We start from the raw sequence: 54575 nt of genomic DNA, 5'->3' as shown, positions 1-54575 counted from the left end.
GCTGGCCGCGTCGCATGAAGCGAGCGGCACCCTTGGCGCGCAAGCCGCACAGGCGCTCGGGCTGCCCGCCGGCATCGTGCTCGCGACGGGCGCGGGCGACACGCCCTGCGCCGCACTCGGCAGCGGCCTGGCCGACGAAGGCGACGCGCTCCTCACGACGGGCACGGGCGGCCAGATCGTCGTCACCGCGCGCAGCGAGCCGCCCGCGCGGCGCGGGCTGCATCGCTACCGCTCGGCCATGGGCGGCTGGTACACCATGGCCGCCATGCAGAACGTGGGCGTGGCGCTGGAAGCGGCACGCGGCTGGCTGGCCTACGACTGGGCTTGTGCTTACGCGGATGCGTTCGCCGAGCCGCCGTCGGCGACGCTCGCGTTCCTGCCTTACCTGAGCGGCGAACGCTCGCCGTGGCTCGACCCGGCGGCGCGCGGCGGCTGGCTCGGCGCTTCGCTTGGCGACTCGCGCGGCACGCTCATGCGCGCGGCGTTCGAGGGCGTCGCGTTCGCATTGCGTGCGGGCCTCGACGCCGTGCGCAGCACCCATGAAGTCGCCGATGAAGACACGCGGGATACGCGCAGTGTGCCGACGCTCAAGCTCGCGGGCGGCGGCTCCGTGGACGCGCGCTGGCAGCAGTTGCTCGCCGACACGCTCGACGCGGACCTTTACGCGATCGACTGTCCGAACGCAGCGGCGCGCGGCGCCGCGATGCTGGGCGGCCTCGCCTGCGGGCACTGGCGCATGAGCGACCTCGCGGCGCTTGCGCCGGCCGCGACCCGGGTGGCGTCGCCGCGCGAGGACGCCGCGCTCGCGCAGCGCTATGCGCGCTTCATCGATCTGTATGGCCGCGTTCGAAGCTGGTTCCCGCCGGCGTCGTGATGCGGCGTATCGACAATCCGCCCGGCCGTTCTTTACCGAGCCGGACGTAACGGCAAAAAGGCGTTGCCACCGCGCGGGGCAACGCCTTTTTCATGGCGCGTACAGCGTGCCCAAGCCTGTTCACATTCATAACGGGCTTGCGAACGTACCTCGCGAATGTGAACAGGCCCTAGCGACGCCCGATCAGACTCGCGCCATAGACGAGCGCGGCGAGCGCGGTGATCCAGAAGCTGGTGGGCCAGTCGCTGTAGAACGCGAGCGTCACGCCGAGCCATGCCTGCACGAGCGCGAGCAGCGCGGCGAGCACGAGGCCGGTTGAGAGGCGCGTGGTGAGATTCTGCGCGGCGGCGGCCGGACCGACCATCAGCGTAAAGACGAGCAGCACGCCGACGATCTGCGTGCACGCGGCCACCGCGAGCGCGGCGATGGCGAGGAACAGCATCGAGACCGCGCGCAGCGACACCCCCTTCGCTTCGGCGAGTTCGGGCTGCAGCGAGGCGAACAAGAGCGGCCGCATGATGGCGGCCAGCGCAGCCAGACTCGCCACGGCGAGGGCGGCCAGCACGCCGAGCGTCTCGCGGTTCACGCCCAGCACGTTGCCGAACAGCAGCGCCGTGACCTGCGTGGCATACGACGTGAAGAAGTGCAGAAACAGCAGGCCGAAGCCGAGTGCGAGCGAAAGAATCACGCCGATCGCGACATCGCGGCCCGCGAGTTTTTCGCCGAGCGCGCCCATCGAAACGCCGGCGGCGAGCGTGAAGCCCACCATGCCCCAGATCGGCGAAACGCCTAGCAGCACGGCGCCCGTCGCGCCCGTGAAACCCACGTGCGAGAGCGCGTGGCCCGCAAAGGTCTGACCGCGCATCACGAGGAAATAGCCCACCACGCCCGCGAGCACCGCGACGATGCCCGACGCCGCGAAGGCGTTCACCATGAAATCGTATTCAAGCATCGTGCGTGTGGCCGTGTGTGTTGTCGTTGTCGTTGCCGTGGTCGTGGCCATGCGCGTGGCCGTGGTCGCCATGGTCATGCTCATGCGCGTGGTCGTGCTTTTCGACTTCCACGTCGCCCGACATCACGAAGATGCGGCCTTTCATGCGCATCACGTCGATCGGCGAGCCGTAGAGGCGCGAGAGCACGGGCGCGGTAATGACTTCATCCACGCTGCCGAGCGCGGCCACGCCGTTGCCGAGATAGAGCACGCGGTCGAGCGCGTTCAGGAGCGGGTTCAGTTCGTGCGCGGAGAACAGCACCGCGATGCCGAGCTCGCGCTGCACGCGGCGCACGAGTTCGACCACGCCGCGCTGGTGGTTGGGGTCGAGGCTGATGAGCGGCTCGTCGAGCAGCAGCAGCTTCGGGTCGCCGAGCAGGCATTGCGCGAGCAGCAGGCGCTGGCGCTCGCCGCCCGACAGCTCAGAAAGCGGGCGATCCGCAAGCGCGCTCGCACCCACGAGATCCAGCACGCGCGCAACGTCGGCGCGCGTGGCGGCGTCGGCGCGCGGCAGGCCCCAGCGGTGGCCGTCGGCGGCCATCGCCACGAAGTCGCGGCCGCGCACGCGGCGGCTCGCGAGCGCCGTGCGTGTCTGCGGCATGTAGCCGATTTTCGCGTTACCGCGCGCGACCGGCTCGCCCAGCACGCGGATCGCGCCGTGCGAGGCCGGCACGAGGCCGAGAATCGCGCGCATGAGCGTGGTTTTGCCCGCGCCGTTCGGCCCGAGCACGCCGATGAACTCGCCCTGGTTCACCGCGAAGTTCGCATCGCGCAGGATCGTGCGTTCGCCGAGCGCGAGCGTCACGCCCGCTAGCGTCAGCACAGGCGTGGGCGCGCGGTGCGCGCCGTTGTGCGGTGCGTTGTGCGATGCCGCGATATCGGTGGGCGAAGGCCCGGCCCCGGTCATGACGTCTGTCCTTGCTGAATACGGTTAGTGTTGCCCTGGCGTTCCCACTGCCAGCGCCTTGTCGAGCGAGTCGAGCTGCGCGAGCATCCACTGCTGGAAGTTCACGCCGGCCGGCTGCGTTTCGGTCACGCTCACGGACGGCACGTTCGACGCTTTCGCCAGCGCCAGCATGCGCCGCGTGAGCGCCTCGGTTGCCTGGCTGTTATAGATCAGCACGCGCACGCGGCGCTCGCGCAGGTCGCGCTCGAACGCGGCGATGTCCGAGGCGCTCGCCTCGGTGTCGTTCATCGCCGCGAGCTGGAAGCGCAGGTTGCGCATGTCGAGGCCGATCGCATCCGACAGGTAGCCGAACACCGGCTCCGTGGCCGTGACGGGCTGTCCCCGGTAGCGCGCGCGCAGCGCCGCGACCTTGGCGTCGACCGGCTGCAGCGAGGCGAGGAAGGTCGCCAGGTTGGCATCGTACACGCTCTTGTGCGCGGGGTCCGCTGCGCCGAGCGCGGCGCTTACGGCGCGCGCCACGGCGGGCATGGTCTTCGGGTCGTACCAGAGGTGCGGATTGTCGCCCGCCTTCTTGCCGACGAGGTCCGCCGCGACGATCGTCGTGCGGCTGGTGCCGCTGGTGCCGGCCCCGGTGGCGCCCAGCAGCTTGCTCATCCACGGGTCGTAATCGGCGCCGTTGTACACCACGACGCGCGCATTCTGGAGCGCGCGGGCGGTCTTCGGGCTGGCCTCGAAAAGGTGCGGGTCCTGGTCGGGGTTGCTCAGGATGCTCGTCACGTCCACGTAATTCCCGCCGATCTGCTTCGCGACGTCGCCGTAGAAGTTCTCCGCCGCAACGACGGCAATCGTGGCGCTGCCGGCCTGCGCCGCCAGGGCCGCGCTCGCGCCGCCGAAAGTGGTGCCCAGCGCGAGTGCCAGCCCGGCCACAAGGCGCGCGAGCGTGAAGCGACGGCGCGCGAGCGTTGCGGCAACCTTGGGCGTGCAGTTGGCGCGGCTGAACGTGATCATGGTTCTATCCTTGTCTATAGGGAGCCTGAAGGCGGACGCGTCGGCGTGACGAAGGCGAGATGATATAACATATCACTCTGATTGGCGAGCCAGCTCGACATCCGGTCAGGGGGCCGGATCTGCAGGCCGCAGCCAGTCGAGGCTTGCGCGCCGCACCATCGAAATCTCGTCCAATCGCGTTTGTTCGCCTTGACAGTCTCCGACTCGTATCCGATCATTCGATCAACGACAGAGCAAATGCTCACATGTCGGGCGATCGCTCAGCGGCTCCCCTGGAGCGCCTGCGCAGCGCGCCCTGCACGAACGAAACTGGAGACAACCTGTGGCACACACCGCGACCCCAGCGGCCGGACGTTTGCAGGACAAGATAGCCGTGCTGACCGGCGCGGCGAGCGGCATTGGCGAGGCGGTCGCCCAGCGCTATCTCGACGAAGGCGCGCGCTGCGTGCTCGTCGACGTGAAGCCCGCCGGGTCCGTCGTCCCAACGCTCGCCGCCGCGTACCCCGAGCGCGTGCTCGCGATCTGCGCCGACGTCACCCGCCGTGAGGACATCGACCGCATCGTGCAGAGCGCGGTCGAACGCTTCGGCCGCATCGACATCCTCTTCAACAACGCGGCGCTTTTCGACATGCGCCCGCTTCTCGACGAATCCTGGGACGTGTACGACCGCCTCTTCGCGGTGAACGTGAAAGGCATGTTCTTTCTCATGCAGGCCGTGGCGCGCCGCATGGTCGAGCAGGGCCAGGGCGGCAAGATCATCAACATGTCGTCGCAGGCGGGCCGCCGCGGCGAAGCGCTCGTCTCGCACTACTGCGCGACCAAGGCCGCCGTGCTGAGCTACACGCAGTCGGCGGCGCTTGCGCTGGCGCCCCATCGCATCAATGTCAACGGCATCGCGCCGGGTGTGGTCGACACGCCCATGTGGGAGCAGGTCGACGCGCTCTTCGCACGCTACGAGCATCGCCCTCTCGGCGAGAAGAAGCGCCTCGTGGGCGAGGCCGTGCCGCTCGGTCGCATGGGCCTGCCCGAAGATCTCACGGGCGCCGCGCTCTTCCTCGCCTCCGCCGACGCCGACTACATCACCGCGCAGACCCTCAACGTCGACGGCGGCAACTGGATGAGCTGACCTTTCCCGCAACCCCCGCCGCAACCCTTGCACAACGCATCACGACAGCAGCACGGCTGCAGCAAGACATAACGCAACGAACAAGGAGACAACGTCATGAAGCCAGCAATGAAGACCGCCGCCAAGTGCATAAGCCGGGCGGTGAGTGTGGGTGCACTCGTCGCCGCGGCGAGCGCCGCGCATGCGCAGACCGTCACGATCGCCATGTTGAACAATCCGGACATGATCGAGCTGAAGAAGCTCTCGCCGGCCTTCGAAAAGGCCAATCCGGGTATCAAGCTGAACTGGGTGATTCTCGAAGAAAACGTGCTGCGCCAGCGCGCGACCACCGACATCACGACCAACAGCGGCCAGTTCGACGTGATGATGATCGGCACCTACGAGGCGCCGCAATGGGGCAAGCGCGGCTGGATCGTGCCGATGACGAACCTGCCTGCCAGCTACGATCTCGACGACGTGGTAAAGACCGCGCGCGACGGCCTCTCGTACAACGGCACGCTCTACGCGCTGCCGTTCTACGTCGAAAGCTCGATGACGTATTACCGCAAGGACCTGTTCGACAAGAAGGGCCTCAAGATGCCCGAGCAGCCGACCTATGACCAGATCAGGGACTTCGCCGACAAGCTCACCGACAAGTCCGCCGGCACCTACGGCATCTGCCTGCGCGGCAAGGCCGGCTGGGGCGAGAACATGGCGTACGTGACGACGGTCGCGAACACCTTCGGCGGCCGCTGGTTCGACGAAAAGTGGCAGGCGCAGCTCACCTCGCCCGAGTGGAAGAAGGCGGTGAACTTCTACGTGGACATGCTGAAGAAGGACGGCCCTCCGGGAGCCAGCTCGAACGGCTTCAACGAAAACCTCACGCTGATGTCCTCGGGCAAGTGCGCGATGTGGATCGACGCCACGGTGGCCGCGGGCATTCTCTACAACAAGCAGCAGTCGCAGGTGGCCGACAAGATCGGCTTCGCGGCCGCGCCGACCGAAGTCACGCCCAACGGCGCGCACTGGCTGTGGTCGTGGGCGCTCGCGGTGCCGAAGTCGTCGAAGTCGCAGGACGCCGCGAAGAAGTTCATCGAATGGGCCACGTCGAAGGAGTATGTCCAGATGGTCGCGCAGGACGAGGGCTGGGCTTCGGTGCCGTCGGGTACGCGGATTTCGACCTATCAGAATCCCGAGTACAAGAAGGCCGCACCGTTCTCCGACTTCGTGCTGAAGGCGATCCAGACCGCCGATCCGAACCATCCGACCGCGAAGCCGGTGCCGTACACGGGTATCCAGTTCGTCGGGATTCCTGAGTTCCAGTCGTTCGGTACCGTCGTGGGCCAGAGCATTGCGGGCGCCGTGGCGGGGCAGATGAGCGTCGATCAGGCGCTTGCCGCCGGCAACGCCGCGGCCAATCGCGCCGTGGCGCAAGCCGGGTATCAGAAGTAGCCGCGAGAAGTCAGGCTGCGCCGTTCAGGCAGCCAGTGTAGTAGCGCGAGCGCGCGCCGGGCCACCCGGCGTGGCGCGCACGCTCGCGACAGCCGATGCCGCGCCGTGCCCCGCACAGGCGCGCAACCGAGAAGGGTGGTCCTCATGCGTCATCTCCATCTCCCCATGCCTATATTCAATCGAGCGCGCACGCCACAGAAACCGCAGCAGGTCGAATCGCGCCGCTCGGCCTCACGCTGGCTCGTGTCGCCGTCCGTGGCAGTGCTGCTGCTGTGGATGACGATCCCGCTCGCGATGACGATCTGGTATTCGTTCACGCGATACAACCTGCTCAACCCCGATCTCAAGGGGTTCGCGGGCTTCGACAACTACAGGTTCCTCGCTACCGACCCCTCGTTCGTGCCGTCGATCGTGCACACCATCGAGTTGATCGTGGCGGTGCTCGTTATCACCGTGGTCGGCGGCGTGCTGATGGCGGTGCTGTTCGACCGCAAGTTCATCGGTCAGGGCGTGGCGCGCCTGTTCGCGATCGCGCCGTTCTTCGTGATGCCCACGGTGAGCGCGCTGATCTGGAAGAACATGATCCTGCATCCGGTGTACGGACTCGTGGCCATCGCGATGCGCTCGATGGGCATGACGCCGATCGACTGGTTCGCCGTTTATCCCCTCACCGCGGTCATCATGATCGTGGCGTGGCAGTGGCTGCCGTTCGCGTTCCTCATTCTCTTCACGGCGATCCAGTCGCTCGACCAGGAGCAGAAGGAAGCCGCGAAGATCGACGGCGCGGGCCCGATCGCCTTGTTCTTCTATATCACGCTGCCGCACCTGCGGCGCGCGATTGCCGTTGTCGTGATGATGGAAACCATCTTCCTGCTCTCGATCTTCGCCGAGATCTACACGACCACGGGCGGCGGTCCCGGCAACGCGACCACCAACCTCACTTACCTGATCTACTCGATGGGCCTGCAGCAGTTCGACGTGGGCATCGCTTCGGCTGGCGGCATTCTCGCTGTCGTCCTCGCGAACATCGTGTCGTTCTTCCTCGTGCGCATGCTCGCGCGCAACCTCAAAGGGGAGTACGAAAAATGAGCCAGATTACCGCTACGCCCGCGCAATCGCCCGACGCGGTCAACCATTCGTCGCCGCTGCAGTTCATCGCGCGCGTGCTGCCGGGGCTCCTGGCCTGGCTGATCGCGCTCGCGCTGTTCTTCCCGATCTTCTGGATGACGATCACGGCGTTCAAGACCGAGCAGCAGGCCTATATCCCGACGATCTTCTTCGTGCCGACGCTCGACAGCTTCAGAGAGGTGTTCGCGCGCAGCAACTACTTCGCGTTCGCGTGGAATTCCGTGCTGATCTCGGCCGGCGTGACGATCGTCTGCCTCCTCCTCGCCGTGCCCGCAGCCTACGCGATGGCGTTCTTCCCGAACAAGCGCACGCAGGGAATCCTGTTGTGGATGCTCTCCACGAAGATGATGCCTTCGGTGGGCGTGCTCGTGCCGATCTATCTGCTGTGGAAGAACTCGGGGCTGCTCGACACCGTGAGCGGACTCGTGATCGTCTACACGCTCATCAATCTGCCGATTGCCGTGTGGATGGCGTACACGTACTTCAACGAGATTCCCAAGGACATTCTCGAAGCCGGGCGCATGGACGGCGCGGCCACCTGGCAGGAAATCGTCTATCTGCTCATGCCGATGGCCGTGCCGGGGCTCGCTTCCACCGCGCTGCTGCTGATCATTCTTTCGTGGAACGAAGCGTTCTGGAGCATCAACCTCTCCAGTTCGAACGCCGCGCCGCTGACGGTGTTCATCGCGTCGTACTCGAGTCCCGAGGGGCTGTTCTGGGCGAAGCTCTCCGCGGCGTCGCTGCTCGCGGTCGCGCCGGTGCTGATCGTCGGCTGGCTTTCGCAGAAGCAACTGGTGCGCGGCCTTACCTTCGGGGCAGTCAAGTAATGGCGAATGCGATGTCCATTCAAGCCCTCATCTGCGATTGCGACGGCGTGCTGATCGACAGCGAAGCCGTGGCGGCCCGCGTGCTGGTGCGCGAACTCGAAGCGCGCTGGCCCGGCGTCGACGCGGCGCCCGTCGTCTTGCCGCTGCTCGGCCAGCGTATCGAGCGCGTGCTGGGCGGTGCGGGCGAAGCGCTCGGGCGCAGCCTCACCGCCGCCGACGTCGATGCGATCCGCGTGGTCGCAGAAGCGCAAGCGCGTGAGGCACCGCTTTTCCCGGGTGTCGTGGCGGCGCTGGAGGCGGTGGCGCTTACCAAGGCCTGCGCGAGCAACAGCTACACGGCGGTGGTGCGCGAGGTGCTGGCGCGCAACGGACTCGACCGATTCTTTGGCGCGCGTGTGTACTGCGCGGATCTCGTCGCCCGGCCGAAGCCCGCGCCCGACGTCTATCTCGCGGCGGCGCAGGGCATGGACGTCGCGCCCGCCGCGTGCCTCGTGGTCGAGGACAGCGTGACGGGCGTGAGTGCGGCGTGCGCCGCCGGCATGACGGTGCTCGGCTTCGTGGGCGGCACGCACGTGGGCGGCGACGCGCATGCGCACGAGTTGCGCGAAGCGGGTGCAATCGAAATCTTCGACGACATGACGACGCTGCCCGCGCGGGTGGCGTACTGGATGAACCAGGTGCAAACGCGTTCGAACTGAACCGGCTTAGGCAGATTTAGACAGCAACGGAGACACATCATGGCAAGCGTGATCCTCAGAGACGTACTGAAGCGTTACGACGACAACGAAGTGCTGCGCGACGTGAACCTCGACATCGGCGACGGCGAATTCGTCGTGTTCGTGGGCCCGAGCGGCTGCGGCAAGACCACGCTCATGCGCATGATCGCGGGGCTGGAGGACATCAGCGGCGGCGACCTGTTGATCGACGGCACGCGCATGAACGACGTCCCGCCGGCCAAGCGCGGCATTGCGATGGTGTTCCAGTCGTATGCGCTGTATCCGCACATGACGCTCTACGACAACATGGCGTTCGGCCTGAAGCTCGCGGGCGCGAAGAAGCCCGAAATCGACGCGGCCGTGAAGAACGCCGCGAAGATCCTGCACATCGACCATCTGCTCGAGCGCAAGCCCAAGCAGCTTTCGGGCGGCCAGCGCCAGCGCGTGGCGATCGGGCGCGCGATCACGCGCAAGCCGAAGGTGTTCCTGTTCGACGAACCGCTCTCGAACCTCGACGCCGCGCTGCGCGTGAAGATGCGCCTCGAATTTGCGCGCCTGCACGACGAACTCAAGACGACGATGATCTACGTGACGCACGATCAGGTCGAAGCGATGACGCTCGCCGACAAGATCGTCGTACTCTCGGCGGGCAATGTCGAACAGGTCGGCAGTCCGAACCGCCTGTATCACGCACCGGCCAATCGCTTCGTGGCGGGCTTCATCGGCTCGCCGAAGATGAATTTCCTCGACGGCACGGTGCAGCAGGTCGGCAGCGACGGCATCGTCGTGCGCTACGAGACGGGCGAGACGCAGAAGGTGGCCGTCGAGCCGGGCAAGGCTCGCGAGGGCGACAAGGTGACGGTGGGCATCCGCCCCGAGCATCTGCACATCATGACGGGCGCGGAAGGCGTGAGCGCGAAGGCGATGACGGTCGAGTCGCTCGGCGACGCCGCCTACCTTTACGCCGAATGCGCGGTTGCGCCCGATGGCCTGATCGCGCGCATTGCGCCGCTGGAGCGGCACGAGCGCGGCGAGGCGTTCAGGGTGGGCTCGACGCCCGACCATTGCCATCTCTTCGACGCGAACGGCCAGGCGTTCGAGCGTCGCTTCGCGCAGCAACTCGCTGCGTGAATTCACTGGCTTGCCGGACGCACCGCCTCGAAGGAGGGTGAGGCGGTGTCTTGTGTGGCGAGGTACCTGAGGTTGCCTTTATTAGCCCGCTTCGTGCGGGCTTTTTTTCACCGTGGGCGTTGGGCGTGGCGACGACGTCAGCGTTCGATCGCGGCGCGCGCGCACAGCTCGTCGGTGACGAGCCCGGAGAGCCAGCCGCCGTTGAGCGCCGCGATCACCGCCTCACGCTTGCGCGCGCCGCCGGCGAAGCCGATGGTCGGGCGGCGTGGCGGCGAATCGAGGTACACGCTCGTCACGCGGCGGCCCGTGGGCGAATCGACGCGCTTGCCCGCCGCGTCGATCGGCAGGCCGAGCATTTCGGCCACGGCGCCCTGGCCCATCAGCTCGCGCACTTCGTCGGAGGTGATGAAGCCGTCCTCATGCAGCGGGCAATGTTCGCCGATATTGCCGATCCCCACGAACGCGACATCGGCCTCGCCCGAAAGCGATTCGACGATGCGATAGAGCCGGTGATTGCACCATTGCGCGCGCTCGGCCTCGCTATCCGCGATGAGCGGTGCGGGCAGCAGAAAGTGCTTGCCACCCGTCTTCTCGGAGATATGCAGCGCGACGTCGTAACGGTTCGACGAACCGTCCTGGGCGATCGCGCCCACCATCGACACCAGCCGGTGCTGAGGCCGCTCCAGCTGTGCGATCTGATCGACCGCGGCCTTGAGCGTACGGCCGCTGCTCACGGCCACCACCATCGGCCGCTCTTCAGTCAGGTAGCGCTCCATCACCTGCGCACCCGCGACCGCGAGCTTGCGGTCGATTTCCTCGGGCGTGTCGTTGTCCACGGGCACCACTTCGCAAACCGAAAGGCCGTAGCGCTTCGAAAGCGCGTCGGCGAGCGCGAGGCAGTCGGCGAGACGATGATCGACGCGCACGCGAATGAGGTTCTTTTCGACCGCGAACGCGACGAGGCGCTGCGCGACCGGGCGCGACACCTGCAGCTTCTCGGCGATTTCGTTCTGGGTGTTGCCGGCCACGTAGTAGAGCCAGGCAGCGCGGGTCGCGAGATCGAGTTTTTCGGTGGACTTGGGCACGGTGACGGTCGGAGCGGGAATCGAGGCCGAAGTTTAGTTGACGGACGCTATTGCACGACTTACGCGAGGCGCTCGCGCGAGGGCTCGAAGAGCGGGCGCACGTGGCGGTACAGCGCACGGTAGGCGCTGAGCCGCTCGCGCAGCGCCGCGTGGCGCGCGGCATCCGGCGTGTACTCGGCCACCACGGGCGGCTTGGTCAGCACCTCGCGCGCGCTGCCGCCCGCCGCGAGCCAGCCAAGGCGCGCCGCGCCGAGCGCCGCGCCCGTCTCGCCGCCGCCGTGCTGGCGCGTGGGCGTATTGAATGCGTCCGCAACCAGCTGCGCCCAGTAGCCGCTGCGCGCGCCGCCGCCCAGCATCGACAGCGCGCCCACTTCGGTACCGGCCGCCGCGAGCGCGTCGAGACCGTCGGTGAGCGCGAGCGTCACGCCCTCGAGTACGGCGTAGCCGAGCAGCGCGCGATCGGTCGCGTGCGTCATGCCGAAGAACACACCCTGCGCATACGGGTCGTTGTGCGGCGTGCGCTCGCCCGAGAGATACGGCAGGAAGAGCGGGGCTTCGGCGACGGCTTGCGTGTTGAGCTGTTCGACTTCGGCGAGCAGCGTGGGCTCGTTGGTGCCCGTGAGCTTGCAGACCCAGCGCAGGCAGCTCGCCGCCGAAAGCACGACGCTCATCTGGTGCCAGCGGTCGGGAATCGCGTGGCAGAACGCATGCACGGCCGAAGCGGGATTGGGCCGGAAGCGGTCGCCCACCACGCACAGCACGCCCGAGGTGCCGAGCGAGACGAAGCCGTCGCCGGGCTGCGTGGCGCCGATGCCGATGGCGCTCGTCGCGTTGTCGCCGCCGCCTGCTGCGACCACGACGTCCTCGCGCAGGCCGAATTCGCGCGCGAGCGCGGGCAGGAGCGTGCCGGAGGGCGCGCTGCCTTCGGCGAGCGCGGGCATTTGCGCGCGCGTCATGTTGCAGGCGTCCAGCAGCGCGTCGGACCAGTCGCGTTTGGCCACGTCGAGCCAGAGCGTGCCCGCGGCGTCCGACGGATCGGAGACCTTGCCGCCGGTGAGTTGCAGGCGTAGATAGTCCTTCGGCAGCAGCACACAGGCCGTTGCACGGAAGATCTGCGGCTCGTGGCGCGCGACCCACAGCAGCTTGGGCGCGGTGAAGCCCGGCATGGCGAGATTGCCCGCAATGCGATGCAACTGCGGTGCGCGCGCGGTCAGCTCGGCGCATTCGTCCACCGCGCGCATGTCGTTCCAGAGGATCGCGGGGCGCAGTACGTTGTCGTGCGCGTCGAGCAGCACGGCGCCGTGCATCTGCCCGGAAAGGCCGATGCCGCGCACCTGCGCGAATGCGTGCGGATGCGCCTCGCGCAGCGCGGCGAGCGCGCGGCGCGTGCCGTCCCACCAGTCGGCCGGATTCTGCTCGGACCAGCGCGGGTGGGGCCGCGAGACGGCGAAGGGCGTGCCGGCAGTGCCGACCACGCGGCCGTCGGGCGCGAGCAGCAGGACTTTCACTTCGGAGGTGCCGAGGTCGATGCCGAGATACATAGGCGCGCTGAAGTCGTGAAGAGAGTTGCGCTACTTTAGCCGCGCGCCGGGCGCGACGCCATGCGCGCCGACCCGCAGGGCGCGCGTGGCGCGGGTGGGATGGAGGACGCCGCGGGATGGCTTCAAACGCTGCAGCCGCGCGAGGCGAGCCACTGGTCGACGCGCGTGAGCGCGCCGCGTACCGCGCCGCCCAGGGTCGGATTGCCCGCGAGGCCGCCCCACAGCAGCTTGTCGCCGAGAAAGGCCGAGACGGGGTCGCCGCTGTCGAACATGCGGTGCACGGCGGCTTCGTCCATCACGCCGTCCTGGTAGCGGTAGGGTAGCGTGCCCTTGTGCCAGCGTTCCAGAAAGCGCAGAAAGAGCGCGGGCAGCATGGCCGTGGCGGCGGGCGTCGCGCCCGCGGCGATGCGTTGCGCGAGCGTGGGCGCGATGAAGCCGGGAATCTTCGAGTAGCCGTCGGCGGCCACGCGCTGGTTCGTGTCCTGGATGTACGGATTGCTGAAGCGTTCGAGCACGACGTCGCGATACTTCGCGAGATCGAGCGGGCTGGGCGTGAGGCAGGCAATCACGTCCTCGCTCACGTACTCGCGCGCGAAGGTGCGGATGTCGGCATCGTGGGTGCCTTCGTGGATGAAGTCTAGCCCGACGAGCGTGCCCGCCCACGCAATGCAGCTGTGCGTGGCGTTGAGGATGCGGATCTTCGCTTCCTCGTAGGGCATCACCGATTCGACCATCTCGGCGCCTGCGCGCTCCCAGGCGGGCCGGCCCGCGCAGAAGTGATCCTCGATTACCCACTGGATGAATGCCTCGCCCATCACCGGGCAGGCGTCGTCCACGCCGGTCGCCGCTTTCACGCGCTCGCGCACGTCGGGCGTGGGGCGCGGCGTGATGCGGTCCACCATGGAGTCGGGGCACGCCGTGTTCGCGTCGAACCAGGCGCGCAGATCCATGGCGCCGCGCAGCGCGAGGAATTCGCGCATGCCCGCGTGAAATCGCTTGCCGTTGCTGCGCAGGTTGTCGCAGGTCTGCAGCGTGACGGCGCCGCCGTCGCCGGGGTTCTGTGCCATGCGCGCTTCGAGGATCGCGGCGAGCGCGCCGTAGATCGTCGTGCGGCCGCCCTTCAGGTCGGCGGCGAGGTCGGGGTTCCCGGTGTCGAGGCGGTCGTGCTCGTCGAGGTAGTAGCCGCCTTCGGTCACCGTGAACGCGATGATCTTGCAGTTCGAGTCGGCGCCTGCGTCGATCAGGCTTGCGAGATCGGCGGACCACGGCAGCACGCGCGTGATCGAGCGGATCGTCTCGTACGCGCGCTCGCCCTGCGGGGTGACCGTTTCGAGCGTGTAGGCGCCGTTCTGCGCGGCCAGCGCGTCCATCACGGCGTTCATGTCGGAGCGGATGTTGCCGACGGTGAGCGACCATGCGGCCTCGTCGGGCTTGCGCGTGAGGTTCACGCGATGCAGGTACCACGCCTGATGCGCCCGGTGAAACGACCCGGCGCCGATGTGCAGGATCACGTTCGCATTGCTGCGTTCGGTGTTCATTCGCTGTCTCCTTACTCAAAGCGGCCGATCGGCTCAAGCCTGAGCAATTGCTCTAGTGTTGAACGAATGATCGTATCCGGCCGATCGAAAGTCAAGCGGACGAGGGTGGATTTCGGTGGCGCGCTGCGGCGGGCGATGGCGCGCGTGCCGCGCACGGATGGGCGTCGCCTGCGGGCTGAGCGGGGATGTTGTGGCGCACAAGGGGTCCGGCGGGGAGGAGCCAGCGACGGAAAGAGGCCGCGGCTTCAGCCGCCGATCTGCGCGACCGCCGCGACGGCCTGTGCGCCCGCATCCTGCGCGCAGCAATCCACGACGATGCGCTCCGGCATGGCGCGCAGCCACGTGAGCTGGCGCTTGCAGAGCTGGCGGGTGGCGAATACGCCTTTGTCGCGCATGGTGTCGTAATCGACCTCGCCATCGAGGTACTCCCATACCTGGCGATAACCCACGCAGCGCATGGAGGGCAGGTCGGGGTTCAGGTCGCCGCGCGCGCGCAGCGCCTTCACCTCGTCGATGAGGCCGCCCGCGAGCATCGCGTCGAAGCGCGCTTCGATGCGCGCATGCAGCACGCTGCGATCGGACGGCTCGAGCGCGACTGGCACGAAGCGGTAGCGCGCGGCTTCATCCTCGCGCGTGGAGGGCGTAGCGAGCAGCACCGACATCGGCTGCCCGCTCAGCATGAAGATTTCGAGCGCCCGCTGGATGCGCTGCGAGTCGTTCGGGGCGAGGCGTGCGGCCGTGGCCGGGTCGACTTGCGCGAGGCGGGCATGCATGGCGGGCCAGCCATCGCGCGCGGCTTCGGCGTCGAGCTGCGCGCGCACGGCCGGATCGGCCGAGGGCAGGTCGTTCAGGCCTTGCGTGAGCGCCTTGTAGTAGAGCATCGTCCCGCCCACTAGCAGCGGCACGTTCCCGCGTGCGACGATCTCGCCCGTCACGCGCAGTGCGTCGGCGCGAAAGTCGGCGGCGCTATAGGCATCCAGCGGATCGACGATGTCGATCAGATGATGCGCGGCCGCCGCCCGCTCCGCGGCGGTCGGCTTCGCCGTGCCGATATCCATCTCGCGATACACGAGCGCCGAATCGACGCTCACGATCTCTACGGTGCGCCCGCGCGCCGCCGACTGCGCGGCATAGGCGAGCGCGGCTGCCGTCTTGCCGGAGGCCGTGGGGCCGAGCAGACACGCGACGGGCAGCGCTGCGTCTGCTTGTTTCGCGGGCTGCGTCATTGACCGCGCATGAAGAGCCGATCGAGATCGGCGAGCGTGAGCTGGTACCAGGTCGGCCGGCCGTGGTTGCACTGGTCGGCGCGCTCGGTGGCTTCCATCTGGCGCAGGAGCGCGTTCATTTCGTCGAGCGTGAGACGCCGGTTCGCGCGCACCGCGTGGTGGCAGGCGAGCGTGCCGAGCATCTCGTGCTGGCGCTCGGTGAGCACGCGCGAGCCGCCGTACGCGTGCAGGTCGGCCAGGACGGCGCGCGCGAGCGCCTGGAGATCGGCGTCCTTGAGAAGCGCGGGCACCGCGCGGATCGCGATCGAGGTGGGCGAGAGCACGGCGAGATCGAAGCCCAGCGCTTCGAGCGTGGCCTTTTCTTCCTCGACAGTGCCGGATTCGACGGGATCGGCCGTCATCGAGATCGGGATCAGCAAAGGCTGCACGGCGAGCGAGCGTTCGGCGAGGGCCTGCTTGAACTGCTCGTACAGGATGCGCTCGTGCGCGGCGTGCATGTCGACGATCACGAGGCCGCGCGCGTTCTGCGCGAGCACGTAGATGCCGTGGACCTGGCCGAGCGCGAAGCCGAGCGGATGGTCCTCGCCGGCTTCGAAGGCGGCGTGCGGGGCACTGGCGGCGAACGCGCCGGCTGCGCCGTCTTGCGCCTGCGGCACCGTCGAGCCTTGCGACGTGCCGGCGCCGACATCTTTGCGGCCGAACAAGGCGTCATAAAGCGCGAGCGGCTGCGCGACAGGCAGGCTGCCCTGCGTCATGCGCGACTGGCGCAGCCAGGTGTTGCCGCTGCCCGCGCTTGCACCGCCGCCGCCTGTCTGGCCGAAACCCGGCGCGCGCGAGAGCGCGCCACCCGCGCCGCCGCCGAAGCTGCTCGCCACGCTCGCGGTGCCGAACTTGCTGTCGGCGCCGAAGCCGCCTGCCGCGCCGCCCACCGCGCCGGGCGGTATGCCGGGGCGCGCGGAGCCGGCCGCGCCCGAAGCCAGCCCGACCGAGGCGCCCAGCACCCCGGCGCCAGGCAGTGCCCGCGGCTCGATGAGCGCGGCGGCATGCCCGCCCGAGGTGGTCTCGGGCGAGGCGCCCGCGTGGCGCGCGAGTGCGCGCTGCACGGCATGGAACACGAACTGGTGAATCGAGCGCGAATCGCGGAAACGCACTTCGATCTTCGAGGGATGCACGTTCACGTCGACGGCTTCGGGCGGCAGGTCGAGGAACAACACGTACGATGGATAGCGCTCGCCGTGCAGCACGTCTTCGTAAGCCGAGCGCACCGCGTGCGTGAGCAGCTTGTCGCGCACGAATCGGCCGTTCACGAAGAAATATTGCTGGTCGGCGCGGTTGCGGCTCGCCGTGGGCAGGCCCGCACAACCGTACACGGCGAGCGGCCCGGCGCGCTCGTCGAGCGGCAGATGCGCCGTGGCGAACACTTCGCCGAGGATCTTCGAGACGCGCGTGGCCGGATCGCTCGCGTTCCAGTGCTCGACCGCGCGGCCGTTGTGCAGCACCGAGATCGCGACGTCCGGGCGCGCGAGCGCGCTGCGGCGGATCATCTCGAGGCAATGGCCCAGTTCGGTCTGCTCGCTCTTCAGAAACTTGCGGCGCGCGGGCGTGTTGAAGTACAGCTCGCGCACTTCGATGGTCGTGCCCTGGCCGCCCGCAGCCGGCGAGACCGCGCCGGTGTGCCCCTCGATCTTGACGGCGTGCGGCGCGTCGGCGCTGCGGCTCGTGATCGACATCTCGGCCACCGAGGCGATCGACGCCAGCGCTTCGCCCCGGAACCCGAGCGTCGCGACGCTCTCCAGTTCGGCGAGCGAGCGGATCTTGCTCGTGGCGTGGCGCATGAGCGCGAGCGGGAGTTCGGCTTCGGGAATGCCGCAGCCGTCGTCGGCGATGGAGATGCGCTTGACGCCGCCCTCGTCGAGCAGGATGCGCAGCGTGCTGGCGCCTGCATCGAGTGCGTTTTCGAGCAGTTCCTTGACGACCGAGGCGGGCCGCTCGACCACTTCACCCGCCGCGATCTGGCTGATGAGCTGGTCGGGCAGCGCCTGAATCGCGCGCGCGGGCTGTGCGGCGCCGGCCGTCCTTGCAATGTCCGCGGCGTCGGCGGAGTCCGGCACGGCGCCGGTGGGTTCGGAATTCGAAGACATGCGCGCAATTATAGCGAGTCGGCGCGGCGCGGCCCGATGTGCAACTGCGCCCCTAAAACCGCCATCTAGCGGCGCTTTGTGCGCCAATTCACCGAAATTGGCGGGATTTTTTTCGTGACGGCCTGGCACTTTCGGTATCATGGCGCGGTCAATCTGGCTTCTCGCGCAACGCTGGGCGAACGCGTTTTTTCAGGCGCACGGCCCACGATCAATAAGGGACACTTTTGGATACGCTTCTGCAGTTCGTCAATCTTGTCTTGCACATCGACAAGTTTCTCGGTGTCTTCATCCAGCAATACGGCGGCTGGGTCTACGCGGTGCTGTTCCTGATCGTGTTCTGCGAAACCGGCCTCGTGGTGCTGCCGTTCCTGCCCGGCGACTCGCTGCTCTTCATCGGCGGCGCGTTTGCCGCTACGCATGAAATGAATCTCGGCCTGCTGATCGTCCTGCTGCTCGTCGCGGCGGTCCTCGGCAATACAGTGAACTTTCTGATTGGGCGCGCCATCGGGCCGAAGGTGTTCAATACGCACATTCCCGTGCTCGAACGCTTCCTCGACCGCGCCGCGCTGCAGAAAACGCACGAATTCTACGAGCGCCATGGCGGCAAGACCATCGTGCTCGCGCGCTTCATTCCTGTCGTGCGCACGTTTGCACCGTTCGTGGCGGGCGTCTCGCAAATGCCGATGCGGCGCTTTCAGTTCTTCACGGTCACGGGCGCGCTGTTCTGGGTGTTGCTGCTCGTGCTGCTCGGCTACTTCTTCGGCAACATTCCGTTCATTCGCCAGTACCTCAACGTGATCGTGCTCGTCGGCATCGGCGCGGCGATCGTGCCGGTCGTGATCGGCGGCGTGTGGAAGATGCTGCGCAGGAACTCGCGCGGCGGCGCCGTGCGCAAGCCCAACGGCGGTTGAGCGTCCGGCGCCTTCAGGGCGCGACCCAATGAGAAACGGCATCGCCTGCGAAGGCGATGCCGTTTTGTTATGGCGGGCGCGTCGAACGCGGCGCGCTAGGTGCCCACGCGGCGAATGATCGAGGGCGTTTCGGGTGTCGGGTAGCCGGCCTCCTTGAAGGTCTCGACAATCGCGCGGTTGGTGTCGAAGTACACCTGCCAGTAGGTGTCGTTGCTGGTGTAGGGCCGCACGGCCAGCAGCGGGCCTTCCGGCGTGAACGAGAGAATCTCGACGTCGGGCGGCGGCTCCTGCGAAACGTTCGGAATTTTCGCGATGGCGCCGCGCAGGCGGCTGGCGGCATCGACGGGATCGACGCCGTTGGCGATCTTCGCGGTCAGCTCCACGCGGCGCACGGCCGTTGCGCTGTAGTTCGAGATGGTGTCCGAGAAGATCTTGTTGTTGCCGACGATGTTGACCACGTTGTCCGGCGAGATGAGGGTCGTGCCGAAGATGCCGAGTTCCTTCACGGTGCCCGTCACGCCCCCGGCCGTCACGAAGTCGCCCACCTTGAACGGGCGCAGCACCTGCATGAACACGCCCGCCGCGAAATGCGCGAGCAGGCCGCCCCACGCCGTACCGATGGCGAGGCCGAGACCGGCGAGGAGCGCCGCGAACGAGGTGGTCTGCACGCCGAACACCTGCAGGATCGCGAGGACCAGCAGCAGGTTCAACACGGCGGCGAGGATCGAACTGAGGTAGTGCGCGAGCGTGGGGTCGACGCGCTCGTTGCGCGCGAGCACCTTGCGCAGCACCCCGGCGACAAGGTTGATGGCCCAGCGCCCGATGATCCACAGGACGATCGCCGCCACGACCTTGGTCCCGAAGTCGATGCCCCGGGTCATGATGAATACGCGGATGGTTTCGAGATCCAAAATGCCCTCGCTTGTGTCGTTGGTTGAGTCTGGAAGACGTGCAATTGACATCGGCAGGAGCATGACGGGCGTCGTGGTTCGCGCCGTCTGCCCCTTGGCGCATTTATAGGCGAAGCGGCGAAAGCGTGCATCCAGCGTGCCCGGCGGTCTGAGGGTTGACCCTGCGCGCGGCGAGCGCGGCGAGCGTTCGAGTGATGCGGCATGCGTGGCCGATCGGCTGTATTGTTGCGCGATCGATCCCGACACGAACCGGCACTAGACAGGAGGCCTGCCATGAACCTTCCGAACACCGATCTCCATCTCATCACCGTGAAGCTCGACGAGCTGCGCCCCACGCAGATCACGGTGGGCTTTCGGGAGGTGAACGCCAAGCGCGCGCACTGGCAGGCGCTCGACGAGAAAGGGCGCGCGGCGGCGATCGACTCGCACTGGTTTCCCGCCGTGCTCGGACCGAAGTCGCGCTACTACGTGGTCGATCATCACCACCTCGGCCGCGCGTGGCTCGAAGAATCGGTGGAGAGCGTGCGGGTGACCGTGCTCAAGGATCTCTCGTGGCTCGAGCCCGTCATCTTCTGGCGCATGATGGAGCACAACCAGTGGGTGCATCCGTTCGATGCGGCAGGCGAGCGCTGCGAATTCGAGCAGTTGCCGAGGCAGCTTCTCGGTCTTGCGGACGACCCGTATCGCAGCCTCGCGGGCGAGCTGCGCACGTCGGGAGGTTACGCGAAGGACACGACGCCGTTCAGCGAATTCCTGTGGGCCGACTATCTGCGTCGTAAGGTATCCGAAACGCGCCTGCGCAAGGACTTCGACGCGGCGCTCGCCGATGCGCTATCGCATGCGCACGATCCCGATGCGCGTTATCTGCCGGGCTGGTCGGGCGTGGTGCCTGCCACGCCGGCAGGCGCGCCCGCGGCGGGGCCGGACAAGGCGGGCAAGCCCGCCAAGGTCAAAAAGGGCTGAAGCGGGCGGAGCGCCTGACACATCGGCGGCGCGCGATTCAGGCGTGCGCGGGTTGTGTGCGTACAACGCGCACGCGCATCGCTCATGCGTCAGCTCAGCGGGCGTCGGGCAGCGGCGCCTGCGGCGGCGTGCCTTGCGTGAGGTAGTGGCAGAGCCACTCGCTGGCGGGGCCGCGCGCCGCATCGGTGCGATGGATCAGCGAGATGTTGTAGCTGACCGAGCGCCGGTCCGCGAGCGCGACGCGCACGAGCCGCCCGGCTTCGAGATCGGCTTCCACGAGGTGCCTCGGCATCGATCCCCAACCGAGGCCCGCGAGCAGCAGCCGGTGCTTGGCGCCGAGGTCGCCGAGCTTCCACGCGCGATTGCTGTATACGCCGAAGTTCTGGCCTTCGGTGAGGCGGCTGCGGTCGGTGAGTACCAGTTGCGTGTGCTCGCGTGCATCCGAAATGCGCACGGGATGCGGCGCCTTGGCGAGCGGATGGCAGGGGGCGGCCACGAGCACGAGTTCCACGGTGCCGATCGACTGGGCCTCGATCACGTGCGGCCAGTTGTGGTTCGGCCCGCTGATACCCACCGCGCAGTCGCCGTCGAGCACGAGCTTGAGCACGCCGCCAAGCGCTTCCATGGTGAGATTCAGGGCGACGGTGGGAAACGTGAACGCGAATGCCTGCAGGGCCTCGACGAGGCGCTGCGACGGAAACATCACGTCCACGGCCAGCGAAACTTCGCCCTCGAGCCCCCTCTGCAGGCCGGCCGCCTTGGCGTTAAGCTGACCCATGAGCAGATCGAGGCGGCGCGCGTCGGCGAGGATCGCGCGGCCCGCGGCCGTGAGTTCCGGCTTGCGCTTGCCGCGCTCGAACAGCGCGACGCCCAGCAGCGCCTCGAGATTGGCGATCGTATAGCTGACCACCGACTGCGCGCGGTCGAGCTGGCGCGCCGCCGCCGAGAAGCTGCCGGTTTCGGCGACGGCGATCAGCGCGCGCAACTGCTCGAGGCTAGGGGAGCGGTCTGAGGTGCGGTCCACGAGAAACGGTCCTTTTCGATCTATCGAAAAAGTGGATGATAACGATCCATTCTAGACGATTGTTTGAATAGGTTTGGCCGGGTAAAGTGCACACCTCGAATATTGGAGTCGTATGCCGATGAACGCTACCGTCAAGCCCGCCGGCCGCTATAACGGCGTTGCCATGCTGCTGCACTGGCTGATCGCCGCGCTGATCGTCTGGGGCTTTGCGCTCGGCTGGGTCATGACCGACATTCCCGGCATCACGCCCACCAAACTGCGCTACTTCTCGTGGCACAAGTGGATTGGCGTGACCGTGCTCGCGCTCGTGCTCGTGCGCATTCTGTGGCGCGTCACGCACACCGCACCCGCGCTGCCTGGCTCCATGCATGGCTGGGAGCGGCTTGCGGCGCACCTGGGCCACACCGCGCTTTACGTGCTGATGGTCGCGATTCCGGTGACGGGCTACCTCTATAGCTCGGCGGCCGGCATTCAGGTCGTGTACCTCGGCATCTGGCCGCTGCCCGTGCTGATCGGCCCCGACACCGCGCTCAAGGGCGTGCTGCGCCTCGTGCATATCTCGCTGAACTACGCGTTGCTCGCCGTGGTCGTGCTGCACGTCCTCGCCGTCATCAAGCACCAGTTGATCGACCGCCAGAACATCCTCGCGCGCATGCTGCCGTTCGGCACGCCACGTGACTGACTTCGCGGCGCGCATGCGCCGTATTCATTTCCCGATGTATTCCACCTTGGACCGACTGCCCATGATCCAGCGTCTTGCCCATACCGCTTCCGTCGTCGCGCTCGGCGCGGCGCTTGCCGCCGGCGCGGCTTTTGCCACGACTTTCGCCACGAACGCCAACGCCGCGGCCGAAGCGGCGAAGAACTCCGTGAGCGCCGTGTTCAAGCAAATGAACGTGCCGGTCGAAGGCCGCTTCAACCACTTCACCGCCGACGTTCGCTTCGATCCGGCGAACGTCGCGGCATCGAGCGCGAAGCTCGACGTGGAGGTGGCGAGCTTCGACCTCGGCGCGCCGGAATACAACAAGGAAGTCGCCGGCGACGAGTGGTTCGACGCCTCGCATTTCCCGCACGCGACCTTCGTCTCCACGCAGATCAGGCCCGGCGCGAACGGCGCGTTCACGGTGGCCGGCAAGCTGACGATCAAGGGCAAGACGACGGACGTCGTCTTGCCGGTGCAGTACCGCAAGGACGGCGCCAACCAGGTGTTCGACGGCACGCTGCCCATCAAGCGCCTCGCGTACGGCATCGGCTCGGGCGAGTGGAAGGACACCTCCATCGTCGCCGACGACGTGCAGATCAAGTTTCACATCGTGTCCGCCGCGCACTGACGCGCGGACGGCATCGTTTTTTCACCCCGTTTCTTTCGCACCAGGAATCGATTCATGAAGACCACGATTTTCGCCGCGGCCGTTGCCGCCTCGCTCGCAGCCTTCGTCGCCACGCCCGCGCTCGCAGCCGCGACGACCTATAACCTCGACCCGATGCACACGTATCCGAGCTTCGAAGCCGATCACTTCGGCGGCGTATCGGTGTGGCGCGGCAAGTTCACGAAGAGTTCGGGCACGGTCACGCTCGATCGCGCGGCGAAGACGGGCACGGTGGACGTGACGATCGACGCATCGTCGATCGATACCGGCAACGCGAAGCTCGACCAGCACGTGAGCTCGGCTGAATTCCTCGACACCGCAAAGTACCCGACGGCCACCTACAAGGGCACGTCAATCCGCTTCGACGGCGACAAGCCCGTGGAAGTGATCGGCACGTTCACGCTGCATGGCGTGACGAAGCCGCTGAACCTGAAGATCGACTCGTTCAAGTGTTTCCAGAACCCGATGCTCAAGCGTGAAGTGTGCGGCGCGGACGCATCGGCGCAATTCGACCGCGCGGACTACGGCGTGAACTGGGGCCAGTCGTATGGCTTCAAGACGGCAACGACGCTGCAGATCCAGGTGGAAGGCATCAAGGCGGACTGAGTTTGCACGCGGCATCGGCCGCGCGTCGCTCGATGCGAAGCCCGCGCGCTGTCAGGCGTGCGGGCTTTTTGTTTCTGGCAGCGATAAGGATGACGAAGTATCGTCAGTGAATTGGCGACGTTGCGTGCGTGCCGCGCGGCGAAAGCGCGACATCGACGACGTGCGAATGCCAGATACCGCAGGTGGCCTTCACGGGAACCCAGGCGTACTTGCCGCGGACTTTGGCGAAGGCATGCAGGTGAATCAACGTGTCGATGGACGGGACGGGCGTGAGCGCGTTGCTTGAGGCGGGTGCGGGCGTGGCATCGGCGGGAGCGGGCTGCTCGATCTTCGCCGAGAGCGCGCGCCGGTCGGGCACGAGCAGCGAATCGTAGCGCCGGGCCTTGTGCACCCACTGGTCGAGCGCGGCAACGCAATTGACGACCGCGTCCGGCACGCGAATGCGGCGCAGGTATGCGTAGTCTTCGGGTTGCGGCTGGATCTGCGCCTGAACGCGCAGACTGAGCCAGAAAAGCGCGAGCAGGGCGCAGGCAAGGGTCGTGAGCTTCATGATGACGTGGCCTGTGCAGCGGGGATGGGACGGCGGGGGAGGACGCAGTATACATGCTGGGCGCAGGCTCGCGTGTCGTACGCTGCAAAGCAAAAAGCCCAGTCCGAAGACTGGGCTTTTCCAATTCTTTGGTAGGCCGTACGGGATTCGAACCTGTGACCAACGGATTAAAAGTCCGCTGCTCTACCAGCTGAGCTAACGACCCAAAAGAGAAGCGGGATTATAGCGGCGAGCGGCCAATACGTCAACCTTTGCCGCCATAGAACCGATGGAAGGGCCCGGAGCACGCCGTGCCCCGGGCCTTCCCTGTACGCGAGAGGCGCATTTTGCGGCGCCGGCGATACACCGGCGCACGTCACGCCAAAACCAGCCAGCAGCGCTTATTTGAGCTGTGAAAGCTTGCTCTGCGCCGTCTGGGCGACATCCGAATTGCCGTACTGCGAAACGACCTGCTCGAGCGTGCGTTTGGCCGCAGCCTTTTGCCCCTGCTCGATCTGATTGTTCGCAATGGCCAGCAGCGCCTCGGGGGCGCGCGGATGCTGCGGATATTTGTTGACGACGTTCTGCCACGTCGCGGTCGATCCCTTGTAGTCCTTAAGCGCATAGAGCGCGTTGCCGAGCCAGTACTGCGCGGTCGGCTGGTAAGGACTCTGCGGGAACTTCGCGATGAAGCTGCGGAACGATGCAGCCGCGTTCCTGAAGTCGCCGTTGCGGAACTGCTGCGAAGCGGCGTTGAACGCGTCCATCTCACCCGGCTGCACCGTGCCTTGCACGCCGTCTACCGTCTCCTGTTGCGGCTCGAACTTCTTGAGTCGCGTGTCGAGATCCGTGTAGTAGTCCTTCTGTTGCTTCTGCAGGGTCGCCAACTGGTTCGCCATGTCCTCGTTCTGTCCGCGCAACGTCGCGACCTGCTGGTTGAGCTGGTCGAGACGGTTGGACTGATCGAGGATCGTGCGTTGAGCGGCGGACAGCTGGCCGGACAGGCTGTCCGTTTTCGTGCGCAGGTCGAGAATCGCCTGGCGCGCCTGATCGTCATCGAAGATACCGGCGTGGGCCGGCAGCGCCGCAAAGGCGACGCCAGCCACGCAGGCGGCTGCGGCTGCGCGCAGCGGGGAGAAACGGTGCGACATACGCCCCTTCATCCAATGCTCAATTACTGTTGATACACGAGGTCAGCACGGCGGTTCTGCGCCCACGATGCTTCGTCGTGGCCCGTTGCGACCGGCTTTTCCTTACCGAGGCTCACCGCTTCCATTTGCGAATCGGGCACGCCCATCAGCGAGAGGGCGCGACGGACCGCTTCAGCACGCTTTTGACCCAGCGCCAGGTTGTATTCGCTCGTGCCGCGCTCGTCGGTGTTGCCCTGGATCAGGACGTGACGTTCCGGGTGCGTCTTGAGGTACTGCGCGTGAGCTTGCAGCAGCGACTGGTAGTCGTCCTTGACGGCGTAGCTGTCGAAATCGAAGTACACGCTGCGCTTGGCGAGCGGGCTGTTCGGGTTGTTCAGCTCATCGACGTTCACCTGGGCGACCGCGTTCGGGTTCGGCTGGGTGTTCATCGCACCGGCGTTCGGGTTCGTTTCCTTGACACCCGACTTACACGCTGCCAGTGCACCGATCATCAAAACGGCCAAGGCCAGGCGTACTTTCTTCGACATCATTTTTGCTCTCCTGAAGTGTTATTGCATAAAAGGACCCCAGGACGGCTCGCGTACGCTGCCGCCCTGAACGGACAGGATTTGCCGTGTACGACCGTCGGTCGATACAGCGGCCAGCACGCCACGGCCGTTCACCTGTGTGGCGTAAAGAATGTACTGACCGTTCGCCGCGAAGCTGGGCGATTCGTCATGTGTCGTGTCAGTGAGCGCCGTGGCGACGCCGGATTGCAGATCCTGAATGTACAGCTTAAATCCGCCGCCCGTACGTGAGATGTACGCCAGTTGCTTGCCGTCCGGGCTGACCTTCGGGCTCGTATTGTAGTTGCCGGTGAACGTCACACGCTGTGCCGCTCCGGCGCTTTCGCCCTGGGCCGGCATCTTGTAGATCTGAGGCTGGCCGCCGCGGTCGCTCGTGAAATAAATCCAGCGTCCGTCAGGAGAGTAGTTGGGTTCGGTGTCGATCGTCGTGCCTTGCGTGAGGCGGTGCAGGCCGGAGCCGTCGGCATTGACGGCGAAGATCTGCGTGTTGCCCGTGCGCGACAGTGCTACCGCGAGCGTGCGCCCGTCGGGAGACCAGGCCGGCGCCGAATTGTTGCCCTTCTGGTCCGAAATGATCACGCGGCGACCCGTCGGCAGGTCATGCACGTAGACGATCGGCTTCTTCTTCTCGAAAGATACGTAAGCGACCTTGGTGCCGTCGGGCGACCAGGCCGGCGAGATGATCGGCTCGGGACTCGACAGCGCGATATGCGCGTCTTGTCCATCGGAGTCCGAAACCTGCAACTGGAAGCGGCTGCCCGTCTTGATCACGTACGACAGACGGGTGGCGAACACGCCCCGATCGCCGAGCAGCTTCTGATAGATGTAGTCCGCAACCTTGTGCGCGCTCATGCGCAGACCGCTTGCCGGGCTCGTGAGCACGAGGCCGCCGAGGCTTTCGCCCTTCACGGTGTCGTAGAGCTTGAAGCGCACTTCGTATTGGCCGTTGGCGAGCTTGTTCACGCTGCCCGCCACGAACGCGTTGGCGCCCCTGGCTTTCCAGCTGCCGAGGTCGACGGAGTCGTTTTCCGAGATCGGCGCGCTGCCGGCGTCGATATTGGTGAATTTCCCGCTGCGTTGCAGGTCGGCGCGCACGATAGCCGCGACCTGCTCGGGCGAATTCGCTTCACCGGCAAAGTTAGCCGTGGCGATGGGGAACTGGGTGGAGCCCACGCCGGTGACGAGGACGTTGAGTTGTGCGTTCGCCGCGCCGCCCGCCGTGATCAGGCAGGACGCGACGAGGGTTCGCAGGCCAAGCTTCGTCATCAATGTCATGCTGTGATATTTCCCGAAAAAAGCAATTGTGTCATAACGCGCAACAGCAGACTGACCCGAAAACGTTCGAATCGTTCCTTTTTAGCCACTGTTGCGCGCGGGCTTTCCTCAACCTTTCTGCGCCTTGCGCTCGCCATCAGCCTGCCGGGCGCAAGGTGATCTTGAAGCTCGAAGGCGTCTTGCCGTCGGTATCGACCGGCATCGGATCCGAGCGCTGGACTGCCCGCAACGCGGCGTCGTCCCACGACGAGTTGCCGCTGCTGCGCGTGATCGTCGCCGAAAGCAGCGTGCCGGTCGGCGAGCAACGCACCGCGATCTCCGTCTCGAGACCCGACGTTTCGCCCGACCACACGATATTCGGACGCACACGGCGGCGCACCTTGTCCGCATAGCCCGGCGACGTCGCGTTGCCGCCCGAGCCGCTGCCCGTGCCGCTCTTCGCAAGACCGTTGCCGCTCGTGCCTTCGCCGCCGCCCATCGCGCCTTGCATCTGCGCAATGCGGGCGCGGCGTTCCGCGTCGAGCTTCTTCGCCTGGGCGTCAGCCTGGGCCTTCGCCTTGGCGGCCTTCTCGGCGTCGGCCTTCTTCTGCGCGTCGAGCTTCGCCTGCTTTTGCTGCTCTTCTTCCTGCTGCTGCTTCTTGAGCGCGTCCTGCTGCTGTTGCTGCTGCTTTTGCTTCTCTGCCGCGGCTTGCTGCTGTTGCTGCTGCTTGAGCTTTTCCGCCTTCTGCTGAGCCGCGAGCTGCGCAGCCTGCTGGGCCGCGAGCTGTTGCTGGCGCTTCGCTTCGGCTTCCTGCTGGGCTTTCAGACGCTGCTGCTCGGCCAGTTGTGCCTCGCGCTGCGCTTCCTGCTGCTTACGCTTTTGCTGTTGCAGCGCGATGTCGGCCTCCTCGGTTTGCGGCGGCGGCGGGGCAGGGGCGACCGGCGCGGGCGGCGGCAGCGGCTTCGGTGTCGACAGGTCCGGCACCTCGGTCCACAGTTCCGCCTCTTCACCCGCCGGCGTGCTGTTCTGCCAGTGGATGCCGTGATAGAGGAACAGCCCGAGCAGCACGTGCATGAGCACCGCGAGGGCGATAGCACGTCCCGTGCCACGCTCTCGCGGAGGCTGCAGCGGATACGAATCGTTCTTGCGGATCATTGCGATTTGACGAGCAGTCCGACACGCTTGACGCCGTGCGACTTCAGGTCGGACATCACGTTCATCACCGTCTCGTATTTGACGGACTTGTCGGCGGCGATCACGACGGGCTGGTCGGGATGGCTCTGCTCGCGATCGGCGACGAAGCCGTTGAGATCGGCGCGCGTCATGGTTTGCTGCTGCGTGGCGCCGGAGTCATCCTTATAGCGTACGCTCAGATTGCCGTCGGGGCGAATATTGACGACGACGGGCGGCACCTGCTGCTGCTGCGACGCGCCGCCGACGGTCGGCAGATTGACAATGGACGGCGCCACGAGCGGCGCGGTCACCATGAAGATCACGAGCAGCACCAGCATCACGTCGATGTACGGCACGACGTTGATGTCGGCCATCGCACGGCGCGAGCGGCTGCCTCGCATGCTCGAACGGACTGAGCCTCCCATCTTCGACTCCTGGCTTCCTGAAGATTAGTGGGCCTGACGCTGCAGGATATTCGAAAACTCTTCGATGAAGGTTTCGAAGCGGATCGCCAGACGGTCGATGTCGTGCGCGTAGCTGTTGTACGCGACCACCGCCGGAATGGCGGCGAACAGACCGATCGCCGTCGCCGTCAGCGCCTCGGCGATGCCGGGCGCGACGTTCGCGAGCGTGGCCTGTTGCACGTTCGCGAGACCTCGGAACGCGTTCATGATCCCCCAGACCGTGCCGAAAAGGCCAATGTACGGACTCACCGAGCCGACCGAAGCGAGGAACGAGAGATTCGCCTCGAGCGCGTCCATTTCGCGCTGGAAGGCAGCGCGCATCGCGCGGCGGGCGCCGTCGAGCACGAGGCTCGGATCGTTCAGGCGCTTCTCTTTCGCCTTCAGGAATTCGCGCATGCCCGACTCGAAGATACGCTCGAGCGCGCCGATCGTGTGACGATTGTTGGCTGCGCTCTGGTAGAGCGCCTGCAGGTCGCCGCCTGACCAGAAGTCGCGTTCGAAGCGCTCTGTCTGGGACCGCGCCCGGCGGATCGCAAACCACTTGCGGAAGATGAAAGTCCAGGAAATCAGCGACATGAGCAGAAGAAGCCCCATCACCGCCTGTGCCAGTATGCTCGCATTAAGAACGAGAGAAATGATCGACAGATCTTGTGTAGTGTTCATATAGGTTCGTTGTGACGTCCCGAAAGGGGCGAGCGGCTGCAAGACAACGCAAAACTTCCCGTAGGCGGTTGGGAAGCTCTCGCGCCGTCGCGGCCGAACCCTGCTTGGTCCTGCATTGACCGGCGCGAGTTCACTGGCGTCGTATCAACGGTAATTACTGCACTGCCGTTGACACGGCGTACAGATCTTTCTGGGGTCCACGCTGCAAGGCTTCGTGAACGGGGGCCGGAATGGGTGCGGGCCGCATGGCCGTGCTGTCGACGCAGGCGACACGAATGGTGCCCATGGCGAGCAGCGTGTTTTCGCGCCACGCTTCCTGCATGAAGTCGACCGAGGCGCGGCCCAGCTTCTCGACGCGGCTCACGGTGGTGACGACGTCGTCGAGGCGCGCGGGCGCCCGGTAGTCGAGCGCGGTGCTGCGCACGACGAAGCGCACGCCCGCTACCTCGGCGAGCCGATGCTGATCGACGCCGCAGGCGCGCAGCCATTCGGTGCGCGCGCGCTCGAAGAACTTCAGGTAATTCGCGTAAAACACGATGCCGCCGGCGTCGGTGTCCTCGTAGTAGACGCGCACCGGCCACGTAAAGCCGCGCCCGGCCGGTGACGACGCCGCGTCCGGCTTGCTGGTGGAATTTTCCATGCCGCGCATTCTACCGGAACGCGAGGCCCCTACGTCTTTCGTACGACTGACGCAAGTATTAAATTTGTAAGGTAATTTTAGCCGCGGTGGATACTGGTGCCGGCAAACGTCTGGGCAACCGGCATCAGTTCGATCGTGTTGATGTTGACGTGCGCGGGGCGCGTGGCGATCCAGTAGATCGAATCGGCAATGTCCTCGGCCGTGAGCGGCTGTACGTCCTTGTAAACGCCGGCCGCCCTGGTGTCGTCGCCGCGAAAGCGCACGTTCGAGAATTCGGTGCCGCCGCACAGGCCCGGCTCGATGTCGGTCACGCGCAGTGCCGTGCCCGCGAGATCGGCGCGCAGGTTCAGGCTGAACTGGCGCACGAACGCCTTGGTCGCGCCGTAGACATTGCCGCCCGCATACGGCCAGCGGCCCGCCACCGAGCCGAGATTGAAAATGTGGCCGCGCTTGCGCTCGACCATGCCGGGTAAAAACGCGTGAGTCACCTGCACGAGGCCCGTGCAGTTGGTGTCGATCATGGTTTCCCACTCGTCGAGGTCGGCCTTCTGTGCCGGCTCGACGCCGAGCGCGAGGCCGGCGTTGTTGACCAGCACATCGACGCCGGCGAACGCGGGCGGCAGCGCGCCGGGCGCGGCTTCGACCGCGGCGCGGTCGCGCACGTCGAGTTCGACGGGCAGGAGTGCGTCGCCCAGTTCGGCGGCGAGGGCGTCCAGGCGGTCCTTGCGGCGGGCGGTGGCGACGACGCGATGTCCGCCCTTCACGAAGGCCCGGGCGATGGCGGCGCCGAATCCCGCGGACGCGCCGGTGACGAAAACGATCATGGTGGGTCTCTGGTCGGTAGAAGGCGAGAAAAGCGGAGAGCCTACTTGCAATGCCGCATTGCGGCAAGAAAGGGACAGTACGCGCGCGGCCCGCATGGCCGGGGCCGCCGCCCGCCGCGCCGCAGGCCGCGTGGCGCCCGGGCGCACCGGGGGCGGCCGGTTGCCTATTCCCTGCCGTTCCAATACACTAACGCGCTCAATCCCTGCGTGACTGGCGATAGGGTTCCGGAACGGCGGCATTAGGGATAGCAATGCCTTCGTTATTGGGGACCCAAGGTGGAACGACCCACCGTGAAGCGCGGGGTGCCGTTTTGCCGTTCGCCTGGGCAGCCTGATTTCGCGCGCTTTCGTTAGCGCTGCCGGGGCTGTCCTGCCTCGCGTGTGCGGCACCTCCTTCCGCCACGCCAAGGCTGGCCTCTTCGCCAGCAGCGCCGCGTACCCGCTACGCGTTCCGCGCGAGACCCGGTCAACCTGAACACACTTAACGGAATCCGTATGTTTGACAGAGCCGAAAGCACCATCGCCAATGTCGATCCCGAACTCTTCAAGGCGATCGAACTCGAGAACCGCCGCCAGGAAGAGCACATCGAACTCATCGCGTCGGAAAACTACACTTCGCCCGCGGTCATGGCCGCGCAGGGTTCGCAACTCACCAACAAGTACGCCGAAGGCTACCCCGGTAAGCGCTATTACGGCGGCTGCGAAAACGTGGATATCGTCGAGCAGCTCGCGATCGACCGCGTGAAGCAGCTGTTCGGCGCCGAAGCCGCGAACGTCCAGCCGAACTCGGGCTCGCAGGCCAACCAGGGCGTGTTCTTCGCCGTGCTCAAGCCGGGCGACACCATCATGGGCATGAGCCTCGCCGAAGGCGGCCACCTCACGCACGGCATGGCGCTGAACATGAGCGGCAAGTGGTTCAATGTCGTGAGCTACGGTCTCGACGCCAAGGAAGACATCGACTACGAGGCGCTCGAAAAGCGCGCGCATGAAACGAAGCCGAAGCTGATCATCGCGGGTGCATCGGCATTCGCGCTGCGTATCGACTTCGAGCGCATTGCCAAGGTTGCCAAGGCGGTCGGCGCGTACTTCATGGTCGACATGGCGCACTACGCCGGCCTGATCGCCGCAGGCGTCTATCCGAACCCGGTTCCGCACGCCGACTTCGTCACCACGACCACGCACAAGAGCCTGCGCGGCCCGCGCGGCGGCGTGATCCTGATGAAGGCGGAGTTCGAGAAGCAGATCAATTCGGCCATCTTCCCGGGCATTCAGGGCGGTCCGCTCATGCATGTCATTGCCGGCAAGGCCGTGGCGTTCAAGGAAGCGCTCTCGCCGGAATTCAAGTCCTACCAGCAGCAAGTGGTCGAGAACGCGCGCGTGCTGGCGGAGACGCTGGTCAAGCGTGGTCTGCGTATCGTTTCGGGCCGCACGGAAAGCCACGTGATGCTGGTGGACCTGCGCGCCAAGAACATCACCGGCAAGGCGGCGGAAGCCGTGCTCGGCACCGCGCACATCACGGTGAACAAGAACGCGATCCCGAACGACCCGGAGAAGCCGTTCGTGACGAGCGGCATCCGTCTCGGTTCGCCGGCCATGACGACGCGCGGCTTTGGCGTGAAGGAAGCCGAGCAGGTGGGCAACCTGATCGCCGACGTGCTCGACAATCCGGAGGACGCCGCGACGATCGAGCGCGTGAAGGCGCAGGTCGCCGAGCTGACGAAGCGTTTCCCGGTTTACCGCTAAGCCGCGCGATATCCCATGCGCTGCCCCTTTTGCCGGCATGAAGACACGCAGGTCGTCGACTCGCGCGTGTCCGAAGACGGTGCCGCGATCCGGCGCCGGCGCCGCTGTCCGGCCTGCGACAAGCGTTTCACGACGTATGAGCGGGTCGAGCTGGCGATGCCGGCGGTCGTCAAGAAGGACGGCAGCCGCACGGAATTCGACCGCCGCAAGATCGTGGCGAGCATGCAACTGGCGTTGCGCAAGCGCCCGGTTGCGGCCGATGCGATCGATGCGGCGGTTGCCCGTATCGAGTATCAATTGCTCGGCAGCGGCGAGCGCGAAGTGCGCAGCGAGCGCCTTGGCGAACTCGTCATGGGCGAGTTGCGCGAACTCGACAAGGTCGCGTTCGTACGGTTTGCTTCGGTGTACCGACGCTTCGAGGACGTCTCCGAGTTCGAAGACGTGATCGAGGAATTCCGCCGCGCGGGTGCTGCCAACAACCCCGCGAAAAAGCGCTGAGCGCATTCGCATTTTTCTTCCCCCTGCCAGGCCGCTGTCGTAACGCTTGCATTCTCGCGAGCCGACGCTGCGCGCACCAGCTAGCCGTTCGGCTAATTGTTTCGTTTCGCTTTCGTCCGTAGATTGATGGCAATCCGCTCGAACTAAGGATTGCTCATGAAGTACGGAGGATTCACGCTCATTGAGACGATGGTCGTCATCGTCCTGCTGGCAATCTGCGCAACGGTTTCCACGCCCGTTTTCACCGCGTGGCGTGTACGCGATCAGGTCGACGCGCGCGCCAACGCCATGCTCGGCACGCTCGCCTATGCACGTAACGAGGCGATACGGCGCAAGTCGCGCGTCACCGTTTGCCGCGTCGACGCCGCGCGCAATTGCCTCGCGTCGGCCAAAGTGTGTCCGTCCGGTATCGCCGACTGGTCCTGCGGCTGGGCCGTGATGATCGAGCGCGCCGGAGCCTCTATCCCGCTGCGCATCCAGCCGGCGCTCGAGGCAATTTCCGTGGCGTCGGGGCTCACTGCCATCACGTTTTCGCCGCCGGCGGGGCAGACCATCGGCAGCTTGCGCAACTTCGAGATTGCCCCGCGGGCGCCATCGGCGGCACAGCGCGGCGCGGGCTGGCGTCGCTGCATACGCATCGCGCAGGGGGGCCGGGCACGCATCAGCGACGGCGCATGCTCGGGGGCGCCATGAGCGGCGCGAGCGAGCGCAGCGCGCGCGGGTCGACGCTGCTGGAGGTCGCCATTGCGCTCGGAGTCATGGCGGTGTGCGGGCTCGGCCTGATGAGCACGCAACTCGGGCTGCTCCGCCACGCGCAACTGGCGGCGGCGCGCGAGCGCGCAGCGTTTGCCGCTGACGCCATGGCCGAAGCTGCGCGCGCGGCAGGGGCAACGCCCGTCATGACTGATCGATGGAGGGCGCTGACGGCGAGCGTCGTGCCCGATGGACGGCTAACCACGTCGAGCGCGGGTGGCGACGCATCGATCGCGTCCGTGAGTTGGGCGGCTACGCCGCTCGGTGCAGGGTCGGGATCGACCGCGGTTGCGCGGGTTGCGCCGTGTCGCGATGCCGCGGCGACTGCCGGGCGCGCCTGCATCGCCCTGGCGTTTCTGCGATGAACAAGCGTTTCGCCCACGCGCGCCAGCAGGCCGGCCACACGCTGCTCGAACTGACGATCGCCGTGGCGCTGGGCCTCGTGGTGACGCTTGGTGCGCTCTCGGCTTATCGCACACAGCGTCAGGCCTACGCGCAGGCGAGCGACGCCGCGCGCATCCACGAGGCCGGCATGAATGCGTTGATGCTGATCGGCGAGCAGATCCAGATGGGTGGCTTCGTTGCCGCGGACGCACGCTCGCCGCTGGCCGGCCCAGCGATCTTCGGTTGCGCGGCGGGGCGCCCGACCGGCACCGATACAGCGCTTGGCTGCGAGCCGCTGTCGAGCCGCTCCGACGGGTTGGCCGTGCGCTATCAAGGCGACAGCGTATCGACGTGGCCCGCCGCAAACGGCCAGGCTACTGACTGCCTTGGGCAGGCGGTTGGCGTGGCAGGTGTGGAAATCGTGAACCGTTATTACGCCAATGTGAGCCAGTCGACTCGCGAGAGCGAGCTTTACTGCGTGGGTTCCGGCTATGCCGGTAAGCCGCAGCCGCTCGTCGAGGGCGTCGAGCGTTTGAGCCTGCGCTACTGGACGGCGGGCGCGGCGCAGGCGGCCGAGGCTTCGGCGCTCGCGCGCGATCAGTGGGCGTCGGTCGTGGCGGTCGATCTGTGCGTGCAGGTGCGCGGGGCGGCTTTTGCGCGGCGCATGCGCTATGTCGATTGCGACGGGGCGCAGGCGGTCGGCACGGATGGGCGAGCGCGACAAGCGTTCTGGCGGCACATCGTGCTGCGTAATGTTTTGCCCGCAGCGGTTTTGCCCGCAGCGGTTTTGCACTCAGTGCCATGAGAACGAGCCTGCGCGGGAAACGTCGCACACGTGTCACATGTCGCGGCGTGGCGCTCCCCGTGGTGCTGCTTGTCGTCGCGATGATGCTCGTGACCTCGGCGGCGTGGTTCGAGGCCGCGCTGCTGGCGCAGCGCAACGCCGATGCCGTCGCCGATCATCTGCAGTCCTTCCATGCCGCCGACGCGGCTCTCGTGTTGTGCGCGCGTGAGCTGACGAATGGCGCGCTGACCGTGCCTGCAGGGGCCACGCAATCCGGCGAGCCGCAAGCCTGGCGACGGCAGGACAGCTTCGAGCGGCAGGCGATCGCGCCCGTTGCCGCGTGGCCGGGGTCCGTGCGCGTGCCGCAATGCATCGTCGAGGCCTGGCACATCGAGAGCCGTCCGCTGGTTCGCGCGTATCTCGTCACGGCGCGAGGGTTCGGCGCAGCGGAAGACACGCAAAGCTGGCTGCAGGACCTGTTGGTTTTCGACGCCGCGGGTGACGCGACACGCGTCGAGCATCACTGGCGTCGCGTCGTCGCGAGGCCCTTTTGACGAGGCAAACGGGAGGAAAGGTGAAGAACAACCGGTACAACGCGTTCACACTGCTCGAACTGGTCATCGCGCTGGCGGTGGCCGCTATCGTCGCGGCCTTCGCGCTGCCGGGGTGGAGCGCGCAGATCGCGCGGGGACATCGCATCGACGCTGTGGCCGCGCTCTATCGGGCGGCGCAACTCGTCGATACGCAGAGCGCGTCGATGGCGTCTTTGCCCACGGGATTCGACCAGGCGCCACCGACGGGAACGCCCGTCTACCGCTTGCGCCTCATGCCCGCCGACGATGCCAACGGCGGCTACGCCCTCGTAGCCGATCCGGTGGAAGCCGGGCCGATGCGTGGCGACGCTTGTGGCGCCTTCGTACTCGACGCAACCGGCGCGCGTAGCAACCACGCTGCGGACGGCGGCGCTGTCGCGGCGGCTATCCAGATGTGCTGGGGGGACCGGTGAACGCCCAGGCACGGCGAAACGGCCGGCGGTCAGCCCGTGAGGTCGTCTTCGTCGGACCTGTCGCGGGCAGGCGGGTTCGCCGAGGCGCCGCGCTGGCGTCGCACCTGCTGCCATACCCGATACGCTTCCCAGGCCGTGAAGGCGAGGCCGCCCCACTTGATAACGGGGCGCGCAGCCGAAACGATGCTCGTACCCAGCGGCTTCGCCACGATGAGCGAGATGAGCGAACTGACGAGCGGATATTCCTTGAGCAGGCTGCCGAGACCGGAAGCGACACCGCCGCCGGCACCAGAGCGACCGAATCCGGGTACTACGAAGCGCAGCCAGCTGAAGTTCGTGACCGTCGCGCGGATGTCCACGAGCGCTTCGGCCATTTCGGCGCGTTCCACGCTTGCTCGCACGAGCAGCAGTTCCTTGCGCAACGCGCGCAACTGCGGCGTCGAGAGGTCGTGCGAGCGGCCACGGGGGGGGCGAAAGGCGGTGTCCGGTCGGGGTTGGTTCATGGCGTCGGCTTGCGGCTAGGGGTGGCGCAGGGCATCTCGGTCTTTCTCGAATTCCTCGAGCGTTGCCTGGAAGACGAGCGGCGCGGTGTGCAGCCCGCGACGCGCCTTCAGGCCGCAGAAAATCGCCGCGATCGCATAGACGATCGTGAGACCGGCGAGCGCCTCCCAGCGGTACGTGTCCCAAAAGGCGATGGCAACGAGCGCCGTGAGCGCGATCAGGGCAAGCATCGCGAACATCATCCCCGCGAGGCCGAGGAAGAGCACGCCGATGAGGCGGTCCTTCTCCTCCGCGAGTTCGATGCCGATCAGTTCTAGCCGCGTCTGTAGCATCGCGGACGCGGAGCCGAGCAGTCGGCGCAACGGCCCGTGTTCGTGTCGCTGCGAGTGGGTGTCAGTCGTCATGGCGATGGCAGGTAGCGCAGGCGGATGCCCGGGCAATGCGCAAGAAAAAACGCAAGAAAAAGCAGCGGGCTGGATCGCCCGCCGAGACCACGCAGTGCGGCGGGCCGCGTCGGCAAAAAGCTTTCAGCCACCCGCCGCCAGCGGCTGGTCGCGCGCGCCACGCGGGAGCGCCTGGCGCACCGGCGTGGCGCGGCGAGCGCCGATTTATTTGCGGTTGATCAGCAAGCCGACCAGCACGCCCACGCCGGCGGCGATCCCGATCGACGCCCACGGATGCTCGTGGACATAGTCGTCGGTGGCGCGTGCCGCTTTCTTGCCTTTTTCGACCACGACCACCTGGACGTCGGCGGCCTTCTCTTTCGCCTGCTTCAGACGCGAGAGTGCCGTTTCGCGCAACTCCGAAGCGCGCTCGCCCGTAGCGCTCGCTGCCTGCTTGAGCAGGTCCTCTGCATCCGCGAGGACGGTTTTGATATCGGACATCAGCCTCTCCTTATTGACCTCTGACATTGACTGGCTCCCATCGTGTCACATCACGCGTGAATCGTAACAAAGATACGGGCGCTGGCAAGCGTGACGCGCCGCCACGACCTGTAAATCCGCACGATCCGTTCCCGCAAGCGTGCATGAGCGGGGGTTCTGTATCCCGCTTACAAAAAAATCGCGAGTCGAGAGACATGGATTTGATCCGGCACCTAAAGTTTCCTCCAATCGGTTCAAAATTACAAAAACTCATACCGGTGTGAGGCGATGTTCGTTCGCGGGGCATGACCAGGGCCTGTATGCTTGAGTGTTGTAAACGCCCACTGGATCAGCGGGCCACGCGCACTGTTTCTATCCAGCCTCATTCACCTCGTCCAAAGGAACCGCACCATGAGTCTACGTCTTGGCGATATCGCACCCGACTTCGAGCAGGATTCGAGCATTGGCCGTATCAAGTTTCACGAGTGGCTCGGCAATAGCTGGGGCGTCCTGTTTTCACATCCGGCCGACTTCACGCCGGTGTGCACGACCGAACTTGGTCTGACCGCGAAGCTCAAGGACGAGTTCGAGAAGCGTAACGTGAAGACGATCGCGCTTTCGGTGGATAGCGCCCAGTCGCACAACGAATGGATCAAGGACATCAACGAGACGCAGGCCGCGAACGTCGGCTTCCCGATTCTCGCGGACGGCGACCGCAAGGTGTCCACGCTGTACGACATGATCCATCCCAACGCGAACGAGACGCTCACCGTGCGCTCGCTCTTCGTGATCGATCCGAACAAGAAGGTGCGCCTCATCATCACCTATCCGGCGAGTACGGGGCGCAACTTCGACGAAGTCCTGCGCGTGATCGACTCGCTGCAGCTCACCGACAACTACCAGGTCGCGACGCCCGGCAACTGGAAGCAGGGCGACGACGTCGTGATCGTGCCGTCGCTGAAGGACGAAGAAGTCCTCAAGCAGAAGTTCCCGAAGGGCTACAAGGCCCTGCGTCCGTATTTGCGCATGACGCCGCAGCCGAACAAGTAAGCCGTTCGGCCGACGTCCGCGCGGGACGCGCGCCAAAACAGAAACGCCGCACGAAACGAATCGTGCGGCGTTTTTTATGCGCCGGCGATGCGGGGCCGCGCGGCGATCAGAAGAACGCCTGAATGCCCGTTTGCGCGCGGCCGAGGATCAGCGCGTGGATGTCGTGCGTGCCCTCGTAGGTGTTCACCACTTCGAGGTTCACGAGGTGACGCGCCACGCCGAACTCGTCGGAAATGCCGTTGCCGCCCAGCATGTCGCGGGCGAGACGCGCGATGTCGAGCGACTTGCCACACGAGTTGCGCTTCATGATCGACGTGATCTCGACGGCCGCCGTGCCTTCGTCCTTCATGCGGCCAAGACGCAGGCAACCCTGCAGGCCGAGGGTGATTTCCGTTTGCATGTCGGCGAGCTTCTTCTGAATCAGCTGGTTCGCGGCAAGCGGGCGGCCGAACTGCTTGCGGTCGAGCACGTACTGGCGCGCCGTGTGCCAGCACGATTCGGCGGCACCGAGCGCACCCCAGGCAATGCCATAGCGCGCCGAGTTCAGGCAGGTGAACGGACCGCGCAGGCCCTTCACGTCCGGCATGATGTTTTCTTCCGGCACGAACACTTCGTCGAGCACGATTTCGCCGGTGATCGAGGCGCGCAGACCCACCTTGCCGTGGATGGCCGGCGCCGAGAGACCCTTCCAGCCTTTCTCGAGGATGAAGCCGCGGATGTCGTCCTTGCCGTCTTCCTCGAGCTTTGCCCAGACGACGAACACGTCGGCGATCGGCGAGTTCGTGATCCACATCTTCGCGCCCGAGAGCGAGTAGCCGCCGTTCACCTTCTTCGCGCGCGTGACCATGCTGCCCGGGTCCGAGCCGTGGTTCGGCTCCGTTAGCCCGAAGCATCCGATCCATTCGCCGCTGGCGAGCCTCGGCAGGTACTTCTGCTTTTGCGCCTGCGAGCCGAATTCGAAGATCGGCACCATCACGAGCGACGACTGCACCGACATCATCGAGCGATAGCCCGAGTCGATGCGCTCCACTTCGCGCGCAATCAGGCCATAGGCCACGTAATTGAGGCCGGGGCCGCCATATTGCTCGGGGATCGTCGGCCCGAGCAGGCCGACTTCGCCCATCTCGCGGAAGATCGAGGCGTCCGTCTTTTCGTGGCGGAACGCTTCCAGCACGCGCGGAGCAAGCTTGTCCTGAGCGTACGCGGCGGCGGCGTCGCGCACCATGCGCTCCTCTTCGGTGAGCTGCTGGTCGAGCAGAAGCGGGTCTTCCCAATGGAACTGGGCGTGTGCGGCCATGGTGTCTCTCCTTTCCTCAAATCCGTGAAATGGGCGAATTTGCGCTTGACGGGAGTTCCGCTATGCGGAACAATGTTTTGCAAATTGACTTGAGTGTAGCACCAAGGCGCCCATATCCGCATCCGGAATGACTACGACTTCATCTTTTTCTTCTTCGCTGGCCGAGGGGCCGATCGACGAGCGCAAGTTCGTCGTGGCGCTCGCCCGCGGGCTCGACCTGCTGCGGGCGTTCCGTCCCGGCGAAACACTGCTCGGCAATCGCGACTTCGTGGAGCGCACGGGCCTGCCCAAGGCGACCGTGAACCGGCTCGCGTACACGCTCACCGTGCTCGGCTATCTGCGCTTTGATGAATCGCTTGGCAAATATGCGCTCGACGCCGGGGTGCTGTCACTCGGCTTCGCGCTGCTTTCGGGCACGGACACGCTCGAACTCGCCCGCCCGCATATGCGCGCGTTCGCGCGCGAGGTGGGCGCCGCGGTGTCGCTGGGGTGCCGCGACGGCCTCGACGTGATCTATCTCGAAACGATCCGCAGCGAGACGGCGCTCACGCTCGGCCTCGCGTCGGGCTCACGGCTGTCCATGCTCACGAGCTCGATGGGCCGCGCGTATCTGGCCGTGCAGCCCATCGATGTGCGTATGGCGTTGTTCGCGGAACTGGAGAAGGCAGCGGGCACCGAAGGGCCGGCGTTGGTGGAGGCCGCGAAACGCGAGATCGAGGTGTTCGGCAAGGAGGGGTGCTGCTATTCGTTTCGCGACTGGCACGAAGACGTCAACGCCGTGGCGGTGCCGTTTCGCGAGCCGCGCGAGCGTCGCTGGCTCGTGCTCAGTTGCAGCGGGCCGGCTTCGTCGATGGGGCCCGAGGTGTTTCGCGAGCGCGTGGCGCCGCTTTTGAAGTCGCTGGCGCGTCGTCTTGGCGAAACGGTGTAATGCGCGAGCCGCGAGCCGCAGCAGGCACAAAAAAGCCGACCTTCGGGTCGGCTTCTTCATGATGGCGTAGGCGAGGCTCAGTGGTTCAAGCGGCCGAGCAGCAGGAACTCCATGAGCGCCTTCTGCACGTGAAGGCGGTTTTCGGCCTCATCCCAGACCACGCTCTGCGGGCCGTCGATGACCTCGGCACTCACTTCCTCGCCGCGGTGTGCGGGCAGACAGTGCATGAAAAGCGCATCGGCGTTGGCGCGGGCCATCATCGGCGCGTCCACGCACCAGTCGGCGAAGGCCTGCTTGCGCGCTTCGTTTTCGGCCTCGAAGCCCATGCTGGTCCAGACGTCGGTCGTGACGAGGTCGGCGCCGTCGCAGGCGTCGTGCGGGTCCTCGAACACTTCGTAGAACGGCTTGCTTTCCGGCGCGACCAGCGCCGGATCGAGCGGATAGCCCGGCGGGGTGGAGATGCGCAGCTTGAAGCCGAGGATCTGCGCGGCTTCGATCCACGTGTAGAGCATGTTGTTGGCGTCGCCGACCCACGCCACGGTCTTGCCGCGGATCGGGCCGCGGTGCTCGTAGTACGTGAAGATGTCGGCCAGCACCTGGCAGGGATGGTACTCGTTCGTGAGGCCGTTGATGACCGGCACGCGCGAGCTTTCGGCGAAGCGCTGCAGGATGTCCTGGCCGAACGTGCGGATCATGATGATGTCGACCATGCGCGAGATGACCTGCGCCGAATCTTCGATCGGCTCGCCGCGGCCGAGTTGCGTGTCGCGCGTGTTCATGAACACGGCGTGGCCGCCCAGCTGGAAGATACCCGCTTCGAATGACAGGCGCGTGCGCGTGGAGCTCTTCTCGAAGATCATCGCCAGCGTGCGGTCGTGCAGCGGGTGATAGGTCTCGTAGTTCTTGAACTTGCGCTTCAGGATGCGCGCGCGCTCCAGCACATATTCATATTCGTCAAGGGAGAAATCCTTGAACTGCAGGTAATGGCGTATGGTCCGGGAGGTCATGAAACAAAAAACGGCGCCCGACACGGCCTCGAACTGCAGGATTGGGCCGGCGACGCCGCTGCGGTTGGTGGTAAGTCAAAGCAGCATAAAGGATTTTGCGCATTTTGACGAGTTGCCCAAAATTGGGGCAGGGTGCTTTGACGCACGGCGGGCAGCGCTTTTGCGATGACTTTCGTGACGGGTTCGCGGGCATCGCAAGGGCCCGGATCCAGCCTTTCAAGTGCCTTGTGTGCACTGCGTCAAAACGGTCAGTGCGCTATAATCTCAGAGATTTCTTAGGCACGACAAACGGGCCCTGAACGTGGGCGACGGCAAGGTGGCAGCACCTCGCGGCCGCGGCAGGCAAGCCCGCGGGCGCGGCCTGTGCGCTGACCGGCAGTGCGCCGCGAAGTCGTCCTGTCGATCCCGTTGCGAGACCTGCTTGTGACACGCATCGGCGGCGATTTTCGAGACTTCATGCCAGGCGGGGTGCGCGGCAGCCGTTTCCTGGCCATCGGACTGTCCATGCGTGTGGCGGCGGGCGACCCCCGCGGCCGGTGTTCCGCGGTACCCGCGCGGGCGCAGCGCTCGTGCCGCCGTTACACGCTGCAAACGCACCCAGCAGCTACACACACAGGTACTCCTGCATGGCCGACGAAGCTCCAACTGAATACTTCATTCAAGGCATCACCAGCACGGGGAAGAAGTTTCGTCCGAGTGACTGGTCGGAGCGCCTCGCCGGGGTGATGTCGAGCTTTGGTCCGAAAGCGTCGGCCAATGCTCGCGGCCCGAACGCCTATCTGCGCTACTCGCTCTATGTGCGCCCGACGATGATCGGCGACCTCAAGGTCGTCGTGCTGGATTCGCGCCTGAAGGACGTCGAGCCGATGGCCTTTAATTTTGTGATGAACTTCGCGAAGGACAACGACCTCGTCGTGACCGAGGCGTGCGAACTGCCTCACGACCACGCCACGCAGCAAGCCAACGTGCGCTGACGGCGCGGCGAAGGCCAGGGAAGGGCCCGCTTCGGCGGGTTTTTTATGCCCTGCAGAAACCAGAAAACCCGCCGAAGCGGGTTTTTTGTGGTGCAGCTCAGCGAGTCGATTGCCGGCCGCGGCCGGCGTCCGAGTCTTTACTGCGCGGCTTGCATTGCCTTGACGGCAGCCGCCAGGCGGCTCTTATGGCGAGCGGCCTTGTTCTTGTGAACGATCTTCTTGTCGGCGATGATGTCGAGCGTCTTGCCCGATGCCTTCAGAACTTCGGCAGCCTTTGCCTGGTCGCCGGCGTCGATTGCCTTGCGAACAGCCTTGATGGCGGTGCGGAACTTCGAGCGCAGTGCCGAGTTGTGCGAGTTTGCCTTCACGGCCTGACGGGCGCGCTTGCGTGCTTGTGCGGAGTTTGCCATTGCGATTCCTTGTGATTGCGGAGCGTGGTGCGACCACGCTCTTTGCCTGGATTCGAACGACCGGCAGCGATGCCTGAGACGTTCAAAACGGTATTTGCCGGCTGAGTTTTGCCCAACTGGCCGCGCCTTTTGTGCCAGAGCGGGTTTCCGCTCCCTTTCCAAGACGCGTTTCGAGGCCTCTGCGAGAACCCGAACCAAGAAGTATAGCAGCAGAGTCGTGCGGCTGGCAATCACAGTGCGATAGCGAACAAGTGCTGCCGTACGTGAACGCCTTTCACGTAACACGGTCACAATCAGCGCGCCTTGCCTTTGCCTCCCGCTCGCCTGCGCCGTCGCGCGGGGTTTTGCGCCGACCTTTGCGCTGCGCATCCGCGATGGAGCGGACGACGCCCGTATAATGACCGCCCCATGAATCTATTCCGAGCCCTGCTGACAGTCAGCGGCTTCACGCTGCTGTCGCGCGTGACCGGTCTGGCCCGAGAAACGCTGATTGCGCGCGCCTTCGGTGCGAGCCAGTACACCGACGCTTTCTACGTCGCGTTTCGTATTCCCAACCTGCTGCGCCGCATCTCGGCGGAAGGCGCCTTTTCGCAGGCGTTCGTGCCGATTCTCGCGGAGTTCAAGAACCAGAAGGGCCACGACGCCACGCGCGCGCTCGTCGACGCCACCTCGACCGTGCTCGCGTGGGTGCTCGCGATCCTCTCGCTGCTCGGCATTTTCGGTGCGTCGTTCGTCGTGATCGTGGTCGCTTCGGGCTTGAAGAGCGACGGGCAGGCGTTTCCGCTCGCCGTCACGATGACGCGCATCATGTTCCCCTATATCGTGTTCATCTCGCTGACGTCGCTCGCGTCAGGCGTGCTCAACACGTACAAGCAGTTCTCGCTGCCCGCGTTCGCGCCGGTGCTGCTCAACGTGTCGTTCATCACGGCGGCCGTGGCCTTCGCGCCGCATATGAAGCAGCCCGTCTACGCGCTCGCGTGGGCCGTGATCGTGGGCGGCGTGCTGCAGTTCCTCGTGCAGTTGCCGGGCTTGAAGCGCATCGACATGATGCCGCGCATCGGCCTGAATCCGCTCAAGGCGCTCGCGCACAAAGGCGTGAAGCGCGTGCTCGCGAAGATGGTGCCCGCCATGTTCGCCGTCTCGGTCGCGCAGATCAGCCTCATCATCAACACCAATATCGCCTCGCGTCTGGGGCCCGGCGCGGTGTCGTGGATCAACTACGCCGACCGCCTGATGGAGTTCCCGACGGCGCTGCTCGGCGTGGCGCTCGGCACGATCCTGCTGCCCAGCCTCTCGAAGGCGCACGTCGATGCCGATCCGCACGAGTACTCGGCGCTGCTCGACTGGGGCCTGCGCGTGACCTTCCTGCTCGCCGCGCCTTCGGCCGTCGCGCTCTTTTTCTTCGCCGAGCCGCTCACGGCCACGCTCTTTCATTACGGCAAGTTCGACGCCACGTCCGTCGTCATGACGGGCCGCGCGCTCGCCGCGTACGGAGTGGGGCTCGTCGGCCTCATCCTCATCAAGATCCTCGCGCCCGGCTTCTATGCGCGCCAGGACATCAAGACGCCGGTCAAGATCGGTGTGGGCGTGCTCATCGCCACGCAGATCAGCAACTACATCTTCGTGCCGATCTTCTCGCACGCGGGCTTGACGCTCTCGGTCGGCCTCGGCGCCTGCATGAACGCGCTGCTGTTGTTCATCGGGCTGCGCCGCCGCGGCATCTATATGCCGTCGTCCGGCTGGACCACGTTCTTCGTGCAGCTGCTGGGGGCATGTCTCGTGCTGGCCGGGGCGATGCACTGGTGCGCCACCAGCTACGACTGGATCGCGCTGCGTCATGAACCGTTTGCGCGCATCGCCTTGCTCGGTGCGTGCCTCGTCCTGTTCGCGGCGCTATATTTCGGTATGCTTTGGCTCATGGGCTTCAAATACGCGTACTTCAAGAGGCGGGCGAAGTGACCACGATGACTACGCGGGTTCTGGATTATTTCAGCGCGCTCGTTGCCGACGACGAGAGCCTGCCGCTCACCGAGGCGGCGCTGGCGATCGCGCAGGACGCCTATCCCGATCTCGATCTGCAAGGCACGCTCGCCGAGATCGACGAACTCGCGCTGCGCGTGCGCCGCCGCATGCCCGAAGGCGCGGACGTGCGTCAGCGGGTTGCCGTGCTCAACCGCTGCTTCTTTCGCGAGATGGGGTTCGCGGCCAACCTCAACGACTTTCTCGACCCCGAAAACAGCCACCTGAACGCCGTGCTCAAGCGCCGGCGTGGCATCCCCATTTCGCTCGCCGTGTTGTATCTGGAAATGGCGACCCAGCTCGGTCTGCCGGTGAAAGGCGTGTCGTTTCCGGGGCATTTTCTGCTGCGCGTGACGTTGCCCGAAGGCGACGAGATGCTCGATCCCACCACGGGCCGCACGCTCACCGAGTCCGACATGGTGGAGATGCTCGAACCGTTCGTGGCCAACGCCGGCGATTCCGTGGCGCGCGCGCTGCGCATGCTGCTCGAGCCGGCCACACGACGCGAGATCGTCGCGCGCATGCTGCGCAACCTGAAGTCGGTCTATCTGCAGACGGAACGCTGGCAGCGCCTGCTGGCCATCCAGCAGCGGCTCGTGATCCTGCTGCCGCAGAGCATCGAGGAAGTGCGCGACCGAGGCTTCGCTTATGCGCGTCTCGACTATCTGCGCCCGGCGCTCGAAGACCTCGAACACTATCTCGACGAGCGCCCGGACGCGGAAGACGCGACCGTCGTCGAGTCGCAGTTGCATGAGTTGCGCCAGCGCACGCTCGATAACGACTGAAGCCGCGGCCGCCCCGCAAAAGACGGACGCCCGCGATTTTCGTCGCGGGCGTCTTTTTTATCGCGCGGAGGGAAGGCGCGCCGTTACTTCGGCTGCATGCGGATCGCGCCGTCCAGACGGATCACCTCGCCGTTGAGCATCGGATTCTCGACGATCTGCTTGACGAGCATCGCATACTCATCCGGCTTGCCGAGGCGCGGCGGGAACGGAACCATTGCGCCGAGCGCGTCCTGGACCTCTTTGGGCATGCCGAGCAGCATCGGCGTTTCGAAGATGCCGGGGGCGATCGTCATCACGCGGATGCCGCTGCGCGAAAGGTCGCGCGCGATCGGCAGCGTCATTGCGACGACGCCGCCCTTCGACGCGGCGTAGGCGGCCTGGCCGATCTGGCCGTCGTAAGCGGCCACCGAAGCGGTGTTGACGATCACGCCGCGCTCGCCGCCCTCGCTCGGCGCGGTCTGGGCGATGGCGGCCGCCGCGAGGCGGATCATGTTGAAAGTGCCGATCAGATTGACCGAAACGGTCTTAGAGAACGTGTCGAGCGGATGCGGGCCGTCCTTGCCTACGGTTTTCACGGCGGGCGCGATGCCCGCGCAGTTCACGAGGCCGCGCAGCGTCCCGAGCGCGGTTGCCGCGGCCACGGCGCGCGCGCCGTCCTCCTCGTTCGCCACGTTGCACGTCACGAACGCGCCGCCCAGTTCCTTCGCGAGTGCGCCGCCGGCGTCCTCATTGAGGTCGGCGATGACGACCTTGCCGCCTTCGGCCGCGATCAGACGCGCGCTGGCCGCGCCGAGTCCCGACGCGCCGCCGGTGATGAGAAATACGTTGCCGCGGATCTGCATGTTTCGTCTCCTGTGTTGTGGCCGTGCCGTCTCGCGCGCAGGGGAAATTCGCGCGAGACCCGGCAAAAAACAGAACGGGCCGGCTGGCGCCGCGTCCCGAAACCGCTCGGGAGTGCGGCGCCAGCCGGCCCGCAGGCAAACCAGCAAGTGTGCCGATACCGGCTTCGGGTCGGACTTCGACCCGCTTACTTGAGCGCTTCGAATGCGCGCTCGCGAATTTCGTCGACGCTGCCGAGGCCCGAGATGGCGCGATACTGCGGCGCCTTCAGGCCGTTTTCCTCCCCGCGCTTTGCCCAGTCGCTGTAGTAGGCGATGAGCGGCTTGGTCTGCGCAACGTACACGTCCAGACGCTTGCGCACCGTTTCTTCCTTGTCGTCGTCGCGCTGAACGAGCGGTTCGCCCGTCACGTCGTCCGTCATGTCCACTTTCGGCGGATTGAACTTGACGTGATACGTGCGGCCCGAAGCCGGGTGCATGCGGCGGCCGCTCATGCGCGTGATGATCTCGTCGAACGGCACGTCGATCTCGAGCACGTAATCGATCGCCACGCCCGCCTGCTTCATCGCTTCGGCTTGCGGCAGCGTGCGCGGGAAGCCGTCGAACAGGTAGCCGTTCTTGCAGTCGGGCTCCTGAAGGCGCTCCTTCACGAGATTGATGATGAGCTCGTCGGTCACGAGCTCGCCGGCGTCCATGAACCGCTTCGCTTCGAGGCCAAGCGGCGTACCGGCCTTGACGGCCGCGCGCAGCATGTCGCCCGTCGAGATTTGCGGAATGCCGAACTTTTCCTTGATGAAGGTTGCCTGGGTTCCCTTGCCCGCGCCCGGGGCGCCCAACAGGATCAAACGCATGTGAACAATCTCCGATCTGTGTGAATTCTTGCGGCGCGGCGGCTGCCCCGCACGCGCGGCTGGGCGGCATCGTCAGCGTCGTGCGTCTCCTCGCCCGTTCGCTCACGACCATCGAGGCAGTGCTGGCGGGGGCGACGGCACGTTCTACACAGCTTTTCGCCCGGTGTTCATGACTCGCACTGGACACCGGGCGGCGCTGCAAGACGGTGCCGAAAAGCGGGGAAACCCCGACGCACAAAGGCTTTAGACGGCTCGCGCAAACAATTGATTATGCCATGGGATTTTTGCCCCACGGACGGAATTAAGGCCGGTATAACGCCTGCACACGGGCGAGGTCGGCGGGCGTGTCGACGCCCGGGGCGGGTGCCTGCGCCGTCACGAGCACCGCGATGCGCTCGCCGTGCCACATCGCGCGAAGCTGTTCCAGCGCCTCGACCTGCTCGATGGGCGAATGCGCGAGCGAGGGGTAGGTGCGCAGGAATTTCGCGCGGTACGCGTACAGCCCGATGTGGCGATAAACGGTCGCGGGAGCCGGCGGGGCGGGCATTGCGCCGAGATCGAGGCGCGCCGGCGACCAGTGCGGCTGCCATGCGTCGCGGGCCCAGGGAATGGGCGCGCGCGAGAAGTAGAGCGCAACGCCGCGTGAGTCCAGCACGACCTTCACGACGTTCGGGCTGAAGATTTCGTCGGGCGCCGTGATGGGATGGGCGGCGGTGGCGATCGCGCATTCGGGGTGCGCGGCGAGGTGCGACGCAACGTCGCATACGAGCGCGGGGTCGATCAGCGGTTCGTCGCCCTGGACGTTGACCACGATCGTCTCGTCGCTCCAGCCGTAGTGCTCGGCGACCTCGGCGAGGCGGTCGGTGCCCGACGGGTGATCGGCTCGCGTGAGGACGGCCTCGAAACCGTGGGCGCGGGCGGCGTCGAGCACGCTCTGGGCGTCCGAGGCGATCAGCACCTGCTGCGCGCCCGAATCGCGCGCACGCTCGGCCACGCGCACCACCATCGGCTTGCCGCCGATGTCGGCAAGCGGTTTGTTGGGCAGTCGCGTGGAGGCGAGACGCGCCGGGACGACGGCGATGAAGGGTTGCACGGGAGCAGTCATGGCCAGTTGGGGCTAGGGCAGGAAAGCGGATTGGGGAAACCGGTTCGGGAGACCGCCTTGGGGGACGCGCCGGGGGCGGCGCGCGTGGCCCGGCTTCGAGCCGGGAAGACGAGGTGAGCGGCGCAAGCGGTGTGAGTGGCGCAAGCGGCGCAAGTGAGCGCGATCGCGGCCGCCTGGCACCGCCCGCGCGCCTTACGCGGCGCTGGGTCCGTGCGGATCGACCGGCGTACCTTCCACGGTTTGACGCGCTTCGTCGACCAGCATGACCGGAATGCCGTCGCGGATCGGGTAGGCGAGCTTGTCGGCGTTGCAGATCAGCTCCTGCGCGGCGCGGTCATAGCTGAGCGGGCCCTTGCAGATCGGGCAGACCAGGATTTCAAGCAGACGAGCGTCCACGGAGTTTCTCCACAACCAGGGTAATGAGGCGATGATCGAGCGCGGCTTCGACGGGGACGACCCAGATGCGCGCGTCGTTCCAGGCCCCCAATTTTACTGCATCCTTTTCGGTGACCAGGATCGCGTCGGCGCTGACATCGGCGAACGGGTTGGTCGCGTAGGCGTAGTGGTCGGGCAGCGGCAGGGTTTGCGGCGCGAGCCCGGCGGCGCGCAGCGTCGCGAAAAAACGCTCCGGCGAACCGATGCCGGCCGCCGCCACGATGCGCGGCGCGCCCTGCGATCCTTGCTTGAGCGTGCCTTGCCCCGGTGCGGCCAGGTCCGCGGCAAACTGCGCGAGCGGACGGCGCAGCGCCGGATTGGCGAGATGCCAGGCGTCGCCGGGTTCGAGCTTGAGCGCGAACGTATTGGGCCAGGCCGGCAGCGCCCGCTCGAACGGATTGTTCACAAGCGTGGCGTCGCGCCGGCGCGAGAGCGGCTCGCGCAGGGGGCCTGCCGGCAGCAGAAAGCCATTGCCGCCCAGACGATGGTCGAACACCACGATCTCGATGTCGCGCGCAAGGCGGTAGTGCTGCAGGCCGTCGTCGCTCACGATCACGTCGACGTCGCTGTGGGCGCCGCACAACGCCGTGGCCGCCGCCACGCGGTCTGGCGAGACCCAGACGGGCACGCCCGTGCGGCGGGCGATCAGCAGCGGTTCGTCGCCGCAAAGGCGAGCGGGGGTATCCGCGGTGACGGGCGCGGGGCGGCCGATTTTCGCGCCGTAGCCGCGCGAGACCACGCCCGGCGAAAAGCCCGCGGCGCGCAGCGCCTCGACGAGCGCGATCACCGTGGGCGTCTTGCCGGTGCCGCCCACGGTCACGTTGCCGACCACCACCACGGGCACGCCCACGCGCACGCTCTTGAGCCAGCCCGCCGCAAAGGCGGCGCGGCGCGCACCGCTCACGGCGGCGAACACGGTGGCGAGCGGCGTGAGCGCCCACGCGAGCGCGCCGCGGCGTTGCCAGGCGTGCGCAAACTGCGCTTCGAGGCGTTCCTTGAGACTGGAGACAGGGCCGCTCATCGGCAATATGCGCGCGAAGCGCCCCACGCGGCATGCGGGAAGCAGACAGGCAGGGCGGGCATCGGGTCGGTTCTCCGGTTCGAGGTGGGCGACAAGCAAGACGGCAGACGAATGACCTGCGCATGCGAGCGGCCGGTGCTTCGCGTGATGCGGCACAGGCGCTCGTGAACCCGGCACTCTAGCGCGGGTAGGCGTCAAGCGGCAAGCTGCCGGGCGGTACGCAACTGCCGGTTGTGCAAGGCGCGCGAAACGTCGGAAAAATCAACGCCTGTGGATAACTTTGTGGAGAAGTCGGTCCCGCGAAGGCGCAAAGGCCCATTCTTCGGCCTGTCCATCGGCCTGCCAGGATGTCATATCGATAAAAAACGTATATAAATCAACGGCATGAGCCATTTTTTTCAGCGTTTACGGGCCGGCTGCGGTCAGCATGCCGCATGACAGCGCCGATGTGGACACTTCGCGGGGCTTGCAGGCCGGGTTTCATTCGTGCTGGACTACGGCCCCCCGAACGGTCTATCGTCTGTCCGGCCGAGGTTTCTCCATACCCTTTCGCATGCTATCCGACCGCTTCTCCGCTTCCTCCGCGCCTTCGGGCGACGTCGTCGTGCCGGTGTCGGCGCTCAACCGGGCGATTGCCTCGATGCTCGAGCGCACGTTCCCGCTTGCATGGATTTCCGGCGAAGTTTCCAACTTTACGCGCGCCGCGAGCGGCCACTGGTACTTCTCGATCAAGGACGCCCAGGCGCAGATTCGCTGTGTGATGTTCCGCGGCCGGGCCCAGTATGCCGAATTCACGCCGCGCGAAGGCGACCGCATCGAAGTGCGCGCGCTTGTCACGATGTACGAGCCGCGCGGCGAACTCCAGCTGAACGTCGAGGCCGTGCGGCGCACTGGCCAGGGCCGGCTCTACGAGGCTTTCCTGCGGCTGAAGGCGCAACTCGAGGCCGAAGGGCTCTTCGACCCGCAGCGCAAACGCGCGCTGCCCTCGCATCCGCGCGCCATCGGCGTGATTACGTCGATGCAGGCCGCCGCGCTGCGCGACGTGCTGACCACGCTGTGCCGCCGCGCGCCGCATGTGCCGGTGATCGTTTATCCCGCGCCGGTGCAGGGCGCGGGCTCGGCGGAAAAGCTCACCGCGATGCTGGAAACCGCGAACGCGCGCAACGAGGTGGACGTGCTCGTGCTGTGCCGCGGCGGCGGCTCGATCGAGGACCTGTGGTCGTTCAACGACGAAGCGCTTGCACGCGCGATTGCGGTCAGCGCCATTCCGGTGGTGAGCGGCGTGGGGCACGAAACCGATTTCACGATTGCCGATTTCGCCGCCGACGTGCGCGCGCCGACGCCAACCGGCGCGGCTGAACTCGTCAGTCCGCAGCGCACGCTGCTGCTGCGCGACCTCGACCAGCGCCACGCCGCGCTCGCACGCGATTTCGGCCGTCTGCTCGAGCGGCGCGCGCAACAGCTCGACTGGCTGGCGCGCCGGCTCGTTTCCCCCGTCGAACGGCTTGCGCAGCAGCGCACGCACTTGCGCCAGCTGACGATACGGCTCGCTTCGGCGGGCTCGCGTGCCAGCGCCGAGGCGCGTGCACGCCTGAACGTCATGCAGATGCGCTGGCAGCGCGCGCGGCCCGACCCCGCCGCGCAGCGCGCCCAACTGGAGTCGCTCGGACGGCGTCTGGACGGCGCCTTCGCGCGAGCGCGCGAGCGCGAAGCGGCGCGCCTTTCGGAACTCGCGGCGCGGCTCGAGGTGCTGAGCCCGCAGCGCACGTTCGAGCGCGGCTATGCGGCGCTGCTCGACGTGCAAAGCGGCGCAGCCGTGCGCTCGCCCGCCACGCTCAAGCCGGGCAAGCGCCTCACCGTGCATCTTGCCCAGGGCAGCGCCGACGTGGCGCTTGCCGATGTCCAGCCGCGCCTCGCCGACGGTTTCTGATCTGGGCTCGCAGCCGGCCTGTCGGGCCCGTCGCTTGCTGCTCAGCCAGGCACCGGCGCAATCGCCCGATCGCTTCGCCTCGACAATGAATCGTGGCGGCGAACGATTGTTGCAGTCCCGTTGCAGGAAGTTTGCATGCCGATTGTGCGGAGATTGCAACGCGATTGCAGCCGTCTTGCCTGCGCGCGAAGCGGGCAGGCAAAGCGCGGCATGGAACGCGTGGTTCGAGCGTGGCTGCATCGGCGAAAAACCACATGGCGGTTCATTCGGAAAAGCCCCGCGCAAACGATATCCGGCATAAAGGCCGCTCGTTTGCGGGGTTATTCCAACTCGCCTACAATCGAGTGCTCCATGCCGGCGAATTTGTAGAACTTCACGCAGAACTCCCCATAACACGACGAAGGAACCGCATCATGTCATTTACGCTCCCGCCGCTGCCGTTCGCGAAGAACGCCCTCGCTCCGCACATGTCGGAAGAGACGCTCGAGTTCCACTACGGCAAGCACCACCAGGCTTACGTCACGAATCTGAACAACCTGATTCCGGGCACCGAGTTCGAAAAGCTCTCGCTCGAAGAGATCGTCAAGAAGTCGTCGGGTGGCGTGTTCAACAACTCGGCGCAGATCTGGAATCACACGTTCTTCTGGAACAGCCTCTCGCCGCAAGGCGGGGGCGCACCGTCGGGCGCGCTCGGCGACGCGATCAACGCGAAGTGGGGCTCCTACGACGCATTCAAGGAAGCCTTCACGAAGGCGGCCGTGGGCAACTTCGGTTCGGGCTGGACGTGGCTCGTGAAGAAGGCTGACGGCTCGCTCGACATCGTGTCGACCAGCAACGCCGCCACGCCGCTCACGACCGACGCGAAGGCGCTCCTCACGATCGACGTGTGGGAACACGCTTACTACATCGACTACCGCAATGCACGTCCGAAGTTTGTCGAAGCGTTCTGGAACATCGTGAACTGGAACTTCGCAGCGCAGAACTTTGCGTGAGTTGCGTGTGGGTTTCGCGTAGTACGAAGCCCTGTTCGATGTGCCGTGCTGGCTGCGGCACCTGCAAAAGGCCCTCGGTGTGAATCGAGGGCCTTTTTATTTTGCGCGAAGCGTTTTACGCAAACGCACTTACGCAAGTCAGTATGACTCCCGTGAGGTAGAGGCTGGCCTGCCGCGCGGCATCAAACGCGGGCTAGCATGTCTGCCAGAGCCGCACGGTGCGGACAGGGCCGCACCCGGCGATTTCCGACACGGAGGCCAGCGTGGAAAACGATAGCACGTTGTACGTGGGACTGGACGTTCACAAAGATTCGATCACGGTTGCGTACGCGATCGAGATGGGCGAAGTGGAACTGTTCGGCAAAATCGGCACCATGCAAATTGACGTTGATCGGCTGTGCAAGAAGCTGCAACTAAAGGCGCGGCAGATCTGTTTCGTCTACGAAGCGGGTCCGTGCGGATACGGACTGTACCGGCGGCTGGTCGATAAAGGCTTTGACTGCATGGTGTGCGCTCCGTCGCTTATTCCGCGCAAGCCAGGTGATCGCGTCAAGACGGACCGCCGTGACGCGATCAAGCTGGTGCGCTCGCTGCGCGCCGGCGACCTGTCAGCCGTGCATGTGCCGACGGTTGAAGATGAAGCGTTTCGCGACCTGGCCCGCGCCTGGTCGGCTGCCAGAGAAGACCTGAAGGCAGCACGCTGCAGGCTCAAATCCTTTCTGCTGGCCCACGGCGTCCACTACCTCGGCCGTCCCAACTGGGGGCCGACACACAGGCGCTGGTTAAGTACGTTCTCGTTTGACAGCGCCTGGCAGCAACTGGCGTTCAACGAACATCGGCGCTCGATTGAGGATCGGCTCGCGCAATGCGAGCGGCTGGAACTGGCTTTGCGTGAAGCCGTCATCAATTGGCGGTTCTATCCAGTCGTACTTGCTTTGCAAGCGATGCGCGGCATCAACTTCACGTCGGCAATCGGCCTGGTGTCCGAACTGGGTGACCTCACGCGTTTCCAACATCCACGGCAACTGATGGCATGGATTGGCGTGACGCCTTCGGAGCATTCCTCGGGTGGGAAACGACGCCTAGGTAGCATTACCAAGACCGGCAACAGCTATGCACGTAAGCTGCTGGTTGAATCCGCCTGGAGCTATCGACATCCGGCACGCGTGAGCATCGATATCCAGCGCCGGCATGAAGGTCTACCCAAACCGATAATCGATCGTGCCTGGGACGCGCAGCTGAGGCTGTGCAGGCGATATCGCAAGCTCGTCGCCAGAGGGAAGACCGCACACGTCGCCATCATCGCTGTCGCGCGCGAACTGGCTGCCTTCATCTGGGACGTCGGTCGACTGGGGATGACTCTGGCCGCACCGTACAGCGAACAAGCCGCATAAACGGAGGACGTAGCTGACGAAAAGCCAACCAGCATCGGAAGTTTCCTGAAGGCGGCGCAGCCCGGTATTCGAGTAACCCGCGACCGCGTTTGGCAACGACATCAGTCGACTTGCGTAGTAAGGAAGCGGCAGGCTCATGAGACGGACCTCAGTAATGCGGTAGCCAACCCGCGAATATCAGCTTGATCCACCGTCGAGATTTACTGCTACGCCGCCCTCAGGAAATTCGCTCTAACCATGGAGTAGATCTTGAAAACCGATTCCGATTGACACCGGGAGTCATATC

56 protein-coding genes, 1 tRNA gene, 1 pseudogene and 1 riboswitch (1 of these 59 running past the window's edge) are annotated in these 54575 nt (G+C 65.9%); of the genes and pseudogenes, 27 read left to right on the top strand and 31 right to left on the bottom strand.

Features of this window, described 5'->3' with window-relative positions:
- Positions 1–874, top strand: the 3' portion of a protein-coding gene (locus tag BHE01S_RS17945; RefSeq protein WP_042266259.1) for a xylulokinase. Its footprint begins 605 nt before the window's first position; the window shows 874 of its 1479 coding nt (coding positions 606–1479); the start codon falls outside the window, past its left edge; it ends in the stop codon at positions 872–874.
- A gap of 169 nt (positions 875–1043) precedes the next feature.
- On the opposite strand, the gene BHE01S_RS17940 is transcribed toward BHE01S_RS17945, so the two are convergent.
- From BHE01S_RS17940 to BHE01S_RS17930, 3 genes are read right to left on the bottom strand one after another with little or no spacing between them, the layout of a single operon-like run.
- Positions 1044–1826, bottom strand: coding sequence for a metal ABC transporter permease (locus BHE01S_RS17940; protein ID WP_042266257.1), 783 nt, complete (start codon positions 1824–1826; stop codon positions 1044–1046).
- A complete protein-coding gene (locus BHE01S_RS17935; protein WP_042266255.1) occupies positions 1819–2772 on the bottom strand; it encodes an ABC transporter ATP-binding protein in 954 nt (317 codons plus the stop codon). Before BHE01S_RS17935 ends, BHE01S_RS17940 begins: the two co-directional genes overlap by 8 nt.
- Before the next feature lie 24 nt (positions 2773–2796).
- A complete protein-coding gene (locus tag BHE01S_RS17930; RefSeq protein ID WP_084068964.1) occupies positions 2797–3780 on the bottom strand; it encodes a metal ABC transporter solute-binding protein in 984 nt (327 codons plus the stop codon).
- 322 nt (positions 3781–4102) lie between these two features.
- Here BHE01S_RS17930 and BHE01S_RS17925 point away from each other — a divergent pair, with 322 nt between their 5' ends.
- The 6 genes from BHE01S_RS17925 to BHE01S_RS17900 all read left to right on the top strand — a co-directional run bounded on the left by BHE01S_RS17925 (position 4103) and on the right by BHE01S_RS17900 (position 10139).
- A complete protein-coding gene (locus tag BHE01S_RS17925; RefSeq protein WP_042266254.1) occupies positions 4103–4906 on the top strand; it encodes an L-iditol 2-dehydrogenase in 804 nt (267 codons plus the stop codon).
- A 96-nt stretch (positions 4907–5002) separates the two neighbouring features.
- Positions 5003–6337, top strand: a complete 1335-nt coding sequence (locus BHE01S_RS17920) for an ABC transporter substrate-binding protein (RefSeq protein ID WP_042266251.1) — start codon at positions 5003–5005, stop codon at positions 6335–6337.
- A 144-nt stretch (positions 6338–6481) separates the two neighbouring features.
- Entirely contained in the window at positions 6482–7426 is a 945-nt protein-coding gene (locus BHE01S_RS17915) for a carbohydrate ABC transporter permease (RefSeq protein WP_042266247.1), read from the top strand.
- A complete protein-coding gene (locus BHE01S_RS17910; RefSeq protein ID WP_042266246.1) occupies positions 7423–8292 on the top strand; it encodes a carbohydrate ABC transporter permease in 870 nt (289 codons plus the stop codon). The genes BHE01S_RS17915 and BHE01S_RS17910 overlap by 4 nt, the downstream gene beginning before the upstream one ends.
- An 11-nt stretch (positions 8293–8303) precedes the next feature.
- Positions 8304–8990, top strand: coding sequence for an HAD family hydrolase (locus tag BHE01S_RS17905; protein ID WP_245639771.1), 687 nt, complete (start codon positions 8304–8306; stop codon positions 8988–8990).
- Positions 8991–9029: 39 nt separating this feature from the next.
- Entirely contained in the window at positions 9030–10139 is a 1110-nt protein-coding gene (locus BHE01S_RS17900) for an ABC transporter ATP-binding protein (protein ID WP_042266241.1), read from the top strand.
- A gap of 137 nt (positions 10140–10276) precedes the next feature.
- Here BHE01S_RS17900 and BHE01S_RS17895 read toward each other — a convergent pair whose 3' ends face one another.
- The 5 genes from BHE01S_RS17895 to mutL all read right to left on the bottom strand — a co-directional run bounded on the left by BHE01S_RS17895 (position 10277) and on the right by mutL (position 17670).
- Entirely contained in the window at positions 10277–11224 is a 948-nt protein-coding gene (locus BHE01S_RS17895; RefSeq protein WP_042266239.1) for a sugar-binding transcriptional regulator, read from the bottom strand.
- 59 nt (positions 11225–11283) lie between these two features.
- Positions 11284–12765 carry a xylulokinase gene (gene xylB, locus BHE01S_RS17890; RefSeq protein WP_042266236.1) on the bottom strand — a complete coding sequence of 494 codons (1482 nt, stop codon included), beginning with the start codon at positions 12763–12765 and terminating at the stop codon, positions 11284–11286.
- A 122-nt stretch (positions 12766–12887) separates the two neighbouring features.
- Positions 12888–14303 carry a D-arabinitol 4-dehydrogenase gene (dalD, locus tag BHE01S_RS17885; RefSeq protein WP_042266233.1) on the bottom strand — a complete coding sequence of 472 codons (1416 nt, stop codon included), beginning with the start codon at positions 14301–14303 and terminating at the stop codon, positions 12888–12890.
- 245 nt (positions 14304–14548) lie between these two features.
- Positions 14549–15529: a tRNA (adenosine(37)-N6)-dimethylallyltransferase MiaA gene (gene miaA / locus BHE01S_RS17880; protein WP_042266231.1), complete on the bottom strand. Its 981-nt coding sequence runs from the start codon at positions 15527–15529 to the stop codon at positions 14549–14551.
- On the bottom strand, positions 15526–17670 hold the full coding sequence (gene mutL, locus BHE01S_RS17875) for a DNA mismatch repair endonuclease MutL (RefSeq protein ID WP_042266229.1): 2145 nt from the start codon (positions 17668–17670) through the stop codon (positions 15526–15528). The genes miaA and mutL overlap by 4 nt, the downstream gene beginning before the upstream one ends.
- Positions 17671–17894: 224 nt before the next feature.
- On the opposite strand from mutL, the gene BHE01S_RS17870 reads away from it, so the two are divergent.
- The gene (locus tag BHE01S_RS17870) at positions 17895–18581 is read left to right on the top strand and encodes a DedA family protein (RefSeq protein WP_042266228.1); all 687 of its coding nucleotides are present in this window, start codon (positions 17895–17897) and stop codon (positions 18579–18581) included.
- A gap of 95 nt (positions 18582–18676) precedes the next feature.
- Here BHE01S_RS17870 and BHE01S_RS17865 read toward each other — a convergent pair whose 3' ends face one another.
- The gene (locus BHE01S_RS17865) at positions 18677–19492 is read right to left on the bottom strand and encodes a mechanosensitive ion channel family protein (RefSeq protein ID WP_042266422.1); all 816 of its coding nucleotides are present in this window, start codon (positions 19490–19492) and stop codon (positions 18677–18679) included.
- A 273-nt stretch (positions 19493–19765) separates the two neighbouring features.
- Between BHE01S_RS17865 and BHE01S_RS17860 the strand changes: the two are divergent.
- Positions 19766–20386, top strand: a pseudogene (locus BHE01S_RS17860) (ParB-like protein); the annotation flags it as partial.
- Positions 20387–20549: 163 nt separating this feature from the next.
- Here BHE01S_RS17860 and BHE01S_RS17855 read toward each other — a convergent pair.
- Positions 20550–21479: a LysR family transcriptional regulator gene (locus BHE01S_RS17855; protein ID WP_042266226.1), complete on the bottom strand. Its 930-nt coding sequence runs from the start codon at positions 21477–21479 to the stop codon at positions 20550–20552.
- 118 nt (positions 21480–21597) lie between these two features.
- Between BHE01S_RS17855 and BHE01S_RS17850 the strand changes: the two genes are divergently transcribed.
- From BHE01S_RS17850 to BHE01S_RS17840, 3 genes are all read left to right on the top strand, one after another.
- Positions 21598–22161 carry a cytochrome b gene (locus BHE01S_RS17850; RefSeq protein ID WP_042266419.1) on the top strand — a complete coding sequence of 188 codons (564 nt, stop codon included), beginning with the start codon at positions 21598–21600 and terminating at the stop codon, positions 22159–22161.
- A gap of 61 nt (positions 22162–22222) precedes the next feature.
- On the top strand, positions 22223–22810 hold the full coding sequence (locus BHE01S_RS17845; RefSeq protein ID WP_042266224.1) for a YceI family protein: 588 nt from the start codon (positions 22223–22225) through the stop codon (positions 22808–22810).
- Positions 22811–22864: 54 nt separating this feature from the next.
- On the top strand, positions 22865–23455 hold the full coding sequence (locus BHE01S_RS17840) for a YceI family protein (protein WP_042266222.1): 591 nt from the start codon (positions 22865–22867) through the stop codon (positions 23453–23455).
- Positions 23456–23558: 103 nt separating this feature from the next.
- Here the strand turns inward: BHE01S_RS17840 and BHE01S_RS17835 are convergent, their stop codons facing one another.
- The 10 genes from BHE01S_RS17835 to BHE01S_RS17790 form a co-directional block, all read right to left on the bottom strand.
- On the bottom strand, positions 23559–24005 hold the full coding sequence (locus BHE01S_RS17835) for a BspC domain-containing protein (RefSeq protein WP_042266220.1): 447 nt from the start codon (positions 24003–24005) through the stop codon (positions 23559–23561).
- A 129-nt stretch (positions 24006–24134) separates the two neighbouring features.
- Positions 24135–24210 (bottom strand) — tRNA-Lys (locus BHE01S_RS17830).
- A 175-nt stretch (positions 24211–24385) separates the two neighbouring features.
- Complete coding sequence (gene ybgF, locus BHE01S_RS17825; protein ID WP_042266218.1) at positions 24386–25135, bottom strand: tol-pal system protein YbgF; 750 nt, start codon at positions 25133–25135, stop codon at positions 24386–24388.
- A gap of 23 nt (positions 25136–25158) precedes the next feature.
- On the bottom strand, positions 25159–25665 hold the full coding sequence (pal, locus tag BHE01S_RS17820) for a peptidoglycan-associated lipoprotein Pal (RefSeq protein WP_042266217.1): 507 nt from the start codon (positions 25663–25665) through the stop codon (positions 25159–25161).
- An 18-nt stretch (positions 25666–25683) separates the two neighbouring features.
- Positions 25684–26976 carry a Tol-Pal system beta propeller repeat protein TolB gene (tolB, locus tag BHE01S_RS17815; protein ID WP_042266216.1) on the bottom strand — a complete coding sequence of 431 codons (1293 nt, stop codon included), beginning with the start codon at positions 26974–26976 and terminating at the stop codon, positions 25684–25686.
- A 136-nt stretch (positions 26977–27112) separates the two neighbouring features.
- Complete coding sequence (tolA, locus tag BHE01S_RS17810; protein WP_042266214.1) at positions 27113–28111, bottom strand: cell envelope integrity protein TolA; 999 nt, start codon at positions 28109–28111, stop codon at positions 27113–27115.
- Positions 28108–28554, bottom strand: a complete 447-nt coding sequence (tolR, locus tag BHE01S_RS17805; RefSeq protein ID WP_035513412.1) for a protein TolR — start codon at positions 28552–28554, stop codon at positions 28108–28110. The genes tolA and tolR overlap by 4 nt, the downstream gene beginning before the upstream one ends.
- 24 nt (positions 28555–28578) lie before the next feature.
- Positions 28579–29256: a protein TolQ gene (gene tolQ / locus BHE01S_RS17800; RefSeq protein ID WP_028205324.1), complete on the bottom strand. Its 678-nt coding sequence runs from the start codon at positions 29254–29256 to the stop codon at positions 28579–28581.
- A gap of 154 nt (positions 29257–29410) precedes the next feature.
- Positions 29411–29905, bottom strand: a complete 495-nt coding sequence (gene ybgC / locus BHE01S_RS17795) for a tol-pal system-associated acyl-CoA thioesterase (protein WP_042266211.1) — start codon at positions 29903–29905, stop codon at positions 29411–29413.
- Between the two features lie 68 nt (positions 29906–29973).
- Positions 29974–30720, bottom strand: coding sequence for an SDR family NAD(P)-dependent oxidoreductase (locus BHE01S_RS17790; RefSeq protein WP_042266210.1), 747 nt, complete (start codon positions 30718–30720; stop codon positions 29974–29976).
- 197 nt (positions 30721–30917) lie between these two features.
- Positions 30918–31055, top strand: a riboswitch (ZMP/ZTP riboswitch).
- A 160-nt stretch (positions 31056–31215) separates the two neighbouring features.
- Here BHE01S_RS17790 and glyA point away from each other — a divergent pair.
- The 7 genes from glyA to BHE01S_RS17755 all read left to right on the top strand — a co-directional run bounded on the left by glyA (position 31216) and on the right by BHE01S_RS17755 (position 35888).
- Positions 31216–32463 (top strand): serine hydroxymethyltransferase, encoded by a 1248-nt coding sequence (gene glyA / locus BHE01S_RS17785; RefSeq protein ID WP_042266208.1) that lies wholly within the window; start codon positions 31216–31218, stop codon positions 32461–32463.
- Between the two features lie 15 nt (positions 32464–32478).
- Complete coding sequence (nrdR, locus tag BHE01S_RS17780) at positions 32479–32961, top strand: transcriptional regulator NrdR (protein WP_042266207.1); 483 nt, start codon at positions 32479–32481, stop codon at positions 32959–32961.
- A 156-nt stretch (positions 32962–33117) separates the two neighbouring features.
- Positions 33118–33654: a GspH/FimT family pseudopilin gene (locus BHE01S_RS17775; RefSeq protein WP_042266416.1), complete on the top strand. Its 537-nt coding sequence runs from the start codon at positions 33118–33120 to the stop codon at positions 33652–33654.
- Positions 33636–34079, top strand: coding sequence for a hypothetical protein (locus BHE01S_RS36085; RefSeq protein ID WP_052405976.1), 444 nt, complete (start codon positions 33636–33638; stop codon positions 34077–34079). The genes BHE01S_RS17775 and BHE01S_RS36085 overlap by 19 nt, the downstream gene beginning before the upstream one ends.
- Positions 34076–34903, top strand: a complete 828-nt coding sequence (locus tag BHE01S_RS17765; RefSeq protein WP_042266204.1) for a PilW family protein — start codon at positions 34076–34078, stop codon at positions 34901–34903. Before BHE01S_RS36085 ends, BHE01S_RS17765 begins: the two co-directional genes overlap by 4 nt.
- Positions 34904–34962: 59 nt before the next feature.
- Entirely contained in the window at positions 34963–35436 is a 474-nt protein-coding gene (locus BHE01S_RS17760; protein ID WP_245639770.1) for a pilus assembly PilX family protein, read from the top strand.
- Between the two features lie 20 nt (positions 35437–35456).
- Entirely contained in the window at positions 35457–35888 is a 432-nt protein-coding gene (locus BHE01S_RS17755; RefSeq protein WP_042266201.1) for a type IV pilin protein, read from the top strand.
- A 29-nt stretch (positions 35889–35917) separates the two neighbouring features.
- Here BHE01S_RS17755 and BHE01S_RS17750 read toward each other — a convergent pair whose 3' ends face one another.
- The 3 genes from BHE01S_RS17750 to BHE01S_RS17740 form a co-directional block, all read right to left on the bottom strand.
- Positions 35918–36391: a DUF3318 domain-containing protein gene (locus tag BHE01S_RS17750; RefSeq protein ID WP_042266200.1), complete on the bottom strand. Its 474-nt coding sequence runs from the start codon at positions 36389–36391 to the stop codon at positions 35918–35920.
- A 15-nt stretch (positions 36392–36406) separates the two neighbouring features.
- The gene (locus BHE01S_RS17745; RefSeq protein ID WP_042266199.1) at positions 36407–36793 is read right to left on the bottom strand and encodes a phage holin family protein; all 387 of its coding nucleotides are present in this window, start codon (positions 36791–36793) and stop codon (positions 36407–36409) included.
- A 204-nt stretch (positions 36794–36997) separates the two neighbouring features.
- Positions 36998–37300, bottom strand: coding sequence for a DUF883 family protein (locus BHE01S_RS17740; protein ID WP_007584918.1), 303 nt, complete (start codon positions 37298–37300; stop codon positions 36998–37000).
- Positions 37301–37663: 363 nt separating this feature from the next.
- On the opposite strand from BHE01S_RS17740, the gene BHE01S_RS17735 reads away from it, so the two are divergent.
- Positions 37664–38302, top strand: coding sequence for a peroxiredoxin (locus BHE01S_RS17735; protein ID WP_028205314.1), 639 nt, complete (start codon positions 37664–37666; stop codon positions 38300–38302).
- A 106-nt stretch (positions 38303–38408) separates the two neighbouring features.
- Here BHE01S_RS17735 and BHE01S_RS17730 read toward each other — a convergent pair whose 3' ends face one another.
- Positions 38409–39599, bottom strand: coding sequence for an acyl-CoA dehydrogenase (locus BHE01S_RS17730; protein ID WP_042266195.1), 1191 nt, complete (start codon positions 39597–39599; stop codon positions 38409–38411).
- Between the two features lie 127 nt (positions 39600–39726).
- Between BHE01S_RS17730 and BHE01S_RS17725 the strand changes: the two genes are divergently transcribed.
- Complete coding sequence (locus tag BHE01S_RS17725) at positions 39727–40527, top strand: IclR family transcriptional regulator (protein ID WP_042266193.1); 801 nt, start codon at positions 39727–39729, stop codon at positions 40525–40527.
- 77 nt (positions 40528–40604) lie between these two features.
- Here the strand turns inward: BHE01S_RS17725 and argF are convergent, their stop codons facing one another.
- Positions 40605–41534 (bottom strand): ornithine carbamoyltransferase, encoded by a 930-nt coding sequence (argF, locus tag BHE01S_RS17720; RefSeq protein WP_042266191.1) that lies wholly within the window; start codon positions 41532–41534, stop codon positions 40605–40607.
- Between the two features lie 626 nt (positions 41535–42160).
- On the opposite strand from argF, the gene BHE01S_RS17715 reads away from it, so the two are divergent.
- Entirely contained in the window at positions 42161–42508 is a 348-nt protein-coding gene (locus tag BHE01S_RS17715) for a DUF3579 domain-containing protein (protein ID WP_042266190.1), read from the top strand.
- Positions 42509–42645: 137 nt separating this feature from the next.
- Here the strand turns inward: BHE01S_RS17715 and rpsT are convergent, their stop codons facing one another.
- On the bottom strand, positions 42646–42918 hold the full coding sequence (rpsT, locus tag BHE01S_RS17710) for a 30S ribosomal protein S20 (RefSeq protein WP_042266189.1): 273 nt from the start codon (positions 42916–42918) through the stop codon (positions 42646–42648).
- 408 nt (positions 42919–43326) lie between these two features.
- Between rpsT and murJ the strand changes: the two genes are divergently transcribed.
- Both murJ and BHE01S_RS17700 read left to right on the top strand, forming a co-directional pair.
- On the top strand, positions 43327–44877 hold the full coding sequence (gene murJ / locus BHE01S_RS17705; RefSeq protein ID WP_042266187.1) for a murein biosynthesis integral membrane protein MurJ: 1551 nt from the start codon (positions 43327–43329) through the stop codon (positions 44875–44877).
- Positions 44878–44882: 5 nt separating this feature from the next.
- Positions 44883–45722: a SirB1 family protein gene (locus tag BHE01S_RS17700; RefSeq protein ID WP_042266412.1), complete on the top strand. Its 840-nt coding sequence runs from the start codon at positions 44883–44885 to the stop codon at positions 45720–45722.
- Positions 45723–45805: 83 nt separating this feature from the next.
- Here BHE01S_RS17700 and BHE01S_RS17695 read toward each other — a convergent pair whose 3' ends face one another.
- The 5 genes from BHE01S_RS17695 to lpxK form a co-directional block, all read right to left on the bottom strand.
- Complete coding sequence (locus tag BHE01S_RS17695) at positions 45806–46564, bottom strand: SDR family NAD(P)-dependent oxidoreductase (protein ID WP_042266186.1); 759 nt, start codon at positions 46562–46564, stop codon at positions 45806–45808.
- Positions 46565–46749: 185 nt separating this feature from the next.
- Entirely contained in the window at positions 46750–47412 is a 663-nt protein-coding gene (gene adk, locus BHE01S_RS17690) for an adenylate kinase (protein WP_042266185.1), read from the bottom strand.
- 301 nt (positions 47413–47713) lie between these two features.
- Positions 47714–48517, bottom strand: a complete 804-nt coding sequence (kdsB, locus tag BHE01S_RS17685; protein WP_042266183.1) for a 3-deoxy-manno-octulosonate cytidylyltransferase — start codon at positions 48515–48517, stop codon at positions 47714–47716.
- 192 nt (positions 48518–48709) lie between these two features.
- Positions 48710–48913 (bottom strand): Trm112 family protein, encoded by a 204-nt coding sequence (locus BHE01S_RS17680; protein ID WP_042266182.1) that lies wholly within the window; start codon positions 48911–48913, stop codon positions 48710–48712.
- Positions 48894–49973, bottom strand: coding sequence for a tetraacyldisaccharide 4'-kinase (gene lpxK / locus BHE01S_RS17675; protein ID WP_042266180.1), 1080 nt, complete (start codon positions 49971–49973; stop codon positions 48894–48896). Before lpxK ends, BHE01S_RS17680 begins: the two co-directional genes overlap by 20 nt.
- 553 nt (positions 49974–50526) lie before the next feature.
- Between lpxK and xseA the strand changes: the two genes are divergently transcribed.
- The 3 genes from xseA (at position 50527) to BHE01S_RS17660 (ending at position 54289) form a co-directional block, all read left to right on the top strand.
- Complete coding sequence (xseA, locus tag BHE01S_RS17670; RefSeq protein ID WP_042266178.1) at positions 50527–51903, top strand: exodeoxyribonuclease VII large subunit; 1377 nt, start codon at positions 50527–50529, stop codon at positions 51901–51903.
- A gap of 413 nt (positions 51904–52316) precedes the next feature.
- Positions 52317–52895, top strand: a complete 579-nt coding sequence (sodB, locus tag BHE01S_RS17665; protein WP_042266176.1) for a superoxide dismutase [Fe] — start codon at positions 52317–52319, stop codon at positions 52893–52895.
- Between the two features lie 263 nt (positions 52896–53158).
- Positions 53159–54289, top strand: coding sequence for an IS110 family RNA-guided transposase (locus BHE01S_RS17660; protein ID WP_042266175.1), 1131 nt, complete (start codon positions 53159–53161; stop codon positions 54287–54289).
- The last annotated feature ends 286 nt before the right edge of the window (positions 54290–54575 follow it).

It is taken from the genome of Paraburkholderia heleia NBRC 101817 (assembly GCF_000739775.1).
In the GTDB taxonomy this organism is placed as follows: domain Bacteria; phylum Pseudomonadota; class Gammaproteobacteria; order Burkholderiales; family Burkholderiaceae; genus Paraburkholderia; species Paraburkholderia heleia.
This window is presented reverse-complemented; position numbering and strand designations above follow the sequence as displayed.

What these genes read in the sequence shown, in the direction of transcription:
- BHE01S_RS17940 (WP_042266257.1), bottom strand. Translation starts at nt 1,826, where the DNA reads ATGCTTGAATACGATTTCATGGTGAACGCCTTCGCGGCGTCGGGCATC.
- BHE01S_RS17935 (WP_042266255.1), bottom strand. Translation starts at nt 2,772, where the DNA reads ATGACCGGGGCCGGGCCTTCGCCCACCGATATCGCGGCATCGCACAAC.
- BHE01S_RS17930 (WP_084068964.1), bottom strand. Translation starts at nt 3,780, where the DNA reads ATGATCACGTTCAGCCGCGCCAACTGCACGCCCAAGGTTGCCGCAACG.
- BHE01S_RS17920 (WP_042266251.1), top strand. Translation starts at nt 5,003, where the DNA reads ATGAAGCCAGCAATGAAGACCGCCGCCAAGTGCATAAGCCGGGCGGTG.
- BHE01S_RS17915 (WP_042266247.1), top strand. Translation starts at nt 6,482, where the DNA reads ATGCGTCATCTCCATCTCCCCATGCCTATATTCAATCGAGCGCGCACG.
- BHE01S_RS17910 (WP_042266246.1), top strand. Translation starts at nt 7,423, where the DNA reads ATGAGCCAGATTACCGCTACGCCCGCGCAATCGCCCGACGCGGTCAAC.
- BHE01S_RS17905 (WP_245639771.1), top strand. Translation starts at nt 8,304, where the DNA reads ATGTCCATTCAAGCCCTCATCTGCGATTGCGACGGCGTGCTGATCGAC.
- BHE01S_RS17900 (WP_042266241.1), top strand. Translation starts at nt 9,030, where the DNA reads ATGGCAAGCGTGATCCTCAGAGACGTACTGAAGCGTTACGACGACAAC.
- xylB (WP_042266236.1), bottom strand. Translation starts at nt 12,765, where the DNA reads ATGTATCTCGGCATCGACCTCGGCACCTCCGAAGTGAAAGTCCTGCTG.
- dalD (WP_042266233.1), bottom strand. Translation starts at nt 14,303, where the DNA reads ATGAACACCGAACGCAGCAATGCGAACGTGATCCTGCACATCGGCGCC.
- miaA (WP_042266231.1), bottom strand. Translation starts at nt 15,529, where the DNA reads ATGACGCAGCCCGCGAAACAAGCAGACGCAGCGCTGCCCGTCGCGTGT.
- mutL (WP_042266229.1), bottom strand. Translation starts at nt 17,670, where the DNA reads ATGTCTTCGAATTCCGAACCCACCGGCGCCGTGCCGGACTCCGCCGAC.
- BHE01S_RS17850 (WP_042266419.1), top strand. Translation starts at nt 21,598, where the DNA reads ATGAACGCTACCGTCAAGCCCGCCGGCCGCTATAACGGCGTTGCCATG.
- BHE01S_RS17845 (WP_042266224.1), top strand. Translation starts at nt 22,223, where the DNA reads ATGATCCAGCGTCTTGCCCATACCGCTTCCGTCGTCGCGCTCGGCGCG.
- BHE01S_RS17840 (WP_042266222.1), top strand. Translation starts at nt 22,865, where the DNA reads ATGAAGACCACGATTTTCGCCGCGGCCGTTGCCGCCTCGCTCGCAGCC.
- BHE01S_RS17835 (WP_042266220.1), bottom strand. Translation starts at nt 24,005, where the DNA reads ATGAAGCTCACGACCCTTGCCTGCGCCCTGCTCGCGCTTTTCTGGCTC.
- ybgF (WP_042266218.1), bottom strand. Translation starts at nt 25,135, where the DNA reads ATGTCGCACCGTTTCTCCCCGCTGCGCGCAGCCGCAGCCGCCTGCGTG.
- pal (WP_042266217.1), bottom strand. Translation starts at nt 25,665, where the DNA reads ATGATGTCGAAGAAAGTACGCCTGGCCTTGGCCGTTTTGATGATCGGT.
- tolB (WP_042266216.1), bottom strand. Translation starts at nt 26,976, where the DNA reads ATGACATTGATGACGAAGCTTGGCCTGCGAACCCTCGTCGCGTCCTGC.
- tolA (WP_042266214.1), bottom strand. Translation starts at nt 28,111, where the DNA reads ATGATCCGCAAGAACGATTCGTATCCGCTGCAGCCTCCGCGAGAGCGT.
- tolR (WP_035513412.1), bottom strand. Translation starts at nt 28,554, where the DNA reads ATGGGAGGCTCAGTCCGTTCGAGCATGCGAGGCAGCCGCTCGCGCCGT.
- tolQ (WP_028205324.1), bottom strand. Translation starts at nt 29,256, where the DNA reads ATGAACACTACACAAGATCTGTCGATCATTTCTCTCGTTCTTAATGCG.
- ybgC (WP_042266211.1), bottom strand. Translation starts at nt 29,905, where the DNA reads ATGCGCGGCATGGAAAATTCCACCAGCAAGCCGGACGCGGCGTCGTCA.
- BHE01S_RS17790 (WP_042266210.1), bottom strand. Translation starts at nt 30,720, where the DNA reads ATGATCGTTTTCGTCACCGGCGCGTCCGCGGGATTCGGCGCCGCCATC.
- glyA (WP_042266208.1), top strand. Translation starts at nt 31,216, where the DNA reads ATGTTTGACAGAGCCGAAAGCACCATCGCCAATGTCGATCCCGAACTC.
- nrdR (WP_042266207.1), top strand. Translation starts at nt 32,479, where the DNA reads ATGCGCTGCCCCTTTTGCCGGCATGAAGACACGCAGGTCGTCGACTCG.
- BHE01S_RS17775 (WP_042266416.1), top strand. Translation starts at nt 33,118, where the DNA reads ATGAAGTACGGAGGATTCACGCTCATTGAGACGATGGTCGTCATCGTC.
- BHE01S_RS36085 (WP_052405976.1), top strand. Translation starts at nt 33,636, where the DNA reads ATGCTCGGGGGCGCCATGAGCGGCGCGAGCGAGCGCAGCGCGCGCGGG.
- BHE01S_RS17765 (WP_042266204.1), top strand. Translation starts at nt 34,076, where the DNA reads ATGAACAAGCGTTTCGCCCACGCGCGCCAGCAGGCCGGCCACACGCTG.
- BHE01S_RS17750 (WP_042266200.1), bottom strand. Translation starts at nt 36,391, where the DNA reads ATGAACCAACCCCGACCGGACACCGCCTTTCGCCCCCCCCGTGGCCGC.
- BHE01S_RS17745 (WP_042266199.1), bottom strand. Translation starts at nt 36,793, where the DNA reads ATGACGACTGACACCCACTCGCAGCGACACGAACACGGGCCGTTGCGC.
- BHE01S_RS17740 (WP_007584918.1), bottom strand. Translation starts at nt 37,300, where the DNA reads ATGTCAGAGGTCAATAAGGAGAGGCTGATGTCCGATATCAAAACCGTC.
- BHE01S_RS17735 (WP_028205314.1), top strand. Translation starts at nt 37,664, where the DNA reads ATGAGTCTACGTCTTGGCGATATCGCACCCGACTTCGAGCAGGATTCG.
- BHE01S_RS17730 (WP_042266195.1), bottom strand. Translation starts at nt 39,599, where the DNA reads ATGGCCGCACACGCCCAGTTCCATTGGGAAGACCCGCTTCTGCTCGAC.
- BHE01S_RS17725 (WP_042266193.1), top strand. Translation starts at nt 39,727, where the DNA reads ATGACTACGACTTCATCTTTTTCTTCTTCGCTGGCCGAGGGGCCGATC.
- argF (WP_042266191.1), bottom strand. Translation starts at nt 41,534, where the DNA reads ATGACCTCCCGGACCATACGCCATTACCTGCAGTTCAAGGATTTCTCC.
- BHE01S_RS17715 (WP_042266190.1), top strand. Translation starts at nt 42,161, where the DNA reads ATGGCCGACGAAGCTCCAACTGAATACTTCATTCAAGGCATCACCAGC.
- rpsT (WP_042266189.1), bottom strand. Translation starts at nt 42,918, where the DNA reads ATGGCAAACTCCGCACAAGCACGCAAGCGCGCCCGTCAGGCCGTGAAG.
- murJ (WP_042266187.1), top strand. Translation starts at nt 43,327, where the DNA reads ATGAATCTATTCCGAGCCCTGCTGACAGTCAGCGGCTTCACGCTGCTG.
- BHE01S_RS17700 (WP_042266412.1), top strand. Translation starts at nt 44,883, where the DNA reads ATGACTACGCGGGTTCTGGATTATTTCAGCGCGCTCGTTGCCGACGAC.
- BHE01S_RS17695 (WP_042266186.1), bottom strand. Translation starts at nt 46,564, where the DNA reads ATGCAGATCCGCGGCAACGTATTTCTCATCACCGGCGGCGCGTCGGGA.
- adk (WP_042266185.1), bottom strand. Translation starts at nt 47,412, where the DNA reads ATGCGTTTGATCCTGTTGGGCGCCCCGGGCGCGGGCAAGGGAACCCAG.
- kdsB (WP_042266183.1), bottom strand. Translation starts at nt 48,517, where the DNA reads ATGACTGCTCCCGTGCAACCCTTCATCGCCGTCGTCCCGGCGCGTCTC.
- lpxK (WP_042266180.1), bottom strand. Translation starts at nt 49,973, where the DNA reads ATGAGCGGCCCTGTCTCCAGTCTCAAGGAACGCCTCGAAGCGCAGTTT.
- xseA (WP_042266178.1), top strand. Translation starts at nt 50,527, where the DNA reads ATGCTATCCGACCGCTTCTCCGCTTCCTCCGCGCCTTCGGGCGACGTC.
- sodB (WP_042266176.1), top strand. Translation starts at nt 52,317, where the DNA reads ATGTCATTTACGCTCCCGCCGCTGCCGTTCGCGAAGAACGCCCTCGCT.